At 69.8% G+C, this 45,336-nt stretch carries 58 protein-coding genes; 47 read left to right on the forward strand and 11 right to left on the reverse strand.

Translation table 11 applies throughout. The annotated features are described in order from the left end of the window. Positions 1 to 90: 90 nt before the first annotated feature. Together IE317_RS40340 and IE317_RS40345 are read right to left on the reverse strand one after the other, a co-directional pair. Positions 91 to 876, reverse strand: a complete 786-nt coding sequence (locus IE317_RS40340) for a M15 family metallopeptidase (protein ID WP_191316643.1) — start codon at positions 874 to 876, stop codon at positions 91 to 93. Positions 877 to 923: 47 nt separating this feature from the next. Continuing rightward, positions 924 to 1,424 carry an Lrp/AsnC family transcriptional regulator gene (locus tag IE317_RS40345; RefSeq protein ID WP_191316644.1) on the reverse strand — a complete coding sequence of 167 codons (501 nt, stop codon included), beginning with the start codon at positions 1,422 to 1,424 and terminating at the stop codon, positions 924 to 926. A 95-nt stretch (positions 1,425 to 1,519) separates the two neighbouring features. Here IE317_RS40345 and IE317_RS40350 point away from each other — a divergent pair, with 95 nt between their 5' ends. The 3 genes from IE317_RS40350 to IE317_RS40360 all read left to right on the forward strand — a co-directional run bounded on the left by IE317_RS40350 (position 1,520) and on the right by IE317_RS40360 (position 3,696). After that, positions 1,520 to 2,731: an MFS transporter gene (locus IE317_RS40350; protein ID WP_191316645.1), complete on the forward strand. Its 1,212-nt coding sequence runs from the start codon at positions 1,520 to 1,522 to the stop codon at positions 2,729 to 2,731. Positions 2,732 to 2,792: 61 nt separating this feature from the next. Then, positions 2,793 to 3,434 carry a zinc ribbon domain-containing protein gene (locus IE317_RS40355; protein WP_229903176.1) on the forward strand — a complete coding sequence of 214 codons (642 nt, stop codon included), beginning with the start codon at positions 2,793 to 2,795 and terminating at the stop codon, positions 3,432 to 3,434. Positions 3,435 to 3,471: 37 nt separating this feature from the next. After that, a complete protein-coding gene (locus IE317_RS40360) occupies positions 3,472 to 3,696 on the forward strand; it encodes a hypothetical protein (protein WP_191316646.1) in 225 nt (74 codons plus the stop codon). On the opposite strand, the gene IE317_RS44915 is transcribed toward IE317_RS40360, so the two are convergent. Genes IE317_RS44915 through IE317_RS40380 form a run of 4 tightly spaced genes read right to left on the reverse strand, consistent with a single transcriptional unit; the run spans position 3,677 to position 6,390 of the window. Continuing rightward, positions 3,677 to 4,282: a hypothetical protein gene (locus IE317_RS44915; RefSeq protein WP_229903177.1), complete on the reverse strand. Its 606-nt coding sequence runs from the start codon at positions 4,280 to 4,282 to the stop codon at positions 3,677 to 3,679. The two genes, IE317_RS40360 and IE317_RS44915, sit on opposite strands and share 20 nt — an antisense overlap. Positions 4,283 to 4,284: 2 nt before the next feature. Then, a complete protein-coding gene (locus IE317_RS40370; protein ID WP_191316647.1) occupies positions 4,285 to 5,511 on the reverse strand; it encodes a hypothetical protein in 1,227 nt (408 codons plus the stop codon). A gap of 10 nt (positions 5,512 to 5,521) precedes the next feature. Beyond that, the gene (locus tag IE317_RS40375) at positions 5,522 to 5,854 is read right to left on the reverse strand and encodes a hypothetical protein (protein WP_191316648.1); all 333 of its coding nucleotides are present in this window, start codon (positions 5,852 to 5,854) and stop codon (positions 5,522 to 5,524) included. After that, positions 5,854 to 6,390: a YbaB/EbfC family nucleoid-associated protein gene (locus IE317_RS40380; RefSeq protein WP_191316649.1), complete on the reverse strand. Its 537-nt coding sequence runs from the start codon at positions 6,388 to 6,390 to the stop codon at positions 5,854 to 5,856. Before IE317_RS40380 ends, IE317_RS40375 begins: the two co-directional genes overlap by 1 nt. A gap of 155 nt (positions 6,391 to 6,545) precedes the next feature. Between IE317_RS40380 and IE317_RS40385 the strand changes: the two genes are divergently transcribed. The 39 genes from IE317_RS40385 (at position 6,546) to truA (ending at position 30,892) form a co-directional block, all read left to right on the forward strand. Next, entirely contained in the window at positions 6,546 to 6,701 is a 156-nt protein-coding gene (locus IE317_RS40385; protein ID WP_191316673.1) for a hypothetical protein, read from the forward strand. 495 nt (positions 6,702 to 7,196) lie between these two features. Continuing rightward, positions 7,197 to 7,571: a 30S ribosomal protein S12 gene (gene rpsL / locus IE317_RS40390; protein ID WP_003102113.1), complete on the forward strand. Its 375-nt coding sequence runs from the start codon at positions 7,197 to 7,199 to the stop codon at positions 7,569 to 7,571. After that, entirely contained in the window at positions 7,571 to 8,041 is a 471-nt protein-coding gene (gene rpsG / locus IE317_RS40395; RefSeq protein ID WP_003102106.1) for a 30S ribosomal protein S7, read from the forward strand. The genes rpsL and rpsG overlap by 1 nt, the downstream gene beginning before the upstream one ends. A 63-nt stretch (positions 8,042 to 8,104) precedes the next feature. Then, a complete protein-coding gene (fusA, locus tag IE317_RS40400) occupies positions 8,105 to 10,204 on the forward strand; it encodes an elongation factor G (protein ID WP_191316650.1) in 2,100 nt (699 codons plus the stop codon). A 129-nt stretch (positions 10,205 to 10,333) separates the two neighbouring features. Further along, positions 10,334 to 11,527 carry an elongation factor Tu gene (tuf, locus tag IE317_RS40405; RefSeq protein ID WP_091304691.1) on the forward strand — a complete coding sequence of 398 codons (1,194 nt, stop codon included), beginning with the start codon at positions 10,334 to 10,336 and terminating at the stop codon, positions 11,525 to 11,527. 408 nt (positions 11,528 to 11,935) lie between these two features. Continuing rightward, a complete protein-coding gene (gene rpsJ, locus IE317_RS40410; RefSeq protein WP_003102098.1) occupies positions 11,936 to 12,241 on the forward strand; it encodes a 30S ribosomal protein S10 in 306 nt (101 codons plus the stop codon). A 31-nt stretch (positions 12,242 to 12,272) separates the two neighbouring features. Next, positions 12,273 to 12,929 carry a 50S ribosomal protein L3 gene (rplC, locus tag IE317_RS40415; RefSeq protein ID WP_191316651.1) on the forward strand — a complete coding sequence of 219 codons (657 nt, stop codon included), beginning with the start codon at positions 12,273 to 12,275 and terminating at the stop codon, positions 12,927 to 12,929. Further along, the gene (gene rplD, locus IE317_RS40420) at positions 12,926 to 13,615 is read left to right on the forward strand and encodes a 50S ribosomal protein L4 (RefSeq protein ID WP_191316652.1); all 690 of its coding nucleotides are present in this window, start codon (positions 12,926 to 12,928) and stop codon (positions 13,613 to 13,615) included. The genes rplC and rplD overlap by 4 nt, the downstream gene beginning before the upstream one ends. Continuing rightward, positions 13,612 to 13,923, forward strand: a complete 312-nt coding sequence (rplW, locus tag IE317_RS40425) for a 50S ribosomal protein L23 (RefSeq protein ID WP_003102087.1) — start codon at positions 13,612 to 13,614, stop codon at positions 13,921 to 13,923. The genes rplD and rplW overlap by 4 nt, the downstream gene beginning before the upstream one ends. A gap of 15 nt (positions 13,924 to 13,938) precedes the next feature. Continuing rightward, positions 13,939 to 14,775 carry a 50S ribosomal protein L2 gene (rplB, locus tag IE317_RS40430; protein WP_003102084.1) on the forward strand — a complete coding sequence of 279 codons (837 nt, stop codon included), beginning with the start codon at positions 13,939 to 13,941 and terminating at the stop codon, positions 14,773 to 14,775. Positions 14,776 to 14,793: 18 nt separating this feature from the next. Next, entirely contained in the window at positions 14,794 to 15,075 is a 282-nt protein-coding gene (rpsS, locus tag IE317_RS40435; protein WP_003102083.1) for a 30S ribosomal protein S19, read from the forward strand. Between the two features lie 31 nt (positions 15,076 to 15,106). Next, on the forward strand, positions 15,107 to 15,523 hold the full coding sequence (gene rplV / locus IE317_RS40440) for a 50S ribosomal protein L22 (RefSeq protein WP_125306112.1): 417 nt from the start codon (positions 15,107 to 15,109) through the stop codon (positions 15,521 to 15,523). Next, positions 15,523 to 16,356 (forward strand): 30S ribosomal protein S3, encoded by an 834-nt coding sequence (gene rpsC, locus IE317_RS40445; protein WP_176173271.1) that lies wholly within the window; start codon positions 15,523 to 15,525, stop codon positions 16,354 to 16,356. Before rplV ends, rpsC begins: the two co-directional genes overlap by 1 nt. Before the next feature lie 3 nt (positions 16,357 to 16,359). Continuing rightward, a complete protein-coding gene (gene rplP / locus IE317_RS40450) occupies positions 16,360 to 16,779 on the forward strand; it encodes a 50S ribosomal protein L16 (RefSeq protein ID WP_004558864.1) in 420 nt (139 codons plus the stop codon). Next, positions 16,779 to 17,024 (forward strand): 50S ribosomal protein L29, encoded by a 246-nt coding sequence (gene rpmC / locus IE317_RS40455; protein ID WP_191316653.1) that lies wholly within the window; start codon positions 16,779 to 16,781, stop codon positions 17,022 to 17,024. The genes rplP and rpmC overlap by 1 nt, the downstream gene beginning before the upstream one ends. Further along, complete coding sequence (gene rpsQ / locus IE317_RS40460; protein WP_004558866.1) at positions 17,021 to 17,299, forward strand: 30S ribosomal protein S17; 279 nt, start codon at positions 17,021 to 17,023, stop codon at positions 17,297 to 17,299. The genes rpmC and rpsQ overlap by 4 nt, the downstream gene beginning before the upstream one ends. A 78-nt stretch (positions 17,300 to 17,377) precedes the next feature. Further along, positions 17,378 to 17,746 carry a 50S ribosomal protein L14 gene (gene rplN, locus IE317_RS40465; protein ID WP_004558867.1) on the forward strand — a complete coding sequence of 123 codons (369 nt, stop codon included), beginning with the start codon at positions 17,378 to 17,380 and terminating at the stop codon, positions 17,744 to 17,746. Further along, positions 17,746 to 18,060: a 50S ribosomal protein L24 gene (rplX, locus tag IE317_RS40470; protein ID WP_013222610.1), complete on the forward strand. Its 315-nt coding sequence runs from the start codon at positions 17,746 to 17,748 to the stop codon at positions 18,058 to 18,060. The genes rplN and rplX overlap by 1 nt, the downstream gene beginning before the upstream one ends. Beyond that, entirely contained in the window at positions 18,060 to 18,623 is a 564-nt protein-coding gene (rplE, locus tag IE317_RS40475; RefSeq protein WP_013222611.1) for a 50S ribosomal protein L5, read from the forward strand. The genes rplX and rplE overlap by 1 nt, the downstream gene beginning before the upstream one ends. A 4-nt stretch (positions 18,624 to 18,627) precedes the next feature. After that, the gene (locus IE317_RS40480; protein ID WP_004558870.1) at positions 18,628 to 18,813 is read left to right on the forward strand and encodes a type Z 30S ribosomal protein S14; all 186 of its coding nucleotides are present in this window, start codon (positions 18,628 to 18,630) and stop codon (positions 18,811 to 18,813) included. An 84-nt stretch (positions 18,814 to 18,897) separates the two neighbouring features. Further along, the gene (gene rpsH / locus IE317_RS40485) at positions 18,898 to 19,296 is read left to right on the forward strand and encodes a 30S ribosomal protein S8 (protein ID WP_004558871.1); all 399 of its coding nucleotides are present in this window, start codon (positions 18,898 to 18,900) and stop codon (positions 19,294 to 19,296) included. A gap of 16 nt (positions 19,297 to 19,312) precedes the next feature. Further along, positions 19,313 to 19,852, forward strand: coding sequence for a 50S ribosomal protein L6 (rplF, locus tag IE317_RS40490; protein ID WP_191316654.1), 540 nt, complete (start codon positions 19,313 to 19,315; stop codon positions 19,850 to 19,852). A gap of 2 nt (positions 19,853 to 19,854) precedes the next feature. Next, positions 19,855 to 20,253: a 50S ribosomal protein L18 gene (gene rplR / locus IE317_RS40495; protein WP_004558873.1), complete on the forward strand. Its 399-nt coding sequence runs from the start codon at positions 19,855 to 19,857 to the stop codon at positions 20,251 to 20,253. Between the two features lie 34 nt (positions 20,254 to 20,287). Further along, the gene (rpsE, locus tag IE317_RS40500; RefSeq protein ID WP_191316655.1) at positions 20,288 to 20,932 is read left to right on the forward strand and encodes a 30S ribosomal protein S5; all 645 of its coding nucleotides are present in this window, start codon (positions 20,288 to 20,290) and stop codon (positions 20,930 to 20,932) included. A 1-nt stretch (position 20,933) separates the two neighbouring features. Next, positions 20,934 to 21,119: a 50S ribosomal protein L30 gene (gene rpmD / locus IE317_RS40505; protein ID WP_033291195.1), complete on the forward strand. Its 186-nt coding sequence runs from the start codon at positions 20,934 to 20,936 to the stop codon at positions 21,117 to 21,119. Further along, positions 21,116 to 21,562 carry a 50S ribosomal protein L15 gene (rplO, locus tag IE317_RS40510; RefSeq protein ID WP_086842934.1) on the forward strand — a complete coding sequence of 149 codons (447 nt, stop codon included), beginning with the start codon at positions 21,116 to 21,118 and terminating at the stop codon, positions 21,560 to 21,562. The genes rpmD and rplO overlap by 4 nt, the downstream gene beginning before the upstream one ends. Positions 21,563 to 21,672: 110 nt before the next feature. After that, the gene (locus IE317_RS44920) at positions 21,673 to 22,710 is read left to right on the forward strand and encodes a hypothetical protein (RefSeq protein WP_229903178.1); all 1,038 of its coding nucleotides are present in this window, start codon (positions 21,673 to 21,675) and stop codon (positions 22,708 to 22,710) included. 364 nt (positions 22,711 to 23,074) lie between these two features. Next, the gene (gene secY, locus IE317_RS40520; RefSeq protein ID WP_191316656.1) at positions 23,075 to 24,382 is read left to right on the forward strand and encodes a preprotein translocase subunit SecY; all 1,308 of its coding nucleotides are present in this window, start codon (positions 23,075 to 23,077) and stop codon (positions 24,380 to 24,382) included. Beyond that, on the forward strand, positions 24,379 to 24,933 hold the full coding sequence (locus IE317_RS40525; RefSeq protein ID WP_191316657.1) for an adenylate kinase: 555 nt from the start codon (positions 24,379 to 24,381) through the stop codon (positions 24,931 to 24,933). The genes secY and IE317_RS40525 overlap by 4 nt, the downstream gene beginning before the upstream one ends. Positions 24,934 to 24,977: 44 nt before the next feature. Beyond that, on the forward strand, positions 24,978 to 25,754 hold the full coding sequence (map, locus tag IE317_RS40530) for a type I methionyl aminopeptidase (RefSeq protein ID WP_191316658.1): 777 nt from the start codon (positions 24,978 to 24,980) through the stop codon (positions 25,752 to 25,754). Positions 25,755 to 26,019: 265 nt separating this feature from the next. After that, positions 26,020 to 26,241, forward strand: coding sequence for a translation initiation factor IF-1 (gene infA, locus IE317_RS40535; protein ID WP_004558881.1), 222 nt, complete (start codon positions 26,020 to 26,022; stop codon positions 26,239 to 26,241). Between the two features lie 37 nt (positions 26,242 to 26,278). After that, on the forward strand, positions 26,279 to 26,392 hold the full coding sequence (gene rpmJ / locus IE317_RS40540) for a 50S ribosomal protein L36 (protein WP_004558882.1): 114 nt from the start codon (positions 26,279 to 26,281) through the stop codon (positions 26,390 to 26,392). Between the two features lie 211 nt (positions 26,393 to 26,603). Further along, positions 26,604 to 26,984, forward strand: coding sequence for a 30S ribosomal protein S13 (gene rpsM / locus IE317_RS40545; RefSeq protein WP_004558883.1), 381 nt, complete (start codon positions 26,604 to 26,606; stop codon positions 26,982 to 26,984). Beyond that, positions 26,981 to 27,166 (forward strand): hypothetical protein, encoded by a 186-nt coding sequence (locus IE317_RS40550; RefSeq protein ID WP_004558884.1) that lies wholly within the window; start codon positions 26,981 to 26,983, stop codon positions 27,164 to 27,166. The genes rpsM and IE317_RS40550 overlap by 4 nt, the downstream gene beginning before the upstream one ends. 18 nt (positions 27,167 to 27,184) lie before the next feature. Further along, on the forward strand, positions 27,185 to 27,592 hold the full coding sequence (rpsK, locus tag IE317_RS40555) for a 30S ribosomal protein S11 (protein ID WP_004558885.1): 408 nt from the start codon (positions 27,185 to 27,187) through the stop codon (positions 27,590 to 27,592). A gap of 23 nt (positions 27,593 to 27,615) precedes the next feature. After that, on the forward strand, positions 27,616 to 28,221 hold the full coding sequence (gene rpsD / locus IE317_RS40560; RefSeq protein WP_125306120.1) for a 30S ribosomal protein S4: 606 nt from the start codon (positions 27,616 to 27,618) through the stop codon (positions 28,219 to 28,221). Between the two features lie 106 nt (positions 28,222 to 28,327). Beyond that, positions 28,328 to 29,398, forward strand: coding sequence for a DNA-directed RNA polymerase subunit alpha (locus IE317_RS40565; RefSeq protein WP_004558887.1), 1,071 nt, complete (start codon positions 28,328 to 28,330; stop codon positions 29,396 to 29,398). 41 nt (positions 29,399 to 29,439) lie between these two features. Continuing rightward, entirely contained in the window at positions 29,440 to 29,988 is a 549-nt protein-coding gene (gene rplQ / locus IE317_RS40570) for a 50S ribosomal protein L17 (protein ID WP_191316659.1), read from the forward strand. A 73-nt stretch (positions 29,989 to 30,061) separates the two neighbouring features. Continuing rightward, the gene (truA, locus tag IE317_RS40575) at positions 30,062 to 30,892 is read left to right on the forward strand and encodes a tRNA pseudouridine(38-40) synthase TruA (protein WP_229903181.1); all 831 of its coding nucleotides are present in this window, start codon (positions 30,062 to 30,064) and stop codon (positions 30,890 to 30,892) included. 51 nt (positions 30,893 to 30,943) lie between these two features. Here truA and IE317_RS40580 read toward each other — a convergent pair whose 3' ends face one another. The 3 genes from IE317_RS40580 to IE317_RS40590 form a co-directional block, all read right to left on the reverse strand. Further along, positions 30,944 to 31,663, reverse strand: a complete 720-nt coding sequence (locus tag IE317_RS40580; RefSeq protein ID WP_086853099.1) for a hypothetical protein — start codon at positions 31,661 to 31,663, stop codon at positions 30,944 to 30,946. Next, positions 31,660 to 32,841: a type VII secretion protein EccE gene (gene eccE, locus IE317_RS40585; protein ID WP_191316660.1), complete on the reverse strand. Its 1,182-nt coding sequence runs from the start codon at positions 32,839 to 32,841 to the stop codon at positions 31,660 to 31,662. The genes IE317_RS40580 and eccE overlap by 4 nt, the downstream gene beginning before the upstream one ends. A 278-nt stretch (positions 32,842 to 33,119) precedes the next feature. Beyond that, positions 33,120 to 33,275 (reverse strand): hypothetical protein, encoded by a 156-nt coding sequence (locus tag IE317_RS40590; protein ID WP_191316661.1) that lies wholly within the window; start codon positions 33,273 to 33,275, stop codon positions 33,120 to 33,122. A 343-nt stretch (positions 33,276 to 33,618) separates the two neighbouring features. On the opposite strand from IE317_RS40590, the gene eccB reads away from it, so the two are divergent. From eccB to IE317_RS40605, 3 genes are all read left to right on the forward strand, one after another. Next, on the forward strand, positions 33,619 to 35,193 hold the full coding sequence (gene eccB, locus IE317_RS40595) for a type VII secretion protein EccB (RefSeq protein WP_229903179.1): 1,575 nt from the start codon (positions 33,619 to 33,621) through the stop codon (positions 35,191 to 35,193). A gap of 64 nt (positions 35,194 to 35,257) precedes the next feature. Further along, positions 35,258 to 35,590, forward strand: coding sequence for a hypothetical protein (locus IE317_RS40600; protein WP_229903180.1), 333 nt, complete (start codon positions 35,258 to 35,260; stop codon positions 35,588 to 35,590). Continuing rightward, complete coding sequence (locus IE317_RS40605; protein ID WP_191316663.1) at positions 35,587 to 36,567, forward strand: WXG100 family type VII secretion target; 981 nt, start codon at positions 35,587 to 35,589, stop codon at positions 36,565 to 36,567. Before IE317_RS40600 ends, IE317_RS40605 begins: the two co-directional genes overlap by 4 nt. Positions 36,568 to 36,698: 131 nt before the next feature. On the opposite strand, the gene IE317_RS40610 is transcribed toward IE317_RS40605, so the two are convergent. Both IE317_RS40610 and eccD read right to left on the reverse strand, forming a co-directional pair. Next, entirely contained in the window at positions 36,699 to 38,315 is a 1,617-nt protein-coding gene (locus tag IE317_RS40610) for a S8 family serine peptidase (protein WP_191316664.1), read from the reverse strand. Positions 38,316 to 38,335: 20 nt separating this feature from the next. Beyond that, positions 38,336 to 39,700, reverse strand: a complete 1,365-nt coding sequence (gene eccD, locus IE317_RS40615) for a type VII secretion integral membrane protein EccD (RefSeq protein WP_191316665.1) — start codon at positions 39,698 to 39,700, stop codon at positions 38,336 to 38,338. A gap of 309 nt (positions 39,701 to 40,009) precedes the next feature. Between eccD and eccCa the strand changes: the two genes are divergently transcribed. Then, positions 40,010 to 44,020 (forward strand): type VII secretion protein EccCa, encoded by a 4,011-nt coding sequence (gene eccCa, locus IE317_RS40620; protein WP_191316666.1) that lies wholly within the window; start codon positions 40,010 to 40,012, stop codon positions 44,018 to 44,020. A gap of 106 nt (positions 44,021 to 44,126) precedes the next feature. After that, positions 44,127 to 45,336, forward strand: a 1,210-nt coding sequence (locus IE317_RS40625; protein WP_191316667.1) for an Hsp70 family protein, incomplete at its 3' end; no start/stop codon positions are given.

Below are 45,336 nucleotides of genomic sequence, written 5' to 3' on the forward strand. Positions count from 1 at the left end.
TGGTGTTCGGCGCCCGCCGGCGCCGGCGCGCGGCCTGACGCAGCACCGAAAGCGCCCCCGGTCCACAGTGGACCGGGGGCGGTTTTCGGTTCAGCGCAGGCTTCCCCGGGACACCGGGAAGTCGAAGTAGGTGTCCGGGAACGGCTCGTCGTTCAGCGTGAAGTGCCACCACTCCTCGGGCAGGTTGCGGAAACCCGCCGCGCTCATCGTCGAGCGCAGCAGGTCGCGGTTCTGCCGCGCGACGCCGGTGATCGCCGGGTTGTCGGTGTGGGCGAGCGGGTCGAAGCAGTCGTAGCCGGTTCCCATGTCGACGGTGTTGTCGGGGAAGCGCTGGTCTCGCGGCGCGAAGCACGCCTTGAGCGGCTCGCCAGGGAAGTACGGCCGCTGGAACGCCGGCGGGAGGCGGACCAGCGTCAGGTCCATCGTGCTGCCGCGGCTGTGCCCCGACTTCTCGGCGATGTACCCGTCGGCGAAGAGCCGGTCCTTGGCGACGTTCGGGTAGAACTCCGCCTTCATCTTCTCGTCGGCGAGGTCCTTGGCCCACCGCACGAAGTGGTCGACCGCGCGCTGCGGCCGGTAGCAGTCGTAGACCTTGAGCGTGTAGCCCCGCCGGAGCAGCTGCGCCTGCGCCTTCCGCAGCCCGTCGGCGGCCTGGCGCGTCAGGATGCACAGCGGCTGCCGGTACCCGTCGATGCGGCGGCCGACGAAGTTGTGCCGCGTGTCGTAGCGGATGTCCTGCAGGATCGACGGCGCGACGTCGGAGAGCGCGACGAAGGCCCCGGTCGTCGCCGCCTGCGCGGGCGCAGGCACGGCGAGGCCGCCCAGAGCGGCGAGGGTGACGGCGAGAGCACGCACCCGGCGAGTGAAGATCGGCATCCCTCTCGTCTAGCAGCCCGGCCCCGGACGCGCAGCCGCCGACCGAGTCACGACCAGCCTTCCGACGTCGTCGCGCGCAGGAAGTCGTCCGAGGGCGGCTCCACCGGCCGTCCCTCGAACTGCGTGGAAAGCACCACCGACGACCGCAGCTCGCCGTGCTTGCCCAGCCGCTCCAGCAGTCCCTCGAAGTGCTCGAGCGAGGCCGCCCGGATCTTCAGCATCGTGCAGTGGTCGCCGCTCAGCCGGTGGATCTCCACGACCTCGGGGTAGTCCTCGGACTTCGACGTCTTCAGCAGGCAGCTGCTCAGCGCGCACCGCATCTCGACGAACGCCTGCAGCGGCTGGCCCGCGCGCCGGGCGTCGACCTGGGCGCGGTAGCCGGTGATCACGCCGGTCTCCTCCAGCCGCCGCACCCGCTCGGCCACCGCCGGCGCCGACAGGTTGATCCGCCGCCCGAGCTCCTTGAAGGACAACCGCCCGTCGGTCTGCAGCAGGTCCAGCAACCGCCAGTCGACGTCGTCCAGCGGCTTTTCCGAACGGAAGGTCATGAGCCCCATTTTCCTTCCGTTGCGGGGCCGGAGCGAGCGAAATCCCGTGCTCCGGCTCTTCGAACCGCGGCCGGATGTCCCTAACGTTGCCGGTCATGGGGACATTCACGGTGGCCGGCCGGACCCGGTCCATGGGGGTGCTGTTCGCCGGCGTCGCGTTGCTCAACACGGCCACGGTCGGCCTCGGCACCGCGGCCACGCTGATCGTCGCCGCGGGCAGCGGCGCGGTGTGGAGCGGGCTGCCGAGCGTGGCGAACGTGCTCGGCACCGCGGCGGGCGCGCTCGGCGCCGGGACGCTGCTGCCGGTCCACGGCCGCCGCCGCGTGCTGGTGGCCGGGTACGGCCTCGCGGTGCTCGGCGCGCTGGTGGCGTTCGCGGGCGCGCTGGCGACGGCGGTCCTGCCGCTGCTGCTCGGGATCCTGCTGGTCGGCCTGGGCAACGGCGGCGCGCAGCTTTCGCGGTACCTGGCCGCGGACCTGTACCCGGAGGACCGCCGGGGGCGGGCGCTCTCGACCGTCGTGTGGGGCGGGACCGTCGGCGCGCTCGCCGGGCCGGCCCTGATGGCCCCGGCGGCCGGCGCCGCGGCCGGATTCGGCTGGCCGTCGCTGTCCGGCCCGGCCGCGGTGGCGGTCCTGGCCACGGCCGGTGCGGCACTGGCGGCGGCGTTCCTCCCGCGGCACGTGCCTCCGCCGGGACAACCGGACCTTCGGCCCGCGCCGCGGCCGCCCGCCTCGGCCACCGGCGGCGGCGGTCCGTTGCGGCCGGCCGGTGTCGCGCGGCCGCTGGTCGCGATGGTCGCCGCGCAGCTGACGATGGGCGCGGTGATGACCATGACACCGGTGCAGCTGCAGAGCCACGGGCACGGGCTCGACGCCGTCGGCTGGGTGCTGAGCGCCCACATGATCGGCATGTTCGCGCTGGCCCCGCTGTCCGGCCGGATCGCCGACCGCTGGGGGCCGTCGGTGACGGTCAACGCGGGACTCGGCGTGCTCGCGCTGGCGGCGGCCACCGCGCTCGCGGCGCCGACGGCCCACACCTCCGGCCTGCCGATCGCGCTGTTCCTGCTCGGCTACGGCTGGAACCTCGTGTTCGTCGGCGGCAGCGCGCAGCTGAGCCGCACCCTCGCCCCGGAGACGCGCAGCCGGGTGCAGGGCTCCGTCGACGCGGTCGTCTGGTCGGCGTCCGCACTGGCCGGGCTGGGATCCGGGGCGCTGTTCGCGGGCGGCGGCTACGCGCTGGTCGCGGTGGTCGGCGGCGTGCTGGCCCTGCTCCCGCTGGCGTTCCTGGTGCCCCGTGACGGCCGGTAGCCGGGTCGTTGTCGGCAAATCTCTCGTCCTGGCGGCCGCTGCGGCCCGGCCAAGATGGGCCGTGGCTGACTCTGTGCCTTTCACGGACAACTTTTCGGACCTCTCCAACACGCAGGGGTACCAGTTCGAGTTCCGCTGCGAACGCTGCGGCAACGGGTTCCGCTCCGCCTTCCAGCGCGACAACATCGAGACGGGCCGAAGCGTGCTTCGCGCCGTGGGCTCGTTCTTCGGCGGGACGCTGCGCGACCTGAGCAATTCGGCCGACCAGTGGCGCTACGACCGCGCGACGAACTCGCCGGCCAAGGACAAGGCCCTGGCGGCCGCGGTCAAGGAGATCACCCCGAGCTTCCGCCAGTGCCGCGGCTGCGGCGACTGGATGTGCGAAACCCAGTGCTGGAACGAGGAAATCGGCCAGTGCCTGCGCTGCTCGCCGAGCGTCGCCGAGGAGATCTCGCGGGCGCAGGCCTCGGCCCAGCGCGACCAGATCTGGGAGCAGGCCCGCGAGAAGAACTGGACGGCGGACCTGGACATCGACACCCGCGCCAAGGTGACCTGCCCGGGCTGCGGCCTCAAGGCCGACGGCGGCAAGTTCTGTTCGTCCTGCGGCACGTCCCTGGCCCTCAAGGTCACCTGCGGCGGCTGCGGCAACCAGGGCAACAAGCCGGGCGCGCTGTTCTGTTCGGACTGCGGCGCCAAGCTCTGATCCGGCGGATCCGCGCGGTCCCGGGCACCATGAAGGCATGACGCCCGTCACGAAGCGCCTCACGGTGATCGCCGTCGTGCTGATCGCCGCGGGGGCGATCCTGCTGTCGGTGGGGGCGATCGGCTTCCGTGCGACGTCCGATCAGCCCGACGCCAACATCGGCGCGGGGTTCGCCCTGCTGGCCGGGCCGTACGTCGTCGGTCTCGGGGTGCTCTTCGCGCTGTCGGCGGGCTTGACCCACCTCACGACGCGCCGCCGCTGACGCGCCACAGCGCCGGCGGCAGGTGATCGGCCAGGTCGGCGAGGTACTGCGCCTCGGTGGTGAGGCTCTGCCGCGTCGCGCAGCCCGGGCCCCAAGTCCGCGCGGAGCCGTTCTCGACGACCACCTCCCGCTGGCCGAACCGCGGGTTCGCCGCCAGCCAGCGGGCCACCTCGGCGTCGAGCGCCGAGTCCGGCGGCAGCGTCGGCATGGACACCGGTCGGCCCGGGACGATCCGCAGCTCCGGGCCCGGCGGCACGCGCACCTGGGTGACGTGCAGGTCGCGGAAGTACACGTGGTCGTCGAAGTGCCGGTAGGACTCCCGCGTGTCGATCCCGAGCACCGGGCGGTCGCCGAGGCGGAACTCGACCCACGGGTCGTCCGGGGCCCCGGTCAGCGGTCGCCCGGTCGGGTGAAACACGCCGAAGGAGGGCATCCCGCTGCCGAAAGTGCCGCCGCGTTCCGCCGCGAACGCCTTGAACCAGTGGTTCTCGCGGCTCGCGGCGGCCTTCCGCTGCGACCGCCACCAGATCGCGGCGGCCACCGCGGCGACGACCACGAGCACACCGATCGTGAAGAGTGTCTGCATCGTCAGAAGTCCAGGTCCTCGCGGGTCTCCTCGACGGACTGGTCGCGGCCGGTGCCGTCGTAGCCGCTCGCCTTCTTCGCGTTCTTGACGTGGCTGGTGAGCTTGCCGAGGTGGTCGTTCACCGTCTTGGCCGGGTTGTCGCCGGGGTTGGCCGGGTTGTACCCGAGCACGCCCTTGACCGCCGCTTCGCCACCCTTCTTCAACGCTTCGGTGGCGCCCGCCTTCAGCATCGTCTTCCGGTAGTCGACCTTGCCGGCGGCGTCGAGCACCGGGTTTTCGAACGCCTTCGCCCAGCGCTTGCCGATCAGGCCCTTCTCGCCGACGGCCTTCTGGAGGAGGTCCTTGCCCTCGTTCTCCTGCGCGATCTTCGTGAGCGACTTGCCCAGCGTCGTCGACGCGAACTTCTGCTGCAGCTTCCGGAGCCAGTCGAGCACCTTCTGCAGGAGCTCGCGCAGCTTGTTCACCTTCCCGGTGGTCTTCGCGGTCGTCTGCGCCGCCTTGACCTCGGTCACCGGCGCGGCGGCGGACAGCGACGCCCCGCAGGTCGGCACCGCGGCGGCCAGCGCGGGCACCCACAGCAGGATCAGCCAGGTCACGAACTCGGTGAGGATCGCCTTGATCAGGTCCTCGGCGAAGCTCATCAGCATGCTGTTGAGCTGCAGCATCCGGGCCAGGTCGCCGGACTTCCCGGCGACGCCCTCGATGCCGTGCGCGAACTCGCCCAGCGCCGTCTTCGCCGCGTTGCTCGCGTCGCCCTCCCAGTCCTTCAGGGACTCGTCCGCGACCTCGGCGAAGTTCTTGGCCAGCTGGTCCAGCCCGGTCGCGATCGCCCCGAAGTTCTCCGCCGCGACCCCGAGCGCCGGGCCGTCGCCGCTGACGAAGTGGATCGCGTCCTGGATCGGCTGGACGGCGTTGACCAGGAAGTTCAGCCCCTGCCCGACCAGCCAGCCGAGCGGGTCGGTCGCGATGTCGGTGATCGTGCTCGAACTCGACTGGATGAAGCTCGCGGTGTCCGTCGCGATGGTGCCGAGGGCGAGGGTGATGTCCGCGCCGTCGGGCTGCGGCGCGAAGACGGCCTTCGTCACCGAGACCGCGTCCTTGCCGACGGTGACCGCGCCGCCGGCGAACGGGGTCGCCTTGATCGCGTTGCCGACGTTGACCCCGAGCACGGTCTTCGGGTCGTCCGGCTTGACGGTGATCCCGCTCGCGACGTCTTCGACCTCGGCCATGGCGTTCCCCTCAGTGCTTTCCCGGGCCGTCGAGCAGGGTCTCGACCTGGCCGAAGAAGATCTTGTGGTCGTCCTCGACGCCCTGGTAGACGTTCGCCGCGTCGGTGAGCTTGGCCTGCGCCGAAGCCAGGCCGTCCGCGATGGACGCCAGCAGCGAGTGCAGCTCGCGGAGGGTGTCGTCGTAGCCGCTCTTGGTGAAGAGCCCGACCACGCCCCACGACTTGTCGCCGACGTCGGCCTGCGCGACCTTCTCGGTGATCTTCGCGCCCTGGTCGCGGTACTTGTCCAGGTCGCTGACGTACTCGTGCAGCGCGTCCACCCGGACCCGGTAGCCGTCGGGCATCAGTCCTCCTCGTCGAACAGGTTCCGCAGGAAGCGGTCGCCGGCACTCGGGCCCGCCGCGGGCGGCGCCGGCGGCGGGTCGGCCGGGCGGAGCACTCGCTGCTCCGAGAAGTCCTGTGGTGCTTCGGCTTCCTCGGGAAGCTTCGACCGCAGTTCCTCGACGGTGGTTCCGAACGCCACGGCCTGGGTCTCCAGGACCTGGTCGACCAGGCCGAGGTCGTCGCCCATGTTCTCCTCGACGATCACGGCCTGCCGCCGCGCCGCTTCGCCGACGGCCTCCCGCAGCGTCGCCAGCAGCGTGGCCGACAGGGCCTGCGGGCCCTTGGCCAGCGCGCCTTCGGTGAACTGGACGTCGAGGACGGCCCCACCGGGCCCGGTGACGACGGTGACGCCGCCGTCCGGCGACACCGCGCTCGCCCGCAGCTCGGTCAGCTGCTGCCGCATGGTGCCCAGCCCGGCGAACCGGTCGTCGGCGTTGCGGATGCCCGCCTGGAACCGCTCGAACTCGGCCACCAGGTGCTCGAACTCGCCCGACATGCGCCCGCCTTCCGCTTCGTGGTGCACCCATCGTGACCCTCCGGCCGCACTGTGACGCACGGAACGGCCGATCCGATCCCACTGCATCACCCGACCGGGTAATGGGTAGGTTTCGGCCGAGAGGGAAGCAGGGGACGACGCGCGAGGAGTGTGTGATGACCAGCACCGAAGGGGCTCCGGGCCCGGCAGAGGAACCGAAGTCGACGGGCAGCCACGCGGCCCCGGAGGGCGCCGGCGTGCACCCGCTGATCGACCTGTCGCGCGACCCGAACCCGGGCAAGCCCGACCACGCCAAGCCGGACGAGGACTGAGCCCGGCACCGGGTCTTGAATGACTCGTTCATGGCGCCGGACGCCAGGAATGAGTCATTCAAGACGTATCGGGGGACCGGTGGCCGGGATCGCGCCGCCGGGGAACACCCCGCGGGCGCGCGGCGTTGGAACGTAGGCGAGCCCGCTCCACCCGGACAGCCGGCGCCCGCCACCCGAGGCGTGGGAATGTCCCGCAGCCCGGGGGCGTTGAGAGGTAGGCTGGAGGTTCGCCGACCTACAGACCCCCCGCTGCGTTCCTCCCGGACCCGGGCGGGTATCTTTGGAGACCGTGCCCGGCATGCGTCGGGCCGCTCCGCGTGCCGTGCGCATGGGCGGGGTGCTCAGGCACCCGGTCACCGGCTTCGGCAGGTCGGGGTTCCGACGGAAATCCCTCCGGGAAGTTACCGGTCGCGAGACCGTGACGCGGGCCGACACGCCCGACCGCGGGGGCCGGTGAAGACACGAAGAAGCAGATCACGACAGGAAGCTGGTCCATTGCCCACGATCCAGCAGCTGGTCCGCAAGGGCCGCCAGGACAAGGCTGCCAAGCAGAAGACCGCGGCCCTCAAGGGGAGCCCGCAGCGGCGTGGCGTGTGCACCCGCGTGTACACCACGACCCCCAAGAAGCCGAACTCGGCGCTGCGCAAGGTCGCGCGTGTGAAGCTGACCAGCGGCATCGAGGTCACCGCCTACATCCCCGGTGAGGGCCACAACCTGCAGGAGCACTCGATGGTGCTCGTGCGTGGTGGTCGTGTGAAGGACCTTCCGGGTGTCCGTTACAAGATCATCCGCGGTTCGCTCGACACGCAGGGTGTCAAGAACCGCAAGCAGGCGCGCAGCCGGTACGGCGCGAAGAAGGAGAAGAGCTAATGCCCCGCAAGGGTCCGGCCCCGAAGCGGCCGCTGATCTCCGACCCCGTCTACGCCTCCCCGCTGGTCACCCAGCTGGTGAACAAGGTGCTGAAGGACGGGAAGCGGTCCCTGGCCGAGCGCATCGTGTACGGCGCGCTCGAAGGCGCTCGCGAGAAGACCGGCACCGACCCGGTCGTCACGCTGAAGCGCGCCCTCGACAACGTGAAGCCCACCATCGAGGTGAAGAGCCGCCGCGTCGGTGGTGCCACCTACCAGGTGCCGATCGAGGTCAAGCCGGGCCGCTCGACGACGCTGGCGCTGCGCTGGCTGGTCTCCTTCTCGCAGGCCCGCCGCGAGAAGACGATGATCGAGCGCCTGCAGAACGAACTGCTGGACGCTTCCAACGGCCTCGGTGCCTCCGTGAAGCGTCGCGAAGACACGCACAAGATGGCCGAGTCCAACCGGGCCTTCGCGCACTACCGCTGGTGATCACCGCCCGGCTGTCGACCAAGCCATGCCGGGCCCCAAGCTTGAGAACAGGGGAACACTCTCGTGGCACGTGAAGTGCTGACCGACCTGAACAAGGTCCGCAACATCGGCATCATGGCCCACATCGACGCCGGCAAGACGACCACCACCGAGCGGATCCTGTTCTACACCGGGGTCAACTACAAGATCGGTGAAGTCCACGACGGCGCTGCCACCATGGACTGGATGGAGGAGGAGCAGAAGCGGGGTATCACCATCACCTCGGCTGCCACCACCACCTTCTGGGACGACCACCAGATCAACCTGATCGACACCCCCGGGCACGTCGACTTCACCGTCGAGGTGGAGCGCAACCTGCGGGTGCTCGACGGCGCGGTCGCCGTCTTCGACGGCAAGGAAGGTGTCGAGCCGCAGTCCGAGCAGGTCTGGCGGCAGGCGGACAAGTACGACGTCCCGCGCATCTGCTTCGTCAACAAGATGGACAAGCTGGGTGCGGACTACTACTACACCCTGCGCACCATCGAGGAGCGCCTCGGCGTCAAGCCGCTGGCGATCCAGCTGCCCATCGGCGCCGAGAACGACTTCGAAGGCGTCGTCGACCTGGTCCGGATGAAGGCCCTGGTCTGGCGCGGCGAGGTGCAGAAGGGCGAGGACTACACCGTCGAGGACATCCCGGCCGACCTGGCCGACCGCGCGGCCGAGTACCGCGAGAAGCTGGTCGAGACCGTCGCCGAGACCGACGACGCCCTGATGGAGAAGTTCCTCGAGGGCGAGGAGCTGACCGAGGCGGAGATCAAGGCGGGCATCCGCAAGATCGTCATCACCCGCTCGGCGTTCCCGGTCCTGGCCGGTTCCGCGTTCAAGAACAAGGGCGTGCAGCCCATGCTCGACGCGGTCATCGACTACCTGCCGTCGCCGCTGGACGTCCCGGCCGTCGAGGGCCTGCTGCCCGACGGCGAGACCCCGGCGACCCGCAAGGCGTCGGTCGACGAGCCGTTCGCGGCCCTCGCGTTCAAGATCGCGGCGCACCCGTTCTTCGGCAAGCTGACCTACATCCGGGTGTACTCGGGCAAGGTCGCTTCCGGCGCGCAGGTCATCAACGCGACCAAGGAGCGCAAGGAGCGCATCGGGAAGATCTTCCAGATGCACTCCAACAAGGAGAACCCGGTCGACGACGCCCAGGTCGGCCACATCTACGCGGTCATCGGGCTGAAGGACACCACCACGGGTGACACCCTGGCGGACCCGCAGAACCCGATCGTGCTGGAGTCGATGACGTTCCCCGAGCCGGTCATCCGGGTCGCGATCGAACCGAAGACGAAGGCCGACCAGGAGAAGCTGTCCCTGGCGATTCAGAAGCTGGCCGAAGAGGACCCGACGTTCCAGGTCAAGCTGGACGAGGACACCGGCCAGACGATCATCGCGGGCATGGGCGAGCTGCACCTCGAGGTGCTGGTGAACCGGATGAAGTCCGACTACAAGGTCGAGGCGAACATCGGCAAGCCGCAGGTCGCCTACCGTGAGACGATCAAGAAGACGGTCGACAAGCTCGACTACGTCCACAAGAAGCAGACCGGTGGTTCCGGCCAGTTCGCGAAGGTCATCGTGAAGCTGGAGCCGCTCGAGCGCACCGACGGCGCGCTCTACGAGTTCGACAACAAGGTGACCGGTGGTCGCGTGCCGCGGGAGTACATCCCGTCGGTGGACGCGGGCGCGCAGGACGCGATGCAGTACGGCGTCCTGGCCGGCTACCCGCTCGTCGGGTTGAAGTTCACCCTGTTGGATGGTGCGTACCACGAGGTCGACTCTTCGGAGATGGCGTTCAAGATCGCCGGTTCCATGGCGATGAAGGAAGCCGCGAAGAAGGCCGGCCCGGTGATCCTGGAGCCGATGATGGCGGTCGAGGTGACCACGCCCGAGGACTACATGGGCGACGTCATCGGTGACCTCAACTCCCGCCGTGGTCAGATCCAGGCCATGGAGGAGCGGTCCGGTACCCGTGTCGTGAAGGCACTGGTCCCGCTGTCGGAGATGTTCGGCTACGTCGGCGACCTGCGGTCCCGCACCCAGGGCCGGGCGAACTACTCCATGGTGTTCGACTCCTACGCCGAGGTTCCCGCGAACGTCGCGAAGGAAATCATCGCGAAGGCGACGGGGGAGTAGTTCCCCCAGCGCTCGCGGGCATTAAGGGACTCTCCTGAACGTCCGCAGCACCGACGAAGGAACAATCGTGGGGCGGCAGCCACGCCGCCCCACGAGCACAAAGCGAAATCAGTCCAGGAGGACATTCCAGTGGCGAAGGCGAAATTCGAGCGGACCAAGCCGCACGTCAACATCGGCACCATCGGTCACGTTGACCACGGCAAGACGACTCTGACCGCGGCCATCACCAAGGTGCTGCACGACAAGTACCCGGAGCTGAACGAGTCGCGGGCGTTCGACCAGATCGACAACGCGCCGGAAGAGAAGCAGCGCGGCATCACGATCAACATCTCGCACGTCGAGTACCAGACCGAGAAGCGTCACTACGCGCACGTCGACGCCCCCGGTCACGCGGACTACATCAAGAACATGATCACCGGTGCCGCCCAGATGGACGGCGCGATCCTGGTCGTGGCCGCCACCGACGGCCCGATGCCGCAGACCCGTGAGCACGTGCTGCTCGCCCGCCAGGTCGGCGTGCCCTACATCGTGGTCGCGCTGAACAAGGCCGACATGGTCGACGACGAGGAGATCCTCGAGCTCGTCGAGCTGGAGGTCCGCGAGCTGCTGTCCTCGCAGGAGTTCCCGGGCGACGACGCGCCGGTCGTGCGCGTTTCCGGCCTGAAGGCCCTCGAGGGCGACGAGAAGTGGTCCGAGGCCGTTCTCGAGCTGATGACCGCCGTCGACGACAACGTGCCGGACCCGGTGCGTGAGCTCGACAAGCCGTTCCTGATGCCGATCGAGGACGTCTTCACCATCACCGGTCGTGGCACCGTGGTGACCGGTCGCGTCGAGCGCGGCCAGATCAACGTCAACGAAGAGGTCGAGATCGTGGGTATCCGCGAGAAGTCGACCAAGACCACCGTCACCGGTGTCGAGATGTTCCGCAAGCTGCTCGACTCGGGCCAGGCGGGCGACAACGTCGGCCTGCTGGTCCGCGGTATCAAGCGCGAGGACGTCGAGCGCGGCCAGGTCGTCGTGAAGCCGGGCACCACCACCCCGCACACCGACTTCGAGGGCCGGGTCTACATCCTGTCGAAGGACGAGGGTGGCCGTCACACCCCGTTCTTCAACAACTACCGCCCGCAGTTCTACTTCCGCACCACCGACGTGACCGGCGTCGTGACCCTCCCCGAGGGCACCGAGATGGTCATGCCGGGCGACAACACCGACATCTCGGTCCAGCTGATCCAGCCGGTCGCGATGGACGAGGGTCTGCGCTTCGCCATCCGCGAGGGTGGCCGGACCGTCGGCGCGGGCCAGGTCACCAAGATCATCAAGTGACGTAGGCGCCCTGCGCCCGGGTAATACACCCCCGGGTGCAGGGCGTCAACTCACGTGTGCGACACTATTTTGGTTGCTCGTCCTGGGGCGGCCGATTCCTTCGGGGGTCCGGCCGCCTCGGTGCGAGTGGCCACGGTCCGCGGAGCTCTTTCCTTCGGGTGAGGCGAGCGGGCAAGGGCAGTGAGGCGGTGTTCTTGGAAAAGCGCAGCCGGCTCATAGCCTCCTCACGTTGAGGAAGACCAGGCAAGACGACGATCCCGCGGGATCCGTCTGTGCGTCGGGCGCGACACGCCCGACCGCGTGGACCGGGGACAGGGCCGTTGAACTGCGGAAACCCAGCCAGGGTGGGAACACCCGGCGGGGTTTTGTGAGATAGCGGCACGAGACGACAAGGAACGAGCAGCCACCATGGCGGGACAGAAGATCCGCATCCGGCTCAAGGCCTACGACCACGAGGCGATCGACACCTCGGCGCGCAAGATCGTGGAGACGGTCACGCGCACCGGCGCCCGGGTTGTCGGGCCGGTGCCGCTGCCCACCGAGAAGAACGTTTACTGCGTCATCCGCTCGCCGCACAAGTACAAGGACTCGCGCGAGCACTTCGAGATGCGCACGCACAAGCGTCTGATCGACATCCTCGACCCGACGCCGAAGACGGTCGACGCGCTCATGCGCATCGACCTGCCGGCGAGCGTCGACGTCAACATCCAGTAAGCGTTGGGCGAGCGGCGGAGATAAGAGACTCATGTCTGACAGGCAGATGAAGGGCATCCTGGGCACCAAGCTCGGCATGACCCAGGTCTTCGACGAGCAGAACCGGGTTGTCCCGGTCACCGTCGTCAAGGCCGGTCCGAACGTGGTCACCCAGGTTCGGACCCAGGACAAGGACGGCTACAAGGCCGTGCAGCTGGCGTTCGGCGCGGTCGACCCGCGCAAGGTGAACAAGCCGCGCACCGGCCACTTCGACAAGGCGGGCGTGACCCCGCGCCGGTTCCTCGCCGAGCTGCGCACCACCGACGCCGAGACCTACGAGGTCGGCCAGGAGATCACCGCCGAGGTGTTCGCCGCCGGTACCGAGGTCGACGTGACCGGGACCAGCAAGGGCAAGGGCTACGCGGGTGTCATGAAGCGCCACGGCTTCAAGGGCCAGGGCGCGAGCCACGGCGCCCAGGCCGTGCACCGCAAGCCGGGCTCCATCGGTGGCTGCGCCACCCCCGGCCGCGTCTTCAAGGGCCTGCGCATGGCGGGCCGGATGGGCAACGACCGGGTCACCACGCAGAACCTGACCGTGCACGCGGTGCGTGCCGAGGACGGCCTGCTGCTGATCAAGGGCGCTGTGCCCGGTCCCAAGGGCGGCGTGCTGTTCGTTCGCAGCGCCGCGAAGGGTGGTAACTCCGAATGACAAGCGTCGAGCTGAAGACCCCGGCCGGTAAAGCCGACGGCACCGTGGACCTCCCCGAGGAGATCTTCGACGTGCAGGCCAATGTCGCGCTGATGCACCAGGTCGTGGTGGCCCAGCAGGCCGCCGCGCGCCAGGGCACGCACGACACGAAGACCCGTGGTGAGGTTCGCGGTGGCGGCAAGAAGCCGTACCGCCAGAAGGGCACCGGCCGTGCCCGCCAGGGTTCGACCCGCGCGCCGCAGTTCGCCGGCGGTGGCGTCGTGCACGGCCCCACGCCGCGCGACTACACCCAGCGCACCCCGAAGAAGATGAAGGCCGCCGCCCTGCGTGGCGCTCTCTCCGACCGGGCCCGCGCCGGCCAGCTGCACGTCGTCACCGAGCTGGTGACCGGCGAGAAGCCGTCGACCAAGGCCGCCAAGACCGCCCTCGCCGCCGTCACGGCCGCGAAGCGCGTGCTCGTGGTGCTGGACCGGGCCGACGAGCTGAGCTGGGTTTCCCTGCGGAACCTGCCCGAGGTGCACATCCTCTGGGCCGACCAGCTCAACACCTACGACGTGCTGGTCAACGACGACGTCGTGTTCACCAAGGCCGCGTACGACGCGTTCGTCGCCGGCCCCGTCCGCGGCAAGGCCGTCAAGGCTTCCGCGCGGTCGGGCGAGGTCACGGAAGGGAGTGACGAGAAGTGAGTTCGGTCGCCATTCCGGACCCCCGCGACATCCTGCTCGCGCCGGTCATCTCCGAGAAGTCCTACGGGCTGCTCGAGGACCACAAGTACACGTTCATCGTCCGCCCGGACGCCAACAAGACCCAGATCAAGATCGCGGTCGAGAAGGTGTTCGGCGTCAAGGTGGTCAGCGTCAACACGGCCAACCGCCAGGGCAAGCGGAAGCGGACTCGCGCCGGCTTCGGCAAGCGCAAGGACACCAAGCGCGCCATCGTGACTCTTTCGCCCGAGAGCAAGGCGATCGAGATCTTCGGCGGACCCACCGCGTAAAGGACTGAGCTGACAATGGGCATCCGCAAGTACAAGCCGACGACCCCCGGTCGTCGCGGTTCGAGCGTCTCGGACTTCGCCGAGATCACCCGCTCCACCCCGGAGAAGTCGCTGCTTCGTCCGCTGAGCGGTTCGGGCGGTCGCAACTCGTCCGGCAAGATCACCACCCGGCACAAGGGTGGCGGCCACAAGCGCGCCTACCGCGTCATCGACTTCCGTCGCAATGACAAGGACGGCATCCCCGCCAAGGTCGCGCACATCGAGTACGACCCCAACCGGTCCGCTCGCATCGCGCTGCTGCACTACGCCGACGGCGAGAAGCGCTACATCATCGCGCCGGAGAAGCTGAAGCAGGGCGACACGGTCGAGAACGGCCCCCGGGCCGACATCAAGCCGGGCAACAACCTGCCGCTGCGCAACATCCCGGTCGGCACCGTGATCCACGCGATCGAGCTCCGCCCCGGCGGCGGCGCGAAGATGGCGCGGTCCGCGGGCGCGAAGGTGCAGCTCGTCGCCAAGGACGGTCCGTACGCCCAGCTGCGTCTCCCCTCGGGCGAGATCCGCAACGTGGACGTGCGCAACCGCGCCACGGTCGGCGAGGTCGGCAACTCCGAGCACGCCAACATCAACTGGGGCAAGGCCGGCCGCAACCGCTGGCGCGGCAAGCGCCCCACGGTCCGCGGTGTCGTCATGAACCCGGTCGACCACCCGCACGGTGGTGGTGAGGGCAAGACCTCCGGTGGTCGCCACCCGGTCAACCCGAACGGTAAGCCCGAGGGCCGCACGCGTCGCCGCAAGGCGTCCGACGCCCTCATCGTCCGCCGCCGGCGTACCGGCAAGAACAAGCGCTGAGCAGGGAGGTAGAACAACATGCCACGTAGCCTCAAGAAGGGCCCGTTCGTGGACGACCACCTGCTCAAGAAGGTGGACGCGCTGAACGAATCGGGCAAGAAGACGGTCATCAAGACCTGGTCGCGCCGCTCGACGATCATCCCGGACTTCCTGGGTCACACGATCGCCGTGCACGACGGACGCAAGCACGTCCCGGTGTTCGTCACCGAGGCCATGGTGGGTCACAAGCTGGGCGAGTTCGCCCCGACGCGGACCTTCAAGGGCCACATCAAGGACGACCGCAAGTCGCGCCGCCGCTGAGCGGGCACGAGAAAAGACAAGGGAAGTAGCGATGAACGCCCAGAACGACGCGACGGTCGAGGCCCTGCCTACGGCTTACGCGCGGGCTCGCTTCGTCCGGGACTCGCCGACCAAGGTGCGCCGGGTGATCGAGCTCATCAAGGGACGTAGCGCCGCCGACGCCTTGGCCGTGCTCCGGTTCGCCCCCCAGGCGGCCAGCGAGCCGGTCGCGAAGGTGCTCGCCAGCGCCGTGGCCAACGCCGAGAACAACCTTCAGCTGGACCCGGAGACGCTCTGGGTCAAGAACGCGTACGCCGACGAGGGCCCCACCCTCAAGCGCATCCGCCCGCGGGCCCAGGGCCGCGCGTACCGGATCCGCAAGCGGACCAGCCACATCACCGTCGAGGTGGAGTCGCGTCCGGCCGTCGCGCAGAAGGCTCAGAGCAAGAAGAAGGCAGGTGGCCGGTAGTGGGCCAGAAGATCAACCCGCACGGTTTCCGCCTGGGTATCACCACGGACTGGAAGTCGCGCTGGTACGCCGACAAGCAGTACGCCGAGTACGTGGCCGAGGACGTCAAGATCCGCAAGCTCCTCGCCACCGGCATGGAGCGCGCGGGCATCTCCAAGGTCGAGATCGAGCGCACCCGTGACCGCGTCCGCGTGGACATCCACACCGCCCGGCCGGGCATCGTCATCGGCCGTCGCGGCGCGGAGGCCGACCGGATTCGCGGCGCGCTGGAGAAGCTGACCAAGAAGCAGGTCCAGCTGAACATCCTCGAGGTCAAGAACCCCGAGGCCGACGCCCAGCTGGTCGCCCAGGCGGTCGCGGAGCAGCTCTCCAACCGCGTGGCGTTCCGCCGCGCGATGCGGAAGGCGATCCAGACCTCCATGCGCTCGCCGCAGGTCAAGGGCATCCGCGTGCAGTGCGGCGGTCGTCTCGGCGGTGCCGAGATGTCCCGCTCCGAGCACTACCGCGACGGCCGCGTCCCGCTGCACACGCTGCGCGCCGACATCGACTACGGCTTCTTCGAGGCCAAGACGACGTTCGGTCGCATCGGCGTCAAGGTGTGGATCTACAAGGGTGAGCTCGTCGGTGGCCTGAAGGCCCGCGAGGCCCGTGACGCCGCCGAGCGCGCGCCGCGCGGTGGTCGCGACCGCAGCGACCGGCCGTCCCGCCCGCGTCGTTCCGGTGCCTCGGGCACGACCGCCACCTCGACCGAAGCCGGTCGTGCGGCCGCCGCCGCCACGACCGAGGCCCCGGCGGCTCCGGCCACCGAGACCGCAGAAAAGACGGAGGGCTGAGACGTGCTCATCCCGCGCAGGGTCAAGCACCGGAAGCAGCACTCCCCGAAGCGCCACGGCGCCGCCAAGGGTGGCACGAAGGTCAGCTTCGGCGAGTACGGCATCCAGGCGCTTGAGCACAGCTACGTGACGAACCGGCAGATCGAGTCCGCTCGTATCGCCATGACCCGTCACATCAAGCGTGGTGGCAAGGTGTGGACGACCATCTACCCGGACCGCCCGCTGACCAAGAAGCCGGCCGAGACCCGGATGGGTTCCGGTAAGGGTTCGCCCGAGTGGTGGATCGCCAACGTGAAGCCGGGTCGCGTGATGTTCGAGATCTCGTTCCCGAACGAGGAGACGGCTCGCGAGGCGCTGCGCCGCGCGATCCACAAGCTGCCCATGAAGTGCCGCATCGTGACCCGTGAAGGTGGTGAGTTCTGATGGCTAACGCAGGTGCCCAGGCATCGGAGCTGCGTGAGCTCACCGCGGAAGAGCTCGTCCTGCGTCTGAAGGAATACAAGGAGGAGCTGTTCAACCTCCGCTTCCAGATGGCGACCGGGCAGCTGGACAACAACCGCCGTCTGCGCACCGTCCGCACGGACATCGCGCGGATCTACACGGTCATGCGCGAGCGCGAACTCGGCCTGTCCGTGGCCCCCGACGCCGAGAGTGAAGGTGCCGCATGAGCGAGCCCACCACCGAGACGCCGGCCCGGAACGACCGCAAGGTCCGCGAGGGCTACGTCGTCTCGGACAAGATGAACAAGACGATCGTGGTCGAGCTCGAGGACCGCAAGAAGCACCCCCGTTACTCGAAGGTCGTCCGCACCACCTCCAAGGTGAAGGTGCACGACGAGAACAACGAGGCGGGCGTGGGCGACCGGGTCACCCTGATGGAGACCCGCCCGCTGTCGGCATCGAAGCGGTGGCGCCTGGTGCAGATCGTGGAGAAGGCCAAGTAAGCAGGGCTCTTCAAGAGTCCTTAGTTCCGCAAGGCTCGCTCGTCCGGGCGAGAACCGGCGCGACATACAGGAGTAGACGTGATCCAGCAGGAGTCGCGGCTTCGGGTAGCCGACAACACGGGTGCGAAGGAAATCCTCTGCATCCGGGTTCTCGGTGGCTCCGGGCGGCGCTACGCCGGCATCGGCGACATCATCGTCGCCACCGTGAAGGACGCCATCCCGGCTGCCGGGGTGAAGAAGGGCGACGTCGTCAAGGCCGTCATCGTCCGCACGGTCAAGGAGCGCCGTCGTCCGGACGGTTCCTACATCCGGTTCGACGAGAACGCCGCCGTGCTCATCAAGAACGACAACGAGCCCCGCGGCACCCGCATCTTCGGTCCGGTGGGCCGCGAGCTGCGCGACCGAAAGTTCATGAAGATCATTTCGCTCGCGCCGGAGGTGCTGTGATGAAGGTGAAGAAGGGCGACACGGTCGTCGTCATCGCCGGCAAGGACAAGGGCGCCAAGGGCAAGGTCATCCAGGCTTACCCGGAGCGCGAGCGCGTGCTGGTCGAAGGCGTGAACCGGATCAAGAAGCACACGCGGATCAGCCAGACCCAGCGCGGTGCGCAGTCCGGCGGCATCGTCACGCAGGAGGCGCCCATCCACGTCTCGAACGTGATGGTCGTCGACTCGGACGGCAAGCCGGCCCGGGTGGGTTACCGCATCGGCGAGGACGGCAAGAAGGTCCGGATCTCGCGCCGGAACGGTAAGGACATCTGATGACCACCGCTGAGAAGACCTCGCCGCGCCTCAAGGTGCGGTACCGCGAGGAAATCAAGGGCCAGCTGCAGGCCGAGTTCTCCTTCGCCAACGTCCACCAGATCCCGGGCGTGACGAAGGTCGTCGTGAACATGGGCGTCGGCGACGCCGCCCGCGACAGCAAGCTGATCGAGGGCGCGGTCAAGGACCTCGCGCTGATCACCGGCCAGAAGCCGGAGGTCCGGAAGGCCCGCAAGTCCATCGCGCAGTTCAAGCTGCGTGAGGGCCAGCCGATCGGCGCGCGCGTCACGCTGCGCGGCGACCGGATGTGGGAGTTCCTCGACCGGCTGCTGACCATCGCGCTGCCGCGTATCCGCGACTTCCGCGGGCTTTCGCCGAAGCAGTTCGACGGCCACGGCAACTACACGTTCGGTCTCAACGAGCAGTCGATGTTCCACGAGATCGACCCCGACTCCATCGACCGCCCGCGCGGCATGGACGTCACCGTCGTCACGACCGCCACGAACGACGACGAGGGCCGGGCGCTGCTGCGCAAGCTCGGCTTCCCGTTCAAGGAGAACTGAGCCGATGGCCAAGAAAGCACTGGTCCACAAGGCCGCGAAGAAGCCGAAGTTCGCCGTGCGCGCCTACACCCGCTGCCAGCGGTGCGGCCGCCCGCACGCCGTGTTCCGCAAGTTCGGGCTCTGCCGGATCTGCCTTCGCGAGATGGCGCACGCGGGCGAGCTGCCCGGCGTCCGCAAGTCCAGCTGGTAAGAGCTTCTATTTAACTCCACTTCGCCACAGGCCCCGCCCCCTTCGAGGGGCGGGGAACCAGGCGAGAAAGGTTGACAGGTCACCATGACGATGACCGACCCCATCGCAGACTTCTTGACGCGTCTGCGCAACGCGAACTCGGCGTACCACGACGAGGTCAAGCTCCCGCACTCGAAGCTCAAGGCGAACATCGCCGAGATCCTCAAGCGCGAGGGCTACATCGCGGGTTACCACGACGAGCCGGGCGAGAAGCACAAGAACCTCGTCGTCGAGCTCAAGTACGGCCCCAACCGTGAGCGGAGCATCGCCGGCCTGCGCCGCGTCTCCAAGCCCGGCCTGCGGGTCTACGCAAAATCGACCGAACTGCCGTCGGTCCTCGGCGGCCTGGGCATCGCGATCATTTCGACGTCCGGTGGCCTGCAGACGGACCGGCAGGCCAAGCGCAACAGCGTGGGCGGCGAAGTCCTCGCCTACGTCTGGTAAGGGAAGGGGTACAGGCATGTCACGCATCGGAAAGCTGCCGGTCGCCGTCCCTTCCGGGGTCGAGGTGACCATCGACGGTCAGCACATCAAGGTCAAGGGGCCCAAGGGCACCCTCGAGCACACCGTCTCGGAGCCGATCACGGTCGAGCGCGACGAAGACGGCACGCTGCTGGTGAAGCGCCCGGACGACGAGCGCAACTCCAAGGCGCTGCACGGGCTCACCCGCACGCTGGTGAACAACCTCGTCGTCGGCGTCACCGCCGGCTACGAGAAGAAGATGGAAATCCACGGCGTGGGTTACCGCGTGCAGGCCAAGGGCGCGGACCTCGAGTTCGCCCTCGGCTACTCGCACCCGGTCAAGATCGAGGCCCCGGAGGGCATCACCTTCAAGGTGGAGACCCCCACCCGGTTCTCGGTCTCGGGCATCGACAAGCAGAAGGTCGGCCAGATCTCGGCCGTCATCCGCAGGCTGCGGCGCCCGGACCCGTACAAGGGCAAGGGCCTGCGCTACGAGGGTGAGAAGATCCGCCGCAAGGTCGGAAAGACGGGTAAGTGATCATGAGCGACACGACTACGAAGCGCAAGCCGGTGGGCAAGGACATCTCGACCCGCCGCCGCGTCGCGAAGGCCCGTCGGCACTTCCGGCTCCGCAAGAAGGTCTCGGGCACCGAGCAGCGTCCGCGCCTGGTCGTCAAGCGGTCCTCGCGGCACATCGCCGTGCAGGTGATCGACGACCTCGCCGGCCACACGCTGGTGTCGGCGTCCACCCTCGAGGCGGACGTCCGGGCGGTCGACGGCGACAAGAAGGCCAAGGCCGCCAAGGTCGGCGCCCTCGTCGCCGAGCGGGCCAAGAACGCCGGGATCTCGGCTGTGGTGTTCGACCGTGGCGGCAACGCCTACCACGGCCGCATCGCCGCGCTCGCCGACGCCGCCCGTGAGGCGGGGTTGGAGTTCTGACGATGCAGCAGTTCGTGAATGGAAGGAAAGCCTGATGCCGGGACGTACACGGCAATTCGGCGGCGGCCAGGGTGGACCCGGCGGGCAGGGCGGCAACGACCGCGGTGACCGTCGCGACCGCCGGGACCGGCGCGACAGCGGCCGTGGCGGGGCGGCCCAGGACAAGACCCCGCACCTCGAGAAGGTCGTGACGATCAACCGCGTCGCCAAGGTCGTCAAGGGTGGTCGTCGCTTCAGCTTCACCGCCCTGGTGGTCGTCGGCGACGGCGACGGTCAGGTCGGCGTCGGCTACGGCAAGGCCAAGGAAGTTCCCGCGGCGATCGCCAAGGGCGTCGAGGAAGCGAAGAAGAACTTCTTCCGCGTCCCGCGCGTCGGCGGCACGATTCCCCACCCGATCACGGGTGAGGAAGCCGCCGGTGTCGTCCTGCTCCGCCCGGCTTCCGCCGGTACCGGCGTCATCGCCGGTGGCCCGGTGCGCGCCGTGCTGGAGTGCGCGGGTGTCCACGACGTGCTGTCGAAGTCGCTCGGCTCCGACAACGCGATCAACATCGTGCACGCGACCGTGGCGGCCCTGAAGGGCCTGCAGCGTCCCGAAGAGGTGGCGGCCCGCCGTGGCCTGCCGCTCGAGGACGTCGCTCCGGCCCGGATGCTGCGCCAGCGCGCGGGCCAGGTGGTCTGACATGGCTCAGCTCAAGGTCACCCAGGTCAAGAGCAAGATCGGCACGAAGCACGCTCACCGCGAGTCGCTGCGCACCCTCGGGCTGCGCAAGATCCGCCAGAGCGTCGTGCGTGAAGACACCCCCCAGGTGCGCGGCCTGATCCACACCGTCCGCCACCTGGTGGAGGTCGAGGAGGTCAAGGCATGACGGCCATCAAGATCCACCACCTGCGTCCGGCTCCGGGCGCCAAGCGCGACAAGATCCGCGTGGGCCGTGGTGAAGGTTCGAAGGGCAAGACGGCCGGTCGCGGTACGAAGGGCACCAAGGCCCGGAAGAACGTGCCGGCCCGGTTCGAGGGTGGGCAGATGCCCATCCAGATGCGGCTCCCGAAGCTCCGCGGCTTCAAGAACCGCTTCCGCACCGAGTACCAGCCGGTGAACGTGGGCGACATCGCCCGCGTCTTCCCGGACGGCGGCACCATCGGTGCCGACGAGCTGGTCAAGGGCGGTCTGGTCCGCAAGGGCAAGCTGGTGAAGGTCCTCGGCAACGGCGACGTGAACGGCGTCAAGCTGAACGTCACCGCCGACGCGTTCTCCGGCTCGGCCAAGGAGAAGCTCGAGGCGGCCGGCGGTTCGGCCACCACCAACTGAGCTCGGTTCCCGTTCGAAGGCCCGTCTGGCACCGCCAGGCGGGCCTTCGGCGTGCGGACGGTTCCCCCGGGTTCCTTGCCGCGGCGCGAATCCGGACGGAGGATCACAGGGTGGACAGACCGTCGCAGGAGCCCGTACCCCAGCCCGACGGCGCCGAGTCGCCGCTGAGCTTCCCGGTCGAAGCACCGCGCCCCACCGGCCCCGAGCCGGGAGCGGGCGTCCCGCAGGCCGAGCCACTGCGGTTCCCGGCGGAGGCTTCGCGCCCGGAGGTGCCGGCGCAGTCCGCCGAGGTGCCGCCGGCGCCGCAGGCCGGGCCGCTGCGGTTCCCGGCGGAGGCTTCGCGCCCGGAGGTGCCTGTTCCGCCTGCCGAGGTGCCGCAGGCGCCCCTCCCGCCCGCTGCCGATTCGCCGCACCCTTTTCCCGGTGGCGCCCTGACCCCCACCGAGCTGCCCTACCCCGTCGCGCAACTCCCGGGCACGGGGACCGTCACCAACGCCCTCCCACCCCCGGAGGGCGCCGAGACCGCCCCTGCCGTCGCGGCACCTCCCTGGCCGCTCCTGCGGTTCGCCGCGCCCCTCCTCGCCGTCGTCGCCGCCGTCATGACCGCGCTCGGGGCCTTCCTGCCGCTCTTCCGCATCCGCGAGCACATCGGTTCCGGCCAGCGGTTCTTCGACACCCAGATGCTCATCACCGAGACCGCGTGGGGCCACACCTTCGAACTCCCGGACCACGAAGTCACCGACCAGCCCGGCGCACCGGTCGGCCTCCCGATCCTCTTCACCGTCGTCCTCCTGGCCGCGGCCGCGCTCTTCGCCCTCACGCGCCCGGAGCACGGGCTCGGCCGGTGGCTGATCGCCGCGGGCGCCGTCTTCGGCGCCGGGGTGGTCACCACCGTCGGCACGGACGGGGTCGGGTGGGAAGCCATGTCCCGCGGCGACGAACTGACGGTCACCACCGCGCCCGGCATGTGGCTGCTGATCGGCGGCACCGTCGTGGCCGCGGCCGCCGCCGTCGTGGCCCAGCTGCCCCGGCGGCAACCCGGCTGGGCCGATCCGGCGCTCGCCTACGCCGACACCCCGACACCGCCGTCCGGGGTCGCCATCACCGTGCTGCCACCCGACGAACCGGACGAACCGCCGCAGCGGTGAACACGAGTGGGTCATCCCCGCTTACGCCAGGGGCGAACAACACACCGCGGATCGCGCTACTCGGCGCGACCAGCGGCCCGGCCGGGGCGCCCGCGACGTCGAACGCCTGATCCACAATCTGTCAAGGAATACGACCAAGACGGCGATGTGGATCAACCCGCCGGAGCAACCTTGGTACGGAAAACGCACACGGACTGCGGACACGCCCTGTGAAGCTGTTAGAGTCGGCGACACGCTTCGGGACGAGTGTGCCCCGAAGCGTTCCTGGCTTGCGTGCCAGTAGTGCTGTGTGTTCCTGCCGGCCCCGTGCCGGCCAAGCCGATCGTCGGTTAGGACAGCCGACGACGCCGAGGAGGTCCCCCGCGTGCTCAGCGCCTTCCGCTCGGCTCTCGCGACGCCGGATCTACGCAAGAAGATCCTGTTCACGCTAGCCATCGTCGCGGTTTACCGAATCGGTGCGACCATTCCGGCGCCCGGCATCTCGTACGGTGCCGTACAGGCCTGTAGCTCCCAGGCGCAGCAGGAGGGCGTCTACCAGCTGCTGAACCTGTTCAGCGGTGGTGCGCTGCTGCAGCTGTCGCTCTTCTCGACCGGCATCATGCCGTACATCACGGCGAGCATCATCATCCAGCTGCTCACCGTGGTCATCCCGCGGTTCGAGGAGCTGAAGAAGGAAGGGCAGTCCGGCCAGGGCAAGCTGACCCAGTACACCCGGTACCTGACGATCGCGCTGGCGATCCTGCAGGCCACCGGCGTGGTCGCGCTCGCGGACCGCAAGCAGCTCTTCCCCGACTGCGACCAGCCGATCATCCCGGACAACAGCGTCTACTCGCTGGCGATCATCGTCATCACCATGACCGCGGGCACCGCCGTCATGATGTGGCTGGGCGAGCTGATCACCGAGCGCGGCGTCGGCAACGGCATGTCCGTCCTGATCTTCCTGAACATCGCCGCGCGCATCCCGGTCGAGGGCGGGAACATCCTGTCCAACGGCGGTGGCGTCGCGCTGACGATGATCTGCATCTTCGGCCTGGTGATCATCGCCAGCGTCATCTTCGTCGAGCAGGGGCAGCGCCGGATCCCGGTGCAGTACGCCAAGCGCATGATCGGCCGCCGGATGTACGGCGGCACGTCGACCTACCTGCCGATCAAGGTCAACCAGGCCGGTGTCATCCCGGTCATCTTCGCGTCGTCCCTGCTGTACCTGCCGGACCTGATCAGCCGCCTCGTCGGCGACCAGAACGCCAACTCCGGCTGGCAGGTGTTCATCAAGAACTACATCGTGAACCAGTCCAGCTGGGTACACATCGCGCTGTACTTCGGCCTGATCATCTTCTTCACGTACTTCTACATCACGATCACGTTCAACGTGGACGAGCGTGCGGACGAGATGAAGAAGTTCGGTGGCTTCATCCCGGGCATCCGCCCCGGCCGCCCGACCGCCGAGTACCTGAGCTTCGTGCTGGGCCGGATCACCCTGCCCGGCTCGCTGTACCTGGGCATCATCGCGATCCTTCCGAACTTCTTCCTGTCGGTGACCGGTAGCGGGAACAACCAGAACTTCCCGTTCGGTGGCACGGCTGTGCTGATCATGGTCGGTGTCGGCCTCGACACCGTGAAGCAGATCGAAAGCCAGCTGATGCAGCGCAACTACGAAGGGTTCTTGAAGTGACGCGTCTGGTTCTCGTGGGTCCGCCAGGCGCGGGCAAGGGCACGCAGGCGGTGGCCCTGTCGGAGCAGCTGCGTGTCCCGCACATCTCCACGGGTGACCTGTTCCGCGCGCACGTCGGCCAGGAGACCCCGCTGGGCCAGGAGGCGAAGCGCTACCTGGACTCGGGCGAGCTCGTGCCCGACTCGGTGACCAACGAGATGGTCCGCGAGCGGCTCGCCGAGCCGGACGCCAAGGCCGGCTTCCTGCTCGACGGCTTCCCCCGCAACACCAAGCAGGCCGAGGTCCTCGGCGAGATCCTGGGCGACGCGGACGTCACGCTCGACGCGGTGATCCAGCTCCAGGTCCCGGAGGACGTCGTCGTCGCGCGGCTCATGTCGCGCGGCCGGGCGGACGACACCGAAGAGGTCATCCGCCGCCGTCAGCAGATCTACGTGTCGGACACCGCGCCGCTGCTGGAGTACTACGCCGACATCCTGGTGACCGTCGACGGTGTCGGCAGCGTCGAGGAGATCTCCGGCCGGGTGCTGAAAGCGCTGCGCGACCGCACGTGAACCTCGGAGGATTGCGTGTTCTGCAAGTGCTCCGCCGTGGGCGCATGATCGAAGTCAAGACCCCGGACGAGCTGCAGGCGATGCGGGCCGCGGGCCTGGTCGTCGCCCGCACGCTCGCGGCGGTCCGCGCCGCGGCGAAGCCCGGTGTCAGCACCGCCGAGCTCGACGAGCTGGCCGAGCAGACGATCCGCGACGCCGGCGCGGTGCCCTCGTTCAAGGGCTACCACGGCTTCCCGGCGTCGATCTGCGCGTCGGTCAACGAGCAGATCGTCCACGGCATCCCGGCGAAGACCCAGGTGCTGGCCGACGGCGACATCATCTCCGTCGACTGCGGCGCCATCCTCGACGGCTGGCACGGCGACTCCGCCGTCACGCTGGCCATCGGCCAGGTCTCCGACGCCGACCTGGCGCTGTCCGCGGCGACCGAGGCGGCGATGTGGGCCGGCATCGAGGCGGTCAGTGCCGGCGGCAGGCTCACCGACATCTCCTACGCCGTCCAGTCCGCCGCCGAGCGCGCGGGCCGCGACGACGGCATCGAGTACGGGATGATCGTCGAGTACGGCGGCCACGGCATCGGCCGCCAGATGCACATGGACCCGTTCCTGCCGAACGTCGGCAAGCCCGGCAAGGGCCCCCGGCTGAAGCCCGGCATGGCGCTGGCGATCGAGCCGATGCTCACCGGCGGCGGCGGCGAGACCCGCGAGCTGGACGACGGCTGGACCGTGGTCACGGCCGACGGCTCCCGCGCCGCCCACTGGGAGCACACCGTCGCGATCACCGAAGACGGCCCTTGGGTGCTCACCGCGCCCGAAGATGCCTGAGCTGGGGATTCACCCACAAGCGGTGATCGCCATCACGTCCACCTGCACGGGTCTTTAGCATGGTCACCCCGGTTTGGGGGTCGCGACACGACATGCGTACACTGTCAAGTCGGCGCACTTATCGCGCCCGGATCCTGCGCGCTCGTGAATTCACGGTCTTGGGAGCCGGGCACCAGTGTGCCACGCAACACCCCAACCCGGCACTAGTGCTCGAGTTGATCATGGTGTGGCGACAGACGCTGAAGACAACGGAAATGCGGAGGACATGGCGAAGAAAGACGGGGCCATCGAGGTCGAAGGCCGCGTAGTCGAGCCGCTCCCCAACGCGATGTTCCGCGTCGAGTTGGAGAACGGCCACAAGGTCCTGGCTCACATCAGCGGCAAGATGCGGCAGCACTACATCCGCATCCTGCCCGAAGACAGGGTTGTCGTGGAGCTTTCGCCCTACGACCTCTCTCGTGGTCGCATCGTCTACCGCTACAAGTGATCACGACGAGCAGCTCAGAAGCAGGAGAGCAGAAGACGTGAAGGTTCAGCCGAGCGTCAAGAAGATCTGCGACAAGTGCAAGGTGATCCGCCGTCACGGCCGGATCATGGTGATCTGCGAGAACCTGCGGCACAAGCAGCGGCAGGGCTGATCTGATCGCCAAGCACTCGAGCAGAGTGGATTGACGGCTACACAACCTCCCCGCACCTGCCGGTTCACGCGAGTGAACCGGTTCACCCCCGGGCTTCAGGCCGGGGCCGGGACACCCGAAGCGCAAGCCGAGGGCACGACAGGCGAGTCGGTCCCGGAACCGGACGGGGAGCAGACCTGAAGACGAAACCGAAGAAGGAGCATCAGCGCCAATGGCACGACTCGCTGGCGTAGACCTCCCCCGCGAGAAGCGGTTGGAGATCGCGCTTACCTACATCTACGGCATCGGCCGTACCCGCTCGAAGCAGCTCATCAAGGCTGCCGAGCTCAACGCGGACACCCGCGTCAAGGACCTCAGCGATGACGACCTCGCGAAGCTGCGTACGTACATCGAAGAGAACTTCAAGGTCGAGGGTGACCTTCGCCGTGAGGTGAACGCCGACATCCGTCGGAAGATCGAGATCGGGTGCTACGAGGGCCTTCGCTGGCGCCGCGGACTTCCCGTCCGTGGTCAGCGCACCAAGACGAACGCCCGCACCCGCAAGGGTCCGAAGAAGACGGTCGCCGGCAAGAAGAAGGCTGGCAAGAAGTGAGCGTCCAGGGCAAGAAGGTCGTGCAGATGGGTGGCGTTCACCGCCGCGGCTCGGCTTGTGTCTCGCCCAAGGCGCTCTACGCCCGCCCGATGGCGCTCCGCAACCTGTACACCGACGCCGGTTCGATCATCCGGCGCGGTCAGGCCGAAGCGGTCGCCGCTCACCAAGAGAACGCGCGCTAACAGGAGAACCCTCAGAACATGCCACCGAAGTCTCGTACTGCGGCCGGGGCCAAGAAGGTCCGCCGCAAGGAAAAGAAGAATGTCGCGCACGGTCACGCGCACATCAAGAGCACCTTCAACAACACCATCGTCTCGATCACGGACCCGACCGGTGCCGTGATCGCGTGGGCGTCGAGTGGGCACGTGGGCTTCAAGGGCTCGCGCAAGTCCACCCCGTTCGCCGCGCAGATGGCCGCCGAGAACGCTGCCCGCAAGGCCGCCGAGCACGGCATGAAGAAGGTCGACGTCTTCGTGAAGGGCCCGGGCTCGGGCCGCGAGACGGCGATCCGCTCGCTGCAGGCGGCCGGCCTCGAGGTCGGCACCATCCAGGACGTGACCCCGCAGCCTCACAACGGCTGCCGCCCGCCCAAGCGGCGCCGGGTCTGAGGAACGGGGAGGAGTAAGAAGAAATGGCTCGTTACACCGGCCCCGCGACGCGTATTTCGCGTCGCCTCAAGGTTGACCTCATCGGCGGCGACCAGGCTTTCGAGCGTCGCCCCTACCCGCCGGGCCAGCACGGCCGCGGGCGTATCAAGGAGTCCGAGTACCTCCTGCAGTCGCAGGAGAAGCAGAAGGCTCGCTACACCTACGGCGTTCTCGAGCGTCAGTTCGTCCGGTACTACAAGGAAGCCGTCCGGCGTCCGGGCAAGACCGGTGAGAACCTGCTGCAGATCCTCGAGTCCCGCCTGGACAACGTGATCTACCGCGCCGGCATCGCCCGCACCCGCCGCCAGGCGCGTCAGCTGGTGAGCCACGGCCACTTCCTGGTCAACGGCCAGAAGGTGAACGTCCCGTCGTTCCAGGTCACCAAGTGGGACATCATCGACGTGCGGCCGAAGTCCATGGGCATGCTGCCGTTCGTGGCGGCGAAGGAGTCCTTCGGCGAGCGCCCGATCCCGGCGTGGCTGCAGGTCGTCCAGTCCAACCTCCGCGTGCTGGTCCACCAGCTCCCGGAGCGTGCGCAGATCGACGTTCCGGTTCAGGAACAGCTGATCGTCGAGCTCTACTCGAAGTAGTCCGGCCCTGGCTGGAGTACGGGCGGCGGTGCAACAGGTGCGCCGCCGCCGCGCCATCCCTTCGACGTCATATGGCGGGCGTCGTCTGGAAAGGAACTAGGAAGAAATGCTGATTTCCCAGCGGCCGGCTCTCGGCGAAGAGACGGTCAACGAGACCCGCTCCCGGTTCACCATCGAACCGCTGGAGCCCGGCTTCGGCTACACGCTCGGCAACTCGCTGCGTCGCACGCTGCTGTCGTCCATCCCGGGCGCGGCCGTGACGAGCATCCGCATCGACGGCGTGCTGCACGAGTTCACCACCGTTCCCGGGGTGAAGGAAGACGTCACCGACATCATCCTGAACCTCAAGGAGCTCGTGGTGTCCTCGGAAGAGGACGAGCCGGTCACCATGTACCTGCGCAAGCAGGGCCCTGGTGAGGTCACGGCGGCCGACATCGTGCCGCCGGCGGGTGTCACCGTGCACAACCCGGACCTGCACATCGCGTCGCTGAACGGCAAGGGCAAGCTCGAGATCGAGCTCGTCGTCGAGCGCGGCCGCGGGTACGTTCCGGCCCTGCAGAACAAGCAGGCGGGCGCGGAGATCGGCCGGATCCCGGTCGACTCGATCTACTCGCCGGTGCTCAAGGTGACCTACAAGGTCGAGGCCACCCGTGTCGAGCAGCGCACCGACTTCGACAAGCTGATCCTGGACGTCGAGACCAAGCCGTCGATCACGCCGCGCGACGCGGTCGCGTCGGCCGGCAAGACGCTGGTGGAGCTGTTCGGTCTCGCCCGCGAGCTGAACGTCGACGCCGAGGGCATCGAGATCGGCCCGTCGCCGCAGGAGGCGGACACCATCGCCGCCTACGCGATGCCGATCGAGGACCTGGACCTCACCGTCCGGTCGTACAACTGCCTCAAGCGCGAGGGCATCCACACGGTGGGCGAGCTCGTCTCGCGCAGCGAGGCGGACCTGCTCGACATCCGCAACTTCGGCGCCAAGTCGATCGACGAGGTCAAGCTCAAGCTCGTCGGCCTCGGCCTCGCGCTGAAGGACAGCCCGCCCGGGTTCGACCCGACCGCCGCGGCCGCCAGCTACGACGGTGAAGGCTGGTCGGAGGGTGTCGGTGGCATCGCCGACGGGATTTCGGACGGCCACGACGATGGCCAGGACTACGCAGAGACCGAGCAGCTCTGAGGCTCTGTGCCCGGACGCTGTGAGCTGAACTAGGAGAACCAATGCCCACCCCTACCAAGGGAGCCCGGCTCGGCGGGTCGTCCGCGCACGAGCGGCTGATCCTGGCCAACTTGGCCACGCAGCTGTTCGAGCACGGCAAGATCACGACCACCGAGGCGAAGGCCCGCCGGGTCCGCCCGCTGGCCGAGAAGCTGATCACGAAGGCGAAGCGGGGCGACCTGCACAACCGTCGTCAGGTGCAGAAGGTCGTCCGTGACAAGGACGTCCTGCACAAGCTGTTCGCCGAGATCGGTCCGCACTTCGCGGAGCGTGCGGGTGGCTACACCCGGATCACCAAGACGATGCCGCGCAAGGGCGACAACGCCGCCATGGCCGTCATCGAGCTGGTGGCCGAGAAGACGGTGACTTCGGAAGCCGAGCGCGCTCGCAAGACGAAGTTCGCGAAGGACGAGAAGGCCGCCGCTCCGGTCGCCGAGGAGACCTCGACCGAGGAGACCACCGTGGCGCCCGCCGCCGAGGAGGCCAAGGCCGAGGACACCACCGAGGCTCCGGCCTCGGAGGAGACCGACGCCGACGCCAAGAAGGACTGACGTCCTGACGGCCGATTCGACACCGGACGAGCCCGCCACTCCCCTCGGGGAGGGCGGGCTCGTTCGTCTGCGCCTGGACGTCTCCTACGACGGCACGGACTTCTCGGGCTGGGCCCGCCAGCCGGGCCGCCGCACGGTCCAGGGGCTCCTGGAAGAGGCGCTGCGGAAGCAGCCACCCGGGGCCGCCGTCCCGAAGTCCGTCGTCGTGGCGGGCCGCACGGACGCCGGGGTGCACGCGACCGGCCAGGTCGTGCACGTCGACGTGGCGCCCCTTGCCGAGCCCTCAGGCCGCGTTCCCGTGTCCCCGGAGGGCATTCCGGACCTGGACCGCATGGTGGGCCGCTGGAACCGCCTGCTGCCCGGTGACGTCCGCGTGCTGGGCGCCCGGATCGCTCCGGAGGGCTTCGACGCGCGGTTCTCGGCGATCCGCCGTCACTACCGCTACCGCGTCTCGGACGCGCCGTGGGGCGTGGACCCGTTGCGCCGCCACGACACGCTGGCCTGGAACCGTCCACTGTCGACGGACGCGATGAACGCCGCCGCCGCGGACCTGCTGGGCCTGCACGACTTCGCGGCGTACTGCAAGCAGCGCGACACGGGCACGACGATCCGCGAGCTGCAGCGCCTGGAGTGGGAACGGGTGGACGACCACCTGCTGGAAGTCCGGGTTTCGGCGGACGCGTTCTGCCACTCGATGGTCCGCAGCCTGGTCGGCGTGCTCCTCCTGGTGGGCGACGGCCGCCGCACCGACGCCTGGCCTGGGAAGGTCCTGGCGAGCGGCATCCGCGACAGCGCGGTCGCCCCGGCCCACGGCTTGACGCTCCTGGGCGTGGACTACCCGCCCGACACCGAACTGGCCGCCCGCGCCGAGCAGACGAGGAACATCCGCACCCCGATGCAGTGAATGACTCATTCCTGGCGTCGGACGCCAGGAATGAGTCATTCACTGCTTGGGTCAGTCGCCGCGGCGGACGGGGCCGAGGAGCTGCTGCTCCTTGCCCGTGGTGACCAGGCGCAGGGGGCGCCAGAGGTTGCGGCCCAGCGCCACCACCTGGTCGTCCTTCAACGTCGTCAGCTGGCGCATCATCTGGGGCGGCAGGCGCCAGATGCGGGCGGCCAGCTCGGCCTGGCCGGCCGGGAGGCGCTGCATCAGCACCAGGTCCGCCGCGTTGGCCGTCGCGCCCGCCTGCGGGTGCAGGTACGGCAGCACGTAGACCGTCGTCTGCCAGGGCGAGCGGGGCGGGAACAGGTCCTGCGGCGTCGGGCCGCCGTCGGTCACCACCAGCAGCGGCGCGTCCTCCGACGGCCGCGGCAGCTCGACCGGCGACAGCCGGCGGATCTGCACCAGCGGCGACGGCCGCCCGTCGCGGCTGCCGGCCGCCCGGGAGAGCACCTGCCACTCCGTCGGGCGCCCGGTCGCGACCACGACCCACGCGCCGACCGCCATTGCCCGCATGGCCACCTGGCGGGCCAGGTACAGCCCGCCCACCAGCACGATCCGGGTGGGGGTCGAGCGCAGCGCCGAGATCGTCAGCGGCTCGCCCTTGAGGCCCGAGCCGAGGACGATGCCACCGCGGTCACCCGAGGGACTGATCGCGTCGAGCAGCGCGGGGTCCACGGTGAACTCCGGTGCCACGCCACTGTTCTGCCCGGCGTCGCGGACGCGCGAACTCATGCTGTGCCTCCGATCGGCAACGTCGCGGCGAACGCGGAGACCTGCAGCCCGCGCAGCGGCGTCAGGTCCACGCCCAGCCGCTCGGACAGCCCCTGCAGCCGCTGGTCGGCGGCGTCGAGCTCACGCGGGTTCCGCGCGCTCAGCCGGACCACGCCGCGCAGGCCGATCTTGCCCTCGTCCGACGCCGGGGAGATCGACATCGCGAGCGTCGCGGACAGCGCGCGGACGCTCGTCAGCGCGTTCAGGCTGCTGGTGACCTTGCCCTTCGGCCAGCCGGTGATGGCGTAGCTCGCGTGCCCGATCCCGGCCGCGGTCACCCCGGACCAGCGTTCCTGCAACGTCACCTTGGTGGGCGACCCGGCCACCGACGTCAGCTCGGCGGCGGAGATGCCCGCCCGCAGCAGCTCGTCCGGGTCGAGCGGCCGCGTCGGCACGCCCTGGGACTCCAGCGCGTTGCGCACTCGCGACAGCGCCCCGATGAGCGCGCGGTGGGCGCCGACGACGCCGCCGCCGCGCTCCCGGATCGCCGCCGGGCACCGCCGCGGGTCGAGCCGGATCGCCACCCACGTCGTCCGCCGCGCCGCCGCGGGCAGCGGGCCCAGCACCTCCATGTAGGAGCTCAGCGCCGGCGAGTCCGACGGCAGCGCCGCGCTGCCCGGGTAGCAGTGCCAGATCATCTGGATCGAGTCGAGGACCACGCCGCGGTCTTCGAGGCAGGGGGCCAGCGCCGACAGCGGCAGGCTGGGCGCGCCGTCGGCCTGGGTGATCAGCGCCGGGGCCGGCTCGACGAGCAGCACCGCCGTCCACGTGCCGTCGTTCCAGGCGAGCCCGACCTGCTGGCGTTCGTGGTCGACGCCGTGCGCGACGACGAGGTCCGGTACGGCGATCCGGAGCAGGTTGACGCGGGCGTCGTCGGGACCGGTGACCGAGGTTTCCTCGGCGGTCATGGCTTCGACGGTGCTCGGCGGGAGCGGGTTCGCGACCCGGTCGTGCGAGCGGAAGGTGTAGCGCAGCGTCAGGCCGACCCACTGGGTGAACCACCGGCCGCGCCAGCGCAGCAGCGCGACGATGAGGGCGAAGCCGACGATGCCGACGGCGACCCACTTGAGCGACATGTCGATCGCGAGCAGGACCAGGCCGATCGCGAGGCCGACTTCGAGCACGACGAGGTTGGCCACGGGCAGCGGGCCGAGGGTGACGCCGGCGGACCGCCGTCGCGCCGGCGGGGCCACCCGGGCCGGGCCGGGCGGGGGAGTGGCGGGACCGCTGTCGTCGGGCCCCTGGGGGCCGCCAGGACCACCGCCGGGGCCACCCGGGCCACCAGGACCACCGCCACCGGGACCACCGGGTCCGCCGGGGCCGCCAGGCCCGCCGGGGCCGCCAGGCCCACCGGGACCACCACCACCGGGACCGCCTGGGCCGCCGCTACCGGGACCACCCGGGCCACCAGGACCACCTAGGCCGCCGGGACGGCCACCAGGACCACCGGGGCCGGGGACACCAGGGCCGCCAGGGCCGCGCGGCGGCATGCCGGGGCCACCGGGAGCGCCGGGACCGCCACCGGGCCCGCCGGGCACCCCACCGGGTCCGCCAGGGCCACCGGGGACGCCACCGGGCACCCCTCCCGGGCCGCCGGGACCACCGGGTCTGCCCGGCCGCGGCGGCGGGCCCGGCGGACGGCCACCGGGCGGCGGGGGCCCGGGCGGGCCAGGCGGACGTGGAGGAGTGGTGACGGACATCCGCGCTTTCTCTTCCCCTCGTGCTTGCTGCGTACCCGGAAGCCGGGTCCCGGGGTGCCCGACACTAGCTTGAGTTGGTAGAAACCCCACACCAGACGGTCCCCGTACGGCTATCCTGCGGAACCGTACCGCGACGGGGAGAGCTGTAGGTCGAGAATGCCATCAACACCCACGACTAAGTCTCAGGTCCAGGCGTATCAGTTCGTCCTACGGCGGATGCAGTCGGCGCTGGTCCGGCGGGACGCCGTGATGCTGCACGACCCGATGCGCACCCACACGCGGGCCACCATCGTCGGCGTGGTGCTGGGCGCGCTCGGCATGATCGTGTTCGTCGTCTGGGGGCTGCTCAGCCCGGCGCCGTCGGTGCCCGAGGCCGGGAACATCGTCATCGGCGAGCAGTCCGGCACGGTCTACGTCGTGGCGGCGGGCAACCCGAAGAAGCTGATCCCGACGTTCAACCTCGCGTCGGCCCGGCTTCTCCTGCTGGCCCAGCAGAAGCAGCCGAACGCCGGCGGCGCGACCGCGGCACCCGCTCCCGCCCCGGCGAGCCCGGCGAGTGTGAAGAATCCCACGGTCGTTTCCGACGATCAGCTGAAGGACATTCCGCGCGACAAACTCACCGGAATTCCGGACGGTCCGCAGCTGATCCCGACGGATTCCCAGCGAATTACCCCCAATTGGGCCGTCTGCGACCAGGTTCAGCTGGACCAGTCACTGCCGAATCCCGACACCGGCCGCACGAACACCTACGTTTTCGGTGGTATCGCACCGAGCGGGCTGGGCACCGAGCTGCGGGAAAACGAGGCGTTGCTGGCGAAGGCCGACAACGGGAAGACCTACCTCGTCTACCGGCTGCCGAGCTCCCGGAACCGGCCGAACGCGAACACCGTGCGCGCCGAGATCGACGTCGACAACCCGAACGACGCCGTCCGAGTGGCGCTGCAGCTGCCGCCGTCGCCGCGGAAGATCACGCAGGGGCTGCTCAACGCCATCCCCGAGGTGGCGAAGCTGACGCCGCCGAAGATCCAGGGCGGCCAGGCCCCCGGGGACTTCGACGGCCTCGCCGCGGGTGACGTCTTCGCCACGCAGCAGGCCGGCGAGACGACGCTGAACTACTGGGCGATCACCCGCACCGGCATCCAGCGGGTGTCCAACGCCGTCGCCGACATCATCCGCGTCGCGAAGAACGGCAGCTCCGGCAAGATCCAGACGCTCGGCCTCGACAAGCTCGCCGGGGTGCACACCCTGCAGCCGACCGACCCCGACTACATCCCGGTCGACGACTTCCCGCGCTCGGTGCCGACGGTCCTCGACGCGACGAAGAACTCGTCGGTCGCGTGCCTGGGCTGGTCGCTGGTCGGGTCCGGGCCCGACCAGGACGGGCACACCTCGGTGTACGTCGACACGCAGCTGCCCGGCCAGAAGAGCACCGGCGAGAAGTTCACCCCGATGACGGTGACCACGCCGGGCCCGAACCGGGTGCCGCTCAACGGTTTCTACCTCAAGCCCGGGTTCGCCGCGGTGGTCCAGTCCGCCACCGGCAAGGCCAGCTTCGGCAAGGGCCAGATCCAGCTGATCTCCGACCGGGGCGTCCGCTACAGCGTCCCGGACGCGCAGACGGCGGACTCGATCGGCCTGAACAACCGGCAGCCGGCGCCCGAGTCGATCATCGGGCTGCTGCCGACCGGGGCGTCGCTGAACACGCAGGACGTGCTGCGGCAGTTCGACGCGGTGCCGATCGACCCGAACGCCGGCTCGTACCCGACTCCGACCGCGCCGCCGGGGAACTGAGGCTCTCAGGGACTCAGCGGAACCGCAGGCCCGCGGCGGGCGTCCCACGCTCGAAGGTTTTCTCGTGAGCGGAGGTGCCGTGGCCGGCTTGAGGATGGACGGCGTGGTCGTCGCCCGGTACGCCGAGACGGCCGAGGCCGCCGCGGCCGACCTGGACACGGCGGCGGCCGAGGTCGGCGGGGACGTCACCGCGGAGTCCTACGGGACGCTCGGCGCGCAGATCGGTCTCGGCGAGTCCTACGGCCGCGCGTCCGGGGCGTTGCGGCGTCAGCTGGCCGACGGCGCCGAGGCGCTGCGCTCGGCCGCGGAGGCGCTGCGGCAGGTGGCGGTGCGCCACGGCGGCCAGGACGCGGACGCCGCGGAGCTGATCAAGCGGGCCGGGAGGCTCGACGGATGACTGCTTCGGTGCCGGTACCGGCGGGCGAGGACATCACCGCGGCGGCCGAGCCCTACCTGGCGTACCTCACGGACCTCTCGCGGCAGCTGGGCGTGATCGACCCCGTCGAGACGTACTTCCGGCCGCTGATCGGCCGCTGGGCCGACCTCGGCGCGGAGGCGGACAGCCTGCGCCAGGCCGCGTCGGTCGCGGCCGAGGTTTCGGCGCGCCTGGACGACGAGCTCGGCCGGCTCGACGCGGGCTGGGAGGGCAAGGACGCCGACTCGTTCGTCGCGTACATCCGTGCGATCGGCGCGGCGGGCGGCGACCTGCGCGAGGCACTCGAAGCCCTCGCCGGCGCGCTGGACGAGATGGTGACGACCCTGCGGCACGTCGCCGTCGACCTCGTCGAGGTGCTGGTGGACGCGGCGGAGCTGACGTCGGAGACGATGCTGCTCCCGAGCGGCGGCGCCAAGCGCGCCCGGGCGCAGCTGCAGGAGACGCAGGATTCGGCCAAGGCACTGCACGAAACCGCGCGCGACGTGCTGGAGGCGTTCGACCGGCTGTGCAACGGCGTCGACGACCCGGACGCGGCGTCCCGCACGATCGAGATCCGGCACCGGTACCCGCCGGAGCGCTTCAAGCTCCACGACGACGCGCTGAACGAAGCGGCTTCAGCGGACGAGGTCATGACCCCGTCGTCGGCCGACGGCCCGGCGGAGGGACGCCACACGGGTGCCGGAACCCCCGAAACGCCGCAGCCCGCCGACCCACCGCCCGCCCCGCAGGCGGAGCCGGACCACAGCACGTCGGGCGGAGTCCCGATGATGCCGATGATGGGCTTCGGCGCCTTCGGCTCGGGCGGCCAGGCTCGCCGCCCCTCGAAGACCCGCCCGGTCACGAAGTCGTCGGACCTGCTGGGCGAGCCCGGCCTGGTCGCCCCACCGGTGATCGGCGAGGACGAGAAACCACCGGAGAAGAACCCGCCCGCGAAGTGACGGAAGGGGCATCACGTGTGACCCAGGGGGCATCACGCCGATGCCCGCTCAATCACGGGTGATGCCCTCCCAGTCACGTGTGATGCCTCTCCAAGCACACGTGATGCCCTTCCCAGCACGGGTGAGGCCCGTCAGCGGCGGGTGGTTTCGGTCTCGGCTGGGCGGTTGCGGCGGATCGTGTGCATCACGAACAGCGTGATGAGCAGGGCGAGCACGCCGCCCGCCGTGCCGGCCAAGGCCACGATCATCGGGGTCGAGCTGCGGTCGTTCGCCGGGGGGAGCTGGGCCATCTGCGGGGCGGGGATCGGTGCCTGGTTCCCGACCTCCGAGGGCAGGACCTGGGTCAGCGCCGCCACCGGGTCGATCACCCCGTAGCCGACGAAGTTGTCGCGGCCGCCCGGGGCCGCCGGGTGCTGGGCGGTCTCCTTGATCCGGTTGATGATGCCCTTGGCGTCGAGCTTCGGGTATTTCGCCTTGACCAGCGCCGCCAAGCCGGCCACGTACGGTGCCGCGAAGCTGGTGCCCTGGATTTCGCTGGCCTTGTCGCCGTTTTCGAACGTCAGGTTCGCCAGGCTGCCGGACCCCTCGGCGGGGTCGAGCGACACGATCTTCGTGCCGGGAGCCGCGACGCCGACCCACGGGCCGTGCACGCTGAAGGGCGCGACGCTGCCGAACTCGTCGATCGCCCCGACCGACAGCACGTCGTCGGCGAACCACGGCGGCGTCACGATCGTCTTGGGCTTGCGCGCGTCCGGCTGGTCGTTCTGCGGGCAGGTGTCCGTCGCGTTGCCGGCCGCGGCGACGATCACGATGCCGGCCTGCGCCGCGAAGCGCACGGCCGCCTGGACCTGCTGCTCGCCTTCGGTGATCGAGCCGGTGGCCGGGCGGCAGTTGTCGACCGACATGTTGATGATGTCGGCTTCCTTCCGCTCGGCGATGCCGCGGATGATCTCGGCCAGCGTCTTCAGCGTGCCCGCGGTGCCGGCCTTCTCCAGCTGACGTCCGCCGTTGGACTGCCCGGGGGACGTCCCGTCGCCTTCGGCGCCGCCACCGCCTCCGCCGGGCGGCGGTTCGGTGGAGGACTCCGGCGGCGGGTTCGTGCTGGACGACGGAGGCGGAGCGCTCGAACCGGCCGTCGCGTTCTGCTTCGCGGGCTCGTAGTTCTCGCTGAGCTGGCGGTAGGACACGATCGTGGCGTCCGGGGCGACGCCGACGAACCCGACCTCGGGGTTGTCCGGCTTCGCCCCGATGATCCCGGCGACCTCGGTGCCGTGGCCGTCGCAGTCCTCGAGACCCGGCGGCTGGCCCTTCGTCGGCGTGGCCACGTAGTCGCCGCCGGACTTGAGCCGGTCCTGGAACCACGGGTGCCGCGTCACGCCGGTGTCGATCACCGCCACGCGGACGCCGCCGCCGGCACTGCCTCCCGTGGCCGCCTTGACGATGTCCTGCGCCTTGGAGATCTGCAGGTACTCCTGGCCCCACGGCCGGTTCTTGATCTGGATGTCCTGGCCGAGGGTGCTGCGCTGGACGCAGCCCTTCGTCTGGGTGTACGTCTTGTCGGGCTGGCGCGAGTCCGGGATCAGCTTGGTCATGTCGACCGGCGGCGGGGTCGCGAAGTAGCCGTCGGCCGGTGCGGCCTGCGCCCACGCGGGCACCGCGAGCGTCAGCGGCGACAGGAGGCCGATCGCGCCGGCCAGCAGGGCCGTCGTGGTCCTTCGGGTGGCGCCGGGATGCCGTGCTGCTGCCATCGGAGATTCACCCGATCCGGTCACTTGAAGTTCAGGTGCCGCAGGGTGGTGTAGAGGTCCATCACACCCAGGGCGAGGGGCAGCACGGAGGCGATGCAGATCGCTTCGATGATCTCCACCGTGCGGCGCAGCGGCGGCGAGAACCGCTGGTTCGGGAAGATCACGCCGACGACGAGCGCACCCGCGGCCAGCAGGATCAGCACGCCGAAGACGTAGAGCAGCCGGTTCTGGGCGTTCGCCGAAATCAGCCAGCCGACGGCGATCCCGGTGGCCGAGACCAGGCCGGTGGTGAGCAGCGCGATCGCCTGGCTGCCGTTGGCGTACGCGCGGGCGCGCAGCAGCAGGACGAGCGTCGCGACGACGGCGAGGATGATCCCGAACGCCCCGGGCGCGCTCGCGGCGATGATCGCCGAGACGGCCACCGTGGCACCGCAGCCGACCATCAGGCCGGTCATGTAGTTGTGCGCGATCGCCGTGCGGCGCTCGATCGCCCGGTAGTCGGGGAAGCCGGAGTCTTCCTTCAGCTCTTCGGCGTTGCTGGGGACGTGCGGCAGCGGCAGCTTCGCGAGCCAGATCGTGGCGCGCGGCAGGATCGAGATGCAGGCGAGGGCGACCGCGACGGTGCCGGCCGCGATCCCGGGCGCCGGGTGCGCGACGAGCGTGCCGAACAGGAAGGCCAGCGCGCCGAAGGTGCCCGCGGTGGCCGCGGCGATGAACGTCGTGATGCCGGCGCCGATGACCATGATGCAGACCGAGGCGACGATGATCACCAGGACCGCGCCGAGCAGCAGGTTGGCCCGCAGGGACAGCCCGGGCACGATGTAGAAGCCGCTGACGAAGGCCAGCGGCAGGCCGCCCGCGGCGGCGATCAGCACGCCGGTCGGCTCGGCCTGGTAGCCCTTGGCGAGGGTGGCGCCGATCGCGACGCAGGCGATCGCGCCGATGCCGCCGGCGATGGCCGCGCCCAGCGCGCTGCCGCCGTAGAACGAGCCGCTCATGAACAGCGCGACGGCGGCGGCGAACAGCGCCAGCCCGCCGGCGACGTGCCCGAACCGGTTCGCCGTCTCCTTCGTCCACGGCCGGAAGCTGTCCGGGGACGACTCGGCGATGGCGTCGACGACGTCGTCGTACAGCGGCGGCGGCGGGTTTTCGTTGCGCTTGCGCAGCTGGAGCAGCTCGCCGTCGACGACGCCGAGCGAGGCCAGCGTGCGGCTCGGGTCGAGCGGGGCGTCCCCGAGCTTGGCCAGCGCCCAGCCACCGTGGCGGGCCCCGCCGTCGGGCGAGGTCTCCTTGGCCATGTCCAGCAGCATCGGCAGCAGGTCGGCCACCGCGACGTCGGCGGGCAGCGCCACGTCGATCCGGGTGGACGGCGCGACGACCGTCACCCTGCTGAATACTGTCGTGCCCGTAGCCACTGCACTGCCCCCGCTCGGTCGATGCTGCTCCCGGGGGAACTTATACCGAACCCCGGTGCCGACATCATCGAACGTCCGAAAATCACCGGCAATGGCCGCTCGCACCCGAGAACCGCAGTTTACTGTCGGTGCCGGGCCGTACACTCGCCTGACGACGATCGGGCAGCGTTTCCGAGGGGTTCCGGCATCCGGCGGAATTCCCGGGGGGCGTTCGATAGGTTGGTCGCGCACACCTTGCGCGGTGGCCGCCATCGTCGCGTTTGAATGAGGGGTCCTTCGATGAGCACGCTGCAGTTCAAGAAGTCGCCGCGGCTGGCGGCACCGCGGCCGCCGGGCGGTGAGGTGCACCTGGAGCCGCCGCCCGAGGTGCCCCGGGTGATCCCCGGCAACATCGTGATGAAGGCGCTTCCGGTCGTCATGATCGTCGCGTCGCTCGGGATGATGGTCTTCATGTTCCAGGCCAGCAACCGGAACCCGATGATGATGGCCATGGGCGGCATGATGGTCGTCGGGACGCTCGGGATGATGGCAGGCGGCGGTGGCAAGGGCGGCGGCGCCAAGCGCGCCGAGATGGACGAAGACCGCAAGGACTACCTGCGCTACCTGGGCCAGATGCGCGACCGCGCCCGCGAGGCCATGGTCGACCAGCGCGCGGCACTGGAGTGGGTGCACCCGGACCCCCAGTCGCTGTGGTCGCTGGCCGCCAGCCGCCGGATGTGGGAACGCCGTCAGAACGACCAGGACTTCCTGCACCTGCGCGTCGGGCGCAGTTCCCACCGCCTCGCGACGCGGCTGGTCCCGCCCCAGACCGGGCCCGTAGACGAGCTGGAGCCGATCGCCACCCTCGCGCTGCGCCGGTTCGTGCGCGCGCACTCGATCGTGCCCGACCTGCCGACCCAGATCACCCTCCGCGGGTTCGCCGCGGTCAGCATGCAGGGCGACCGCGCGCTGACCCGCGGCCTCACCCGCGCGATGCTCGCGCAGCTGGTCACCTTCCACAGCCCGGACGACGTGCTGATCGCGGTCGCCACCGCGGGCCGCGCGAAGGAGGAGTGGGAGTGGGCGAAGTGGCTGCCGCACGTCCAGCACCCCACGCTGTCCGACGGCATCGGCCAGCTCCGCATGATGGCCGGTTCGCTGGCCCAGATCGAAGACTGGCTCGACGAAGAACTGCGTGACCGCCAGCGCTTCTCCCGCAACGCCACGCCGGCGCCGGACCAGCCGCACGTCGTCATCATCATCGACGACGCCGAAGTCACCCGCGAAGAGCAGATCGTCCTCGAAGAGGGCCTGGTCGGCGTCACGCTGATCGACCTGTCCGACTCCCTCGGCAACCTCGCCGCCCGCCGCGGCCTCCGGCTGGTCGTCGAGGCGGACAGGCTGGGTGCCCGCAGCGCCGGCGGCGTCGAGTGGTTCGGCCGTCCGGACACCCTCAGCCTGGTCGAAACCGAGTCGCTGGCCCGGCTCATCTCGCCGTACCGCGTCGGCGGTGCCGCGGGCCAGGACATCGGCGACGAAGAGCCGCTGCTGTCCAACCCGTCGCTGCTGGAGCTGCTCGGCATCCCCGGCGACCCGATGACCTTCGACGTCCAGCAGGCGTGGCGGCCGCGGCCGATCCGCGACCGCTACCGCGTCCCGTTCGGTGTCGGCGAGTACGGCCAGCCGGTCGAGCTGGACATCAAGGAAGCGGCCGCCGAAGGCATGGGCCCGCACGGCCTGTGCATCGGCGCCACCGGTTCCGGCAAGTCGGAGTTCCTCCGCACCCTGGTGCTGGGCCTGCTGGCCACGCATTCGTCGAGCACGCTGAACTTCGTCCTCGTCGACTTCAAGGGTGGCGCGACGTTCCTCGGCCTCGACAAGGCCCCGCACGTCTCCGCGGTCATCACCAACCTCGCGGACGAGGTCACCCTGGTCGACCGCATGAAGGACGCGCTGGCCGGCGAAATGAACCGGCGCCAGGAAGCGCTGAAGAACGGCGGCAACTTCAAGAACGTCTGGGAATACGAGAAAGCGCGCGAAAACGGCGCGGACCTCGACCCGCTGCCGGCGTTGTTCATCGTCTGCGACGAGTTTTCCGAGCTGCTGAGCGCGAAGCCGGACTTCATCGACCTGTTCGTCGCCATCGGCCGGCTGGGCCGGTCGCTGCAGATGCACATGCTGCTGGCCTCGCAGCGCCTCGAAGAGGGGAAGCTGCGCGGTCTCGACTCGCACCTGTCGTACCGGATCGGCCTCAAGACGTTCTCGGCGGCGGAATCCCGCGCCGCGATCGGCGTGCCGGACGCGTTCGAGCTGCCGTCGGTCCCCGGTGGTGGCTATCTGAAGTACGACACGTCGACGCTGGTGCGGTTCAAGGCGTCCTACGTCTCGGGCCCGTACCGCCCGGCCGGCCTCAAGGCGGCGGGCCCGGCGGCGACCGTGGTCCGCGCGGACAAGCGGCCGCAGCTGTTCGTCCCGGACTTCGTCGAGCTGCCGAAGGAGCCGGAGCCGCAGCAGATCGAGGCGCCGGTGCAGGAGCAGCGGCAGTCCGAGGAAGCGGTCGAACCCAGCGAGCTCGACGTCATCGTCTCGCGCCTGGTGGGCCAGGGCCCGCCGGCGCACGAGGTGTGGCTGCCGCCGCTGAAGGACCCGAACTCGCTCGACACGCTGCTGCCCAACCTGAACCCGACCGACGACCGCGGCCTGTCCCCGGTCGGCTACTTCGGCAACGGGCGGCTGCAGGTGCCGCTGGGCATCATCGACCGGCCGTACGAGCAGCGCCGCGACCCGCTGTGGGCCGACTTCTCCGGTGCGGCGGGCCACGGCGTGATCGTCGGCGGGCCGCAGACGGGCAAGTCGACCATGCTGCGGACGCTGATCATGTCGATGGCGCTGACGCACACACCCGAGGAGGCGCAGTTCTACTGCCTCGACCTCGGTGGTGGCACCCTGGCCGGGCTCGCGGACCTGCCGCACGTCGGTGGCGTCGCGGTGGCCCGGCGCGAGCCGGACAAGGCCCGCCGGATCGTGGCCGAGCTGACCACCCTGCTCACCGAGCGGGAAGGCCGGTTCGGGGCGATGGGCATCGACTCGATGACCGAGTTCCGCAACCGCAAGCGCCGCGGCGAGATCCGGCCGGACCAGGACCCGTTCGGCGACGCGTTCCTGATCGTGGACAACTGGCGGGCCCTGCGCGACGACTTCGAAGAGCTCGAGACCACGATCACCCGGCTCGCCACCCAGGGTCTGTCCTACGGCGTGCACGTGATCATCTCCGCCAACCGGTGGGCCGACATCCGCCCGGCGATCAAGGACATGCTGGGCACCCGGTTCGAGCTGCGCCTCGGTGACCCGACCGAGTCGGACATCGACCGGCGCGTCGCGGTGAACATCCCGGCCGGGCGGCCGGGCCGCGGCCTCACCCGGGAGAAGCTGCACATGCTCGGCGGCCTCCCGCGGATCGACGGCTCCAGCGACCCGGAGACGATCGCGGCCGGCGTGGCCGACGCGGTGGCGAAGATCAAGGGCGCGTGGCGCGGCCGCGTCGCGCCGCAGGTCCGCCTGCTGCCCGAGCTGATCACCTACGAAGACGTGCTCAAGCTCGACACCGCGCGGGACTCGAAGCTCATCCCGATCGGCGTCAACGAAGAAGATCTGCAGCCGATCTACCTCGACTTCAACGCCGAGCCGCACTTCTACGCCTTCGCGGACGGCGAGTCGGGGAAGACGAACCTGCTGCGGCAGATCGCCCGGGGCATCTCGGAGCGCTACACCGCCAAGGAAGCGCTCATCCTGCTGGTCGACTACCGGCGCACGATGCTCGGCTTCATCCAGGGCGATTCGCTGCTCGGGTACGCGGTTTCGGCCGCGCAGCTGGAGAGCATGGTCGGCGACGTCTTCAACTCGATGACGCGGCGCCTGCCGGGTCCGGACGTCACGCAGGAGCAGCTGAAGACGCGGTCCTGGTGGAAGGGCCCGGAGCTGTTCATCCTGGTCGACGACTACGACCTGGTGGCCACGTCGACGAACAACCCGCTGCGGAAGATCTCCGACTTCCTGCCGCAGGCGAAGGACGTCGGCCTGCACCTGGTGACCGTGCGGCGCACCGGTGGCGCGAGCAAGGCGATGTACGACCCGATCATCGGCAAGCTCAAGGAGATCGCGGCGCCGGGCATGGTGATGAACGGTTCGCGCGACGAAGGTGCGCTGGTCGGCAACATCAAGCCGAGCGCGATGCCGCCGGGCCGGGGCAACCTGCTGACCCGGAAGAACGGCAAGCAGCTGATCCAGGTGTCGTGGATCCAGCCCGACTGACGACGGCGGCCGGACGCGCTCTCGGCGAGGTGGGTAGGTTCCTCCTCGGGGGCGCGTCCCGGCGGCGGGGCGCGGGGGATCGCGACGGAATGTGCGGGAGCTGCTGGTGACGGTCCGGGTTGCGGTGGACTTCGGGACATCGAGCACCTGCGTCGTCGCCTCGGTGAACGGGCGCGAGCCGCAGGTCGTGGTGATCGACGGCCAGCCGCTGATGTCCTCGGCGGTGTACGCGGCGGCCGACGGCACGCTGTTCGTCGGCCAGGAGGCCGAGCGGCAGGCGGCCGTCGACCCGTCGCGCTACGAGCCGAACCCGAAGCGGCGGATCGACGAGGGCGAGCTGCTGCTCGGCGAGAACGTCCTGCGGGTGACCGACGTCGTCCACGCCGTGCTGGGGCGCGCGGTGTCCGAAGCGCGCCGCCTGGCCGGTGACGCCGAGGTCGACCTGCTCGTGCTGACCCACCCCGCCGACTGGGGCGCGATCCGCACCCGGCTGCTGCGGCAGGCGGCGGGCGGGCTGGCGCGCGAGGTCGCGCTGGTGCCCGAGCCGGTCGCGGCGGCGGTCTACCACGCTGCGACCTTCGCACCGCAGGACGTGACGAACGACCGCACCGTCGAGTTCAGCGGCCGCCCCGGCGACGCGCTCGCGGTGCTCGACCTCGGCGGCGGCACGGTCGACGTCAGCGTGGTGCGGCGGCTGCCGCCGGACACCGCGCGGGACCGCGCCGGCCGTCCGCAGCGCGGCGGCTTCCAGGTGCTCGCCACCCGGGGCGACCCCGGCTTCGGCGGCGCGGACATCGACCAGGCGCTGCTGGAGCACGTCGGTTCCCTGGTCTCCGCGGCCGATCCGGACGCCTGGCGCGAGCTCGTCGAAGGCCGCGAGCTGGCCGACCGGCGCCGTCGCCGCGTGCTGCGCCAGGACGTGCGGGGCGCGAAGGAGACGTTGTCCCGGCACGCCTACACCGACGTGCCGATGCCCCCGCCCTTCGCCGACGCGCACGTCACGCGCGAAGACCTCGAACGGCTGATCGCGGCCCCGCTCGGCCGGGCCGTCGAGCTGACGGTCGCCGCGATCGGCGACGCCGGTCTGCGGCCGAAGCAGCTCACGGCGATCTTCCTGGTCGGCGGCTCGAGCCGGATCCCGATGATCTCGCGGCTGGTGCACGAACGCACCGGCGTCGTGCCGACGAGCCTCGACCAGCCCGAAACGGTGGTCGCGCGCGGCGCGCTGCGCGCGGTGCTGGTGGACCCGGACCGCACCGGCGCGCTGCCCGGCGAAGCGATGGCGCGGCTGGGCGCGGCACCGGGCGGCGCCCTCA

The organism is Amycolatopsis bullii (assembly GCF_014654205.1).
GTDB classification, from domain to species: Bacteria; Actinomycetota; Actinomycetes; order Mycobacteriales; family Pseudonocardiaceae; genus Amycolatopsis; species Amycolatopsis plumensis.

Coding starts and splice junctions, on each gene's coding strand:
- rplF (WP_191316654.1), top strand. CDS start 19,313: ATGTCACGCATCGGAAAGCTGCCGGTCGCCGTCCCTTCCGGGGTCGAG.
- infA (WP_004558881.1), top strand. CDS start 26,020: ATGGCGAAGAAAGACGGGGCCATCGAGGTCGAAGGCCGCGTAGTCGAG.
- rplC (WP_191316651.1), top strand. CDS start 12,273: ATGTCTGACAGGCAGATGAAGGGCATCCTGGGCACCAAGCTCGGCATG.
- rpmC (WP_191316653.1), top strand. CDS start 16,779: ATGGCTAACGCAGGTGCCCAGGCATCGGAGCTGCGTGAGCTCACCGCG.
- IE317_RS40565 (WP_004558887.1), top strand. CDS start 28,328: ATGCTGATTTCCCAGCGGCCGGCTCTCGGCGAAGAGACGGTCAACGAG.
- rplE (WP_013222611.1), top strand. CDS start 18,060: ATGACCACCGCTGAGAAGACCTCGCCGCGCCTCAAGGTGCGGTACCGC.
- eccB (WP_229903179.1), top strand. CDS start 33,619: ATGCAGTCGGCGCTGGTCCGGCGGGACGCCGTGATGCTGCACGACCCG.
- rpmD (WP_033291195.1), top strand. CDS start 20,934: ATGGCTCAGCTCAAGGTCACCCAGGTCAAGAGCAAGATCGGCACGAAG.
- rpsE (WP_191316655.1), top strand. CDS start 20,288: ATGCCGGGACGTACACGGCAATTCGGCGGCGGCCAGGGTGGACCCGGC.
- IE317_RS40380 (WP_191316649.1), bottom strand. CDS start 6,390: ATGTCGGGCGAGTTCGAGCACCTGGTGGCCGAGTTCGAGCGGTTCCAG.
- rpsS (WP_003102083.1), top strand. CDS start 14,794: ATGCCACGTAGCCTCAAGAAGGGCCCGTTCGTGGACGACCACCTGCTC.
- IE317_RS40370 (WP_191316647.1), bottom strand. CDS start 5,511: ATGGCCGAGGTCGAAGACGTCGCGAGCGGGATCACCGTCAAGCCGGAC.
- rplR (WP_004558873.1), top strand. CDS start 19,855: ATGAGCGACACGACTACGAAGCGCAAGCCGGTGGGCAAGGACATCTCG.
- rpsJ (WP_003102098.1), top strand. CDS start 11,936: ATGGCGGGACAGAAGATCCGCATCCGGCTCAAGGCCTACGACCACGAG.
- rplB (WP_003102084.1), top strand. CDS start 13,939: ATGGGCATCCGCAAGTACAAGCCGACGACCCCCGGTCGTCGCGGTTCG.
- IE317_RS40340 (WP_191316643.1), bottom strand. CDS start 876: ATGCCGATCTTCACTCGCCGGGTGCGTGCTCTCGCCGTCACCCTCGCC.
- IE317_RS40480 (WP_004558870.1), top strand. CDS start 18,628: ATGGCCAAGAAAGCACTGGTCCACAAGGCCGCGAAGAAGCCGAAGTTC.
- eccCa (WP_191316666.1), top strand. CDS start 40,010: ATGAGCACGCTGCAGTTCAAGAAGTCGCCGCGGCTGGCGGCACCGCGG.
- IE317_RS40360 (WP_191316646.1), top strand. CDS start 3,472: ATGACGCCCGTCACGAAGCGCCTCACGGTGATCGCCGTCGTGCTGATC.
- IE317_RS40385 (WP_191316673.1), top strand. CDS start 6,546: ATGACCAGCACCGAAGGGGCTCCGGGCCCGGCAGAGGAACCGAAGTCG.
- IE317_RS40350 (WP_191316645.1), top strand. CDS start 1,520: ATGGGGACATTCACGGTGGCCGGCCGGACCCGGTCCATGGGGGTGCTG.
- IE317_RS40580 (WP_086853099.1), bottom strand. CDS start 31,663: ATGAGTTCGCGCGTCCGCGACGCCGGGCAGAACAGTGGCGTGGCACCG.
- rpsQ (WP_004558866.1), top strand. CDS start 17,021: ATGAGCGAGCCCACCACCGAGACGCCGGCCCGGAACGACCGCAAGGTC.
- rplX (WP_013222610.1), top strand. CDS start 17,746: ATGAAGGTGAAGAAGGGCGACACGGTCGTCGTCATCGCCGGCAAGGAC.
- IE317_RS40345 (WP_191316644.1), bottom strand. CDS start 1,424: ATGACCTTCCGTTCGGAAAAGCCGCTGGACGACGTCGACTGGCGGTTG.
- IE317_RS44915 (WP_229903177.1), bottom strand. CDS start 4,282: ATGCAGACACTCTTCACGATCGGTGTGCTCGTGGTCGTCGCCGCGGTG.
- map (WP_191316658.1), top strand. CDS start 24,978: ATGATCGAAGTCAAGACCCCGGACGAGCTGCAGGCGATGCGGGCCGCG.
- rpsG (WP_003102106.1), top strand. CDS start 7,571: ATGCCCCGCAAGGGTCCGGCCCCGAAGCGGCCGCTGATCTCCGACCCC.
- rpsH (WP_004558871.1), top strand. CDS start 18,898: ATGACGATGACCGACCCCATCGCAGACTTCTTGACGCGTCTGCGCAAC.
- IE317_RS40375 (WP_191316648.1), bottom strand. CDS start 5,854: ATGCCCGACGGCTACCGGGTCCGGGTGGACGCGCTGCACGAGTACGTC.
- rplV (WP_125306112.1), top strand. CDS start 15,107: ATGAACGCCCAGAACGACGCGACGGTCGAGGCCCTGCCTACGGCTTAC.
- rplQ (WP_191316659.1), top strand. CDS start 29,440: ATGCCCACCCCTACCAAGGGAGCCCGGCTCGGCGGGTCGTCCGCGCAC.
- rpsK (WP_004558885.1), top strand. CDS start 27,185: ATGCCACCGAAGTCTCGTACTGCGGCCGGGGCCAAGAAGGTCCGCCGC.
- IE317_RS40610 (WP_191316664.1), bottom strand. CDS start 38,315: ATGGCAGCAGCACGGCATCCCGGCGCCACCCGAAGGACCACGACGGCC.
- rplO (WP_086842934.1), top strand. CDS start 21,116: ATGACGGCCATCAAGATCCACCACCTGCGTCCGGCTCCGGGCGCCAAG.
- IE317_RS40605 (WP_191316663.1), top strand. CDS start 35,587: ATGACTGCTTCGGTGCCGGTACCGGCGGGCGAGGACATCACCGCGGCG.
- rpsD (WP_125306120.1), top strand. CDS start 27,616: ATGGCTCGTTACACCGGCCCCGCGACGCGTATTTCGCGTCGCCTCAAG.
- rplD (WP_191316652.1), top strand. CDS start 12,926: ATGACAAGCGTCGAGCTGAAGACCCCGGCCGGTAAAGCCGACGGCACC.
- rpsM (WP_004558883.1), top strand. CDS start 26,604: ATGGCACGACTCGCTGGCGTAGACCTCCCCCGCGAGAAGCGGTTGGAG.